The organism is Synechococcus sp. LA31, assembly GCF_018502385.1.
GTDB lineage: Bacteria > Cyanobacteriota > Cyanobacteriia > PCC-6307 > Cyanobiaceae > Vulcanococcus.
In genome coordinates, this window is sequence record NZ_CP075523.1 from 818,423 (window position 1) to 874,450 (window position 56,028).

Below are 56,028 nucleotides of genomic sequence, written 5' to 3' on the forward strand. Positions count from 1 at the left end.
GCTCGCGTAAGGCCTCCATCACGGCGGAAAGCTGACCCTTGCCGCCGTCGATCATCACCACATCAGGCCAATCGTTGAGGCCACCGGTGTGCAGCGCGCTTCCAGCGGCCCGGCGCACCTCCCTCAGATCAGCACCTTCAGCCTTGGCCTGAGCCCAGCGGCGGAAGCGGCGCCGCATGATCTCCGCCATGGCCATGAAGTCGTCGGAATGGCCTGCGCGGATCGAACTGCTCTGAATCTTGTATTTGCGGTAGTGCTGCTTCGCCGGCAGGCCATCGATGAACACCACCTGCGAGGCCACGGCATCGCTGCCCTGAATGTGGCTGATGTCGTATCCCTCGATCCGCCGCGGTGGACTGGGAAGCTCGAGCAGCTGGGCCAGGTCTTCCGTCGCCAAGAGGTTCTGCTCACTGGCGCGGCGGGCTCGCTCCAGCTCGTAGCTGGCATTGCGCTGCACTAGGTCGATCAGATCGGCCTTTTGCGAACGCTGCGGCACCGCCAGCTTCACCTTGCGGCCCCGCAGCTCCGACAGCCACTCCTCGATCAGGCCCTGTTGGGGCAAAGGCACCTGCAGCAGCAACTCCGGCGGGATCTCCACCGGCTCGACCTGGCTGTAGTGCTCCTCAACCACAGTCTGCAGAACGCGGCCGAGGGCCGCTGCCCGCTCCGGCGACGGCGGCAGCTCACGGCCGGAACCTTCCTCTGCGGCAGGCATGCCGATCGCATCGGCGGTGAAGCCGAGCCGCCCAACGAGCTTGCCGGCACGCATCTGGAACAACTGCACCGCTGCCACCCGTTCATCCGCCGCGAGGGCCAACACGTCGCGGCTCACCGAGCGATCGCCGATGCTCATCTTTTGATCGGCTGTGAGTGTGTCGATCCCCTGCAGCTGATCGCGTACCCGAGCGGCACTTTCGAAATCGAGGCGCTCGGCATAGCGTTCCATCTGCTCCTGCAGCAGCTGCAACAACTCCTCGTTACGCCCCTGGAACACCATCGCCACCTGACGCAGCGTGTGGTGATAGTCGTCCGAGCTGATCTTTTCCTGGCACACACCCGGGCAGCGGCCGATGTCAAAGTTCAGACAGGTGCGGTCTTTATGCAGCGGCTGAGGGCGTTGACGCAGCGGAAACACCCGTTTCACCAGCCCCAGGGTGCGGCGCAGCAGGCCCACATCCACATAGGGGCCGTAGAAGCGATCGAGGGGTGAGCGGAAGCGGCGCTTGCGCGTGATGAAGATGCGCGGGTAGGCCTCACTCCAGGTGATGCAGAGGTAGGGATATTTCTTGTCGTCCTTCAGCAGCACATTGAAGTGCGGCTGATGGTTCTTGATCAGGTTGGATTCCAGTGCCAGCGCTTCGGCTTCACTGTCAGTCACGATGAATTCGATCTCGCACACCTGCCGCACCATCAGGGCGATGCGGGGCGAATGGCCGTGGCCGCTGCCGCTTTGGAAGTAGCTGCGCACCCGATTGCGCAACACCTTGGCTTTGCCGATGTAGAGGATGCGGTCCTCGCCATCGCGCATCAGGTAGCAGCCCGGTTCGGCGGGCACCTCCTTCAGGCGTGCCCGCAGCCGGTCGCGGTCCTGAAGGAGGGGCTGGATGGTGCTCAACAGCTGATGCTCAGCCGCCGTACTGCCAGCCGGTGCTGCTCAGCTCCAGGGCTGCGCCATCGCGATGCAATACAGCACTCTTCACCTCTCCCACAAACACGGTGTGGTCGCCATGGGCCACCTGACCCACCAGCTCACATTCCACGGCACCGAGGGCATCGTTCAGCACCGGCAATCCGAGTTCACCCAGCTGATAGGGCGCAGCATCGAAACGGCCACCCACACCCTTCTGCGGCTTGAAAAACACGGCGGCCAGATCTTTTTGATCAGCGGCCAGCACGTTGAGCGAGAAGCGGCCGGTGCGCTGGATCATCCCGTTGCTGGTGCTGTCAGCCCGCACCGCCATCACCACCAAGGGCGGCTCGAAGGAGCCCTGGGTGACCCAGCTGGCGGTGAAACCATTCACCTCCTCACCCTCGGCCACCCCGCAGATGAACACGCCGTGGGGGATCTTGCGCAGCAGGGTTTTCTTGGCGTCGGCGTTCAGAGCCATGGGAAAGGGGGGAAACGAAAGGAAGTGGTGGAACCAACTCTAGAAACGCTGGAACCGCTCCATAGGATCGGCCCATGCAGGCCCTCTACCCCGGCAGCTTCGATCCGCTCACCCTCGGGCACCTCGACGTGATCGAGCGTGGCGCCAGCCTGTTCGATCAGCTGGTGGTGGCGGTGCTGCGCAACCCGAGCAAGAATCCCTGTTTCAGCGTTGAACAGCGGTTGGAGCAGATTCGCCTCGCCACAGCCCATCTCAACAATGTGAGCGTGGCCGCTTTCGACGGCCTCACGGTTGATTTCGCCCAGGATTGCGGTTCGGATGTGATCCTTCGCGGACTACGGGCTCTCAGCGACTTCGAATACGAACTGCAGATCGCCCACACCAACAAAAGCTTGGCGCCGCAGCTGGAAACGTTGTTTTTGGCCACGGCGACCGCCCACAGCTTTTTGAGCAGTTCTGTGGTGAAGGAGGTGGCGCGCTTCGGTGGCAGCGTTGGTCACATGGTGCCCACAGGAGTGGCGCAAGACCTGGCCAGGCTTTTTAATCAGTCATCACGTCCTTGATCGTTTCCCATGGCTGAGGCACAGCTCACGTCCGTGCTCGACCAGCTCGATCAACTGGAGGAGATCGTCTTGGACGGCACGCGCGTGCCCTTCAGCGGTGGTCGCCTGGTGAATGAGCAAGACGCGATCGAGCTGATGGATGCAGTGCGGGAAGCACTGCCCTCGCAACTCGCCCAAGCCGAAGAGCTGGTAGCCAAGAAGGAGGAGTTCATCGGTCAGGCCCGCCAACAGGCGGATGAAATGCTGCACCAGGCCCGCCAGCAGCGTGAACAGCTGATCAACAGCCAGGCGATCCGACAGGAGGCAGAGCGACAGGGTGCTGAACTGCGGGAGCAGGGGCGACAGCAAGGTGAACAATTGCTGATGCAAGCCCGCCAGCAGCTGGCCAAGACGGAGCAGGACCACCAGGCGCGCATGGCTCAGATGGAGCAGCAGTTCAGCCAGCGCCGCCAACAGCTGGAACAGGAAGCGCTGCAACGCCGTCAGCAATTGGATCAGGAAGCCATCGAGCTGAAACGGCAGCTGGCCGAGCAGCACGAGCAATCCAGGCAACAGAGCCTGGCTGAACTGGAGAAGATCCGTCAGGAGGCGGTGCGTCTACAGCAGAGCAGCCAGGCCGAATCCGAGCGTCTGCAAGCTGATGCACTGCAATTCCGTCAGCAGACCCAGCAGCAATGTGAGTCCTTGATCGGTCGCACGCGCCAGGAGGCCGCCACGATTCAGGAAGGCGCCAACCGTTATGCCGAACAGGTGCTGACCGAGCTGGAAGGGCGGCTGAAAGACATGGGGCAGGTGGTCGTTGCCGGCCGCCGCGAACTCGTTCGCCTGCAAGCGGTGGACCCCACCACCCTGGTCCAGCAGAGCCGCGCTGGTGAGGAGCAGGCTGTTCCGATCAGCCGCGCCCGCCGAGCCGCCGACCGACTCAAGCGGGCCGCCGGCCAGCGCTAAAGCGCTGGTGTGGGGCAGAGCCCGGGAACCCTGCTCTGCCGCAGGACCTCACCAATCGTGCTGTTGGGGGAGCCCGCGCCGTTGGACACGGCGCTCACAAAGCGGATGCCATCAGGCGTGTCAAGCACCCCACTGATGGAGCGGACACCGCTGATGGTGCCGGTTTTGCCGCGGAAACGGCCATCGAGCTCTGTACCCCGCCAGAGATTGCGCAGCGTTCCCCGTTGGCCTGCAACAGCCATCGAAGCCCAGTAGTTGGCGGCGTAGGGATGCTGCGCCATGCGCAGCATTAGGGCAACAAGCAGCTGACTGGTGAGTCGATTACCGCGGTCAAGGCCGCTGCCATCCACCACATTCACCCCTGCCATCGGTAGCCCTTGAGTCGACAGCCATTGCATGGCGACCTGACGAGCCTGATTGAGGTCCCAGTTCCGCGTGCCTTGGCGTAACAACACCTCTGAGGTGAAGTTGTGGCTGTCCGTGTTCGCCAGGCTGAGCAGGCCATGCATGCCAACGGAGCGCTCCTCATGCAGGAGGGTGGCGCTCTCGGTGTTGGCGGTGGTCACCGGCACCAACCGAATGGCGGCACTACCGCCCTGGCGCTTGATCTCTCGGCCCAGCAGGGTTTGTAGACGCCCGGGCGGATTGCTAACCGCCATGTCGAGCGCATTGCTGGTCAACGCGAGACGTGTGATCGGGGCGCCATAGGCCTCAGCCCGGTCGGCCCAGTGCCACCCCTGCGGCCACCAGCGCTGCTTGGGCTCCTCCACCAGCTGGATCGTCACCGGTCCGCCTGGCGCTGCGCTGCTGCCGCCGGAACCAAGAGCCAACTTGGCGAAGCGTTGCAGCTGAGCCAGGTTGAGGTCGGGATCACCCTCGCCAGTGATCTGCAGTGAGCCATCGGTCTGGCGCCAAAGCCGCGTGGTGAGGCGGTAATCAGGCCCCAGCCGATCGAGAGCAATCGCCGTACTGATCAGTTTTTGGTTCGACGCTGGAATGCGGGCCCGGGTGCCATTCACGTCCGCCAGCAGACGCCCCCTGGCATCGGCCACACTGATGCTCCACACCCCAGATTCACCACCCACCGCTGCGCGAATGCGTTGCTGCAGCGCTGGGCAGCTCACGTGGGGTTGTAATTGGGGCAGCCCTACAGGGGGCGGAGCCACAGGCAGTGAGCTCGCCGCCACTGTTGGGATCGTGGGATCCACCTGCTCCAGGGCCTGGAGTGGCAGATGGAAGGCCAGGGGCAACACCGCCCCAGAGGCCATGACGCAGGCCGTCTGCCGCACCTCAGGATGCTCCCACTTGCAGGCCGGTCACCGAGCCGTTGACACGGAAAGTTGAGCCCTCAAGTTCCACCGGGGCGCCGATCTTCAGGTTCTGGTTACCGAAGACCACACCATCGGCCCCCTTGCGCCCCTCTCCTTTAAGCACGAAGCGCACATCGAGGCTGGGGAACTGGTCTTGGTTGGGATCCACAGCGCTCACCACCCGGCCGTCAGGCAGCACCGCTGATAAGCGGCGCTGTAAGGGGATCACCTGCTCCACGGGCACGCTCCCGTGCGGTTGATTGCGAATCACAATTGCCACCTTGCCGGCATCGCGGGCTGCATCCACCACGCTGGCGGGGTTGGCCACCGGCACACCCCGCACATCAACCATCACGGTCACTGGCACCAAGCCTCCAGTGGCCCGGGCCACGGTGCCGCTCAGCTTCGGGCTCCACACAACCCCCGCGGCCGCCAGCAACACCGCCGCGGCAGCTCCCGCATCCACCAAGGAGAAACGACGCGACGATCCGGCCATGGGGCAACAGCAGACACCGAACTGTAAAGAGCGTGTTCGGTCCGCACAAGCTCAGCGGGCTGCCTCTTCCAGGGCCTCCAGCTGGGCCTCTCGGTCGGGGCGGGTTTCGAAACTGCAGACATGGCGATAGCCATCGGGATCACACCGGTAGAACTGCCAGTCGTCTGGATAGGTGCGGCGCAGAGCACCTTCAGCCGTCGGGATCAATCCATAGGCCGCCTGCCATTCCGAGAGAAAGCCCTTGCGACGTTCACGGGCCACGGTGCCGATCCCAATCGCGGCGTCTTCGAGGCGGCCATTGATCATCACCAGCGAGCCGCGATGCTGCGCGCAGAGGGATTCCACCTGCTCGTAGTCGGCGGGAGTAGGCGCAGCCAACAACACCAAACCATCGCTGCCGCCATCGGCCTGTTGCAGCCGCAGTAGATCTCCCAGACCGAGCAATTGCGAAGCTTGCTCAGGTGCATCCCGCTTGGCTAATGCCGTTGCACCAGCATCAGGAAAGAGCAGGCGGGCTTCCGGATGAGCGGGGGTAAGGGCCGCCAGCTGCCGCAGGGCCACCGGCAGGATGCGCAAGCCCTCAAAGCGCATCTCCACAGTCCAGAGACCCTTGGTCTGGCTGGCCAGGGCCGCCTGCACGGCTGCATGGGCCTCGGTTTCGGCGCTGCGCAGGTCGGCGGGGAGCATTGCGGTGGAGCGTTTGCGGCGACCCTAAAGCGCAGCTCGGGCCCGCTCGAGTGCAGCGGGGAACTGCTCCAACAGCTCCGCACCGTGCCATGGGCCCAGACTGACGCGCAAACCCGAGGCGGCAGCAGCAGGGCCGTAGCCCATCGCTGCAAGGACTGGGCTGGCGGGAGAGCCGCTGCTGCTGCAGGCCGATCCACTGCTGCAAGCAAAACCCTGCCGCCAAAGGGCTCCCACCAGCTGCCGCCCGGCGAGCCAATCGCCGCCTGGATGTCTCACAAGCAAGCTGAGGTGATGGGGGAGGCGATCTGCCCACCCCGATTGGATTGGATTGGGGCCGCTCAACTCCAAGCCAGGCTGTTCCAAGAGGCGCATCAGCAACTGATCGCGCCAGTGCCTCGCCGGGTCGTTGCCGCCGTGAGCATCCAGCCGCTGCTGACAGAGGCGGAGGGCAGCCTCAAACCCTGCAACCAGCGCAACGGGTTCCGTGCCCGCCCGCAGGCCCCCTTCCTGGCCTCCCCCCCCGATGCAGGCCTGTAGCTTCACCCCTTCAGCCACCAGCAGAGCCCCCACTCCACGGGGTCCCTGAATTTTGTGCGCCGCCAGGCTGAGCAGATCCACCGGAAGCAGGTCCATCGCAATGGGCCGGTGGCCAAGGATCTGCACCGCATCCACATGCAACAAAACACCGGCTTGGCGGCACAGACCGCCAATGGCCTCAATGGCTTGAACGGTGCCGACCTCGCTCTGACCCCAGATCACCGATACCAAGCGCGTGGGAGGTTCCAGCCAGCGCTGCAGCTCCTGCAAATCGAGACTGCCCTCGCGATTCACCGGCAGCAGCTGGAGCTGCCAACCACGCCGCTGCAAGGCCTCTGCAGCCGCCCGCGTGGCGGGGTGCTCCACAGCGGAGATCAACAACCGCGGTCGCGCTGCCCCACCCTCCAGGGTTGGTGCAGCGCCTAGAAGAGCCAGATGGATGGCTTCACTCCCTCCTGACGTGATCACTAGCCGGGACTGCCTGCAGCCCAGGAGCTCGCCAAGGCCCTGCCGTGCACGCTCCAGCTGCTCAGCTGCCGCAAGGCCGAAACCATGCAGGCTGGAGGGATTGCCCCAGGCCTCGGCCTGCACAGCTGCCATGGCTGCTGCCACCTCGCTGGCTACGGGTGTTGTGGCACAGCAGTCGAGATAACCGGAGAGCGGCAGTGGCGCCATGGCGCTCAGCCGCTGAGGCCGGTGTCGCGCTCAAAGCGGGCGCGGGTGCGCGATTCGAGCGAGTTGGTGGCCAGCGAGACCAGATCATCCAAAGAACTGCCGCTCAGCAGAGCCTCCACGCGGGCACGGGCCTCTGCGCTAGGGCAGTGCTCCGGTCGGATGCAGCCGTTGGTGCACACCGTGGCGCAGTCGATCTCCGGTTCGACCTGCTGTTGGCTGGCAGCGGGGGTGGGAGCTACGGAATCCAGACGAGGAGCCTGAGTGCTGGCTTGCTGGCGAGCATCAGCCACGGCGCGGGGATCGGGAATCAAGCCGTCAAACACGTGCTCAGCAGGGCCATCCATGAACACCTTGCTGCTGCCCGCATCCCAATGGATCTGCAGTGGCCCCCCCGGCAAATCGAGGCGGGCCTGGCGCTGACAAAGTCCAAGGCTGTGGCAAGCCACCAGCGTGGCGCAGGCTCCTGTGCCGCAGGCCAGGGTGGGGCCCGCGCCGCGTTCCCACACCCGCATCACCAGATGATCCGGGGCCATCACCTGCACGAAGTGCACGTTGGTTTTGGCGGGGAAGGCCGGATGCCGCTCCAGCAGCGCCCCGAAGCGCTCCAAGTCGATTTCGTCCACAAGCGGCACCGGAATCACCACGTGGGGATTACCCATGCCTGCGGCAGCAACGGCAAACACCTCTCCATCCACCTGCAACTCGCCCTGAGGAAGACCCGCAGATCCCAGCTCAAGGGTGGTGGGCACCTGCTCGGGTTGAAGGAATGGGGCGCCCATGTCCACCCGGATGGTGCCATCGGGCAACAGCTCGGGCACGATTCGGCCCGCCAGCGTGTCGATCTGCCACGTGCGACCGGCCCCATCGCCATCGCGATCCGCCAGGAAACGCGCCAGGCAGCGGATGCCGTTGCCACACATCTCCGGCTCGGTGCCATCGGCGTTGAAGATGCGCATGCGCAGTTCTCCACCGTTGTTAGGGGGCAGCGCCAGGATCACGCCGTCGCCGCCGACACCGAAGCGGCGGTCGCAGAGCTCAACCACCAGAGCAGGTGTGAGGCCAAACACGAACTCCGAGTCGGTGGCGCTGCGGCCATCCAGCATCAGAAAGTCGTTCCCAAGACCCTGGTACTTGCTGAAGCTCAGTTCACCCTGGAGGTTGTTGAACTGGCTCTTGCTGGGGGACGACACGCGCGGCAGCCTGCCTGAGCAGGCATGAGGTTGAGGTCGATCCTATGGGGAGCAGCATGGAGAACCGAGGCTCCCTGTTCGACACCTCGCAGCCTGGAATCCGTCTGCTGCAGAGCTGGATCCGCAGCCGCACCAACCTGGCCGTGCAGTTGCTCGATGGCAGCAGCGTGAACGGGATCCCGCGTTGGGTGGATAACGAGTATTTAGCGCTCGAGCCTGAAGCGGGTGGTGAATTGCTGCTGGTGGCCCGCCAGGCCATGGCCCTGATCCGGCCGTTGTTGTCATAGAGCTGTGGGAGCATCGCCCACAAGCCCCCACTCGACCCCAGCCCGTCCGTGAGCGAGAGCAGCCGCTACCAACCCCAGTCGATCGAAACCGGCTGGCAGCATGCCTGGCGAGATAACGGCCTGCATGACACCCCTGCTCTGCAGGACGGCGATGAAGCGTTTTATGCGCTGTCGATGTTCCCCTACCCCTCGGGGAATCTGCACATGGGCCATGTGCGCAACTACGTGATCACCGATGTGGTGGCACGGGTGCAGCGGCTGCGCGGCAAAAAGGTCTTGCATCCGATGGGCTGGGATGCCTTCGGGCTGCCCGCCGAAAACGCCGCCATTGAACGGGGTGTGGATCCCGGCGGCTGGACCGACCAGAACATCGCCTCGATGCGGGAGCAGTTGAACCAGCTCGGGCTTTCGATCGACTGGGATCGCGAAGTGGCCACCTGCCACGCCGACTACTACCGCTGGACCCAGTGGCTGTTCCTGCAATTCCTGGAGGCGGGCCTCGCCTATCAAAAGGACGCGACGGTCAACTGGGATCCGATCGACCAGACCGTGCTCGCCAATGAGCAGGTGGATAGCGAGGGCCGCTCCTGGCGCTCCGGTGCCCTGGTGGAAAAGCGCAAGCTGCGCCAGTGGTTCCTCAAGATCACCGACTACGCCCAGCAACTGCTCGACGACCTCAACCAACTCGAAGGTTGGCCCGAGCGGGTGCGCACGATGCAGGCCAACTGGATCGGCCGCAGCAGCGGCGCTGAACTGCAGTTCACGGTGGTGGATGACGCCGGCAATGACTCGGCCGAGCGCATCACTGTGTTCACCACACGACCCGACACGATCTTCGGGGCGTCGTACGTGGTGCTGGCCCCGGAACACCCACTGGTGGTGCAGCTCACCACAGCCGAGCAGCAGATCGCGGTGGAGGCATTCTGCGATATAGTCTCACGCCAGAGTGAGCAGGAGCGCACCGCCGACGACAAGCCCAAGCGCGGCGTGCCGATCGGTGCCCAGGTGCGTAACCCCGCCTCTGGTGAGCTGATCCCGATCTGGATCGCCGATTACGTGCTCGCCGAGTACGGCACCGGCGCGGTGATGGGTGTGCCCGCCCACGATCAGCGCGACTTCCTGTTCGCCCGCCAGTACGAACTGCCGGTGCAGCAGGTGATCATTCCCGAGGGCAGCGATGAGCACGCCTTTGAGGGCGGCGCCTGGACCGAAGGGGGCGTGCTGATCCACTCCGGTCGATTCGATGGTCTGCCCAATGGCCAAGCCAAGCAGGCCGTGACCGCCGCCGCTGCAGCGGAGGGCTGGGGTCAGGAGAAGATCCAATTCCGACTGCGCGACTGGCTGATTTCACGCCAGCGCTACTGGGGCTGCCCGATTCCGGTGATCCACTGCGATAGCTGCGGTGTGGTGCCCGTACCCGCCGAGCAGCTCCCTGTAGAGCTGCCCCGCGATGTGGCCTTCAGCGGCAAAGGTGCCTCACCCTTGGCACAGCTCGAGAGCTGGGTGAATGTGAGCTGCCCTTGCTGTGGCAAGCCCGCCAAGCGCGAGACCGACACCATGGACACGTTCATGTGCTCCAGCTGGTATTTCCTTCGCTACAGCGACGCCAAGAACAGCCAGCTCCCATTCAGCAAAGAGGCAGTGAACAGCTGGCTGCCGGTGAATCAGTACGTCGGTGGAATCGAGCACGCCATCCTGCACCTGCTCTACTCGCGCTTCTTCACCAAAGTGCTGCGCGATCGCGGTCTGCTCAGCTTCGATGAACCCTTCACCCGCCTGCTCACCCAGGGCATGGTGCAAGGCATCACCTACAAGAACCCCCACACCGGCAAATACATCGCTCCAGCAGATGTGGCCGATCCCACCGATCCCCGTGATCCGCTGACCAGCGACGTACTGGAGACATTCTTCGAGAAGATGTCGAAGTCGAAGTACAACGGCGTCGATCCCGCCGTGGTGATCGACAAATACGGCGCCGATACCGCCCGCATGTTCATCCTGTTCAAGGCACCGCCCGAGAAGGATCTTGAGTGGGATGACGCCGACGTGGAAGGCCAATTCCGCTTCCTGCAGCGCCTCTGGCGTCTTGTGGACAGTGCCTGCGATCGCGGCCTGAGCCTTGCCGCAGGGGCCGGCAACGCAGAAGCCGTGGCTCAAGCTCAGTCCGAGGCAAGTGCTTCTGGTGGCCTGAAGCCCGATGAACAGGAGTTGCGCCGTGCCGTGCACACGGCGATCACGGAAATCAGCGACGACCTTGATGGCGACTATCAGTTCAACACCGCCGTGTCGGAGCTGATGAAGCTCAGCAATGCCATGAGCAGCCACCTCGAGGGCAGCGCTGAGGTGTTTGCCTGCGAAGCCCTGCGCACCCTGCTGATCCTGTTGGCCCCCTTCGCCCCCCACCTGGCCGAGGAGCTGTGGCTCAAGCTCGGCGGCCGCAACAGCGGCGATTCCCTAGCCGGCAGCAGCATCCATGCGCAGCGCTGGCCCGTGGCCGATGCCTCAGCTCTGGTGCGCGACACCGTACCGCTGGTGATTCAGATCAAGGGCAAGGTGCGCGGCAACCTGGAGGTGCCGGCTGACGCCGACAAAGCCTCTCTCGAAAAGCTTGCGCTTGAAAGCGATATCGCCGCCAAGTGGCTGGAGGGCAAAGCCCCGAGCCGCGTGATCGTGGTGCCCGGCAAGCTGGTGAATTTGGTGCCCTGATCAAGGCTGGCCAGCCTTGGGTAACCACGCCCTGCGCTCTCCACCTCTGGATATCCATGGATATCTAGAGGTGGACAGTGCATCAGTGCTGAAAAGGGCCAAACCCTTACGCCTTTGAGGGCCGCGGGTGATTGGTGCCGATCGCTCAGTCGTGGATAAACACCAGCGACTCGGGTTGTCCCCAATCGCCACGCGCGTCGATGTGTCGGCGGTTGGCGCAGAGGTGGCGCAGAATCCAGTAAAGCGGCTCTGCTGATGGGAGCCCCATCAGCGTCTGCAACTCGGCCAGGGTGTGCTCGCGCTTGTCGGCCATGGCCTGCTCTAGGCGTGCCTGCAGATCGAGAAGGGCCGCTGCCGCCTTCTTGCCAGCCTCCACGCCGGGTTGGTGGTAGGCGTTGATGTTCACCAGCTCGCCGTAGTAGCCCACGGCACGCTCGAACAGGGCGATCAGCGCACCCAGGCTGCGTGCGTCGAGCTTCTGCATCGTGATGCTCAGGTTGAAGCGCCCCTCCTCGGTGAGGGCGGAGCGGGTGCCCTGCAGGAAGCCATCGAGGAAATCGCCGGGATTTTCACCCTCCAGCGGCGGGATGTCGCCGGGATCTTCAAGCACCTCGATGAAGGTGACGAAGTAGTTGTCGACGCCGTCGCGCAGCTGCTGTACGTAGGCATGTTGGTCAGTGGAGCCCTTATTGCCGTAGACGGCAATGCCCTGGTGCACGACGTTGCCCTGGCGATCAAGCTTCTTGCCAAGGCTCTCCATCACAAGCTGCTGCAGGTAGCGGCTAAACACCTCCAGCCGGTCGCGGTAGGGAAGCACCACCATGTCGCGCTGGCCCCGGCCACCACCGGCGTGGAACCAGGCAGCCGCCAGCAGGGCAGCCGGGTTGGTGTCGAGGCTGGTGGCTGCACGGGTCACCGCATCCATTTCGGCGGCCCCAGCCAGAAATGCGCGGGTGTCGGAGCCAATCAACACACCGGGCAGCAGACCCACCGCACTGGTGATGCTGGTGCGACCACCCACCCAATCGAACATGTCGAAGCGAGCCAGCCAATCCCCCTGCTCTGCCTCCTGATCCAGGCGACTGCCGAGCATCGTGACGGCGACGGCCTGTTTGATCCAGGTGCCACCAGCAGCCTCCACAGCGCGGCGTGCCTGCAGCATGCCGATATGGGGCTCTGGTGTTCCGCCAGATTTGCTCACCACGATCACCAGCGTGGTCTTGAGCCGATCACCCAGGGAAGCAAGGGTGCGGCGCATGCCGTCGGGATCGACGTTGTCGAAAAAATGGAAAGGAAGGCCTGAGCCAGGATCCTGCAGTGCACGGATCATCAGCAGTGGGCCCAAGCCAGAGCCGCCGATGCCGATCCAAAGCACATCGGTGAAACGAGATCCAGTTGCCGACGTGATGGCACCACTCAGCACCTGCTGCCCAAAAGACTCGATTCGATCGATCTCCGCCTGAATGTGGGCGCCGCTGGCGGGATCTGGTGCCAGCTGCGGATGACGCAGCCAGTAATGACCCACCTGGCGTTGCTCATCGGCATTGGCGATGGCACCTCCCTCCAGCGCGGCCATGGCCTGAAAGGCTTCCTTGAAGCGCGGCCTCAGGCTGCTCAGCACAGACTCATCGAGACCCATGCGGCTCACATCCAGCCAGAAGCCAAGGCTCGGGTTGTGCCAGAGCTGAGAGCAGAACCGCTGCCACTGGCTATGGGCATCAACGCCGGGAGCGGAAGCGGTTGGAGTCATGGGGCCGGGTCAAACGGTCTCTTGGCGAACCTATCGGTGAAACCCAGACAGGCAAACCCCTTTGGCGGGGCTTGTCCCGGAAATTCCGAGACGGGTCCGCGACTGTGAGGACAATCACACAACGGCAGGTTGCCCGACCAGACGATTTCGACCTTCCTTCGTAAGCTTTGGTTAACAGATGAGCTTGCCCTGGCGCACCGCCTCCGCTACCGCAGCACCCGCACGGCCTTGCTGGCCGCTGGTGTCGGCCTCTGTCTGTTGAGCCTCGGTGGCACCAATTGGATTGCTCACAAGCGTTCACTGCTCCAGCCTCAGCCCGATAGCCCCCTCAGCAGCTCTGCCGAAGCGGATCCCACCACCTTCACAGCTGAAGAACTGCAGCAACTCCAACGTCGCTTTGGCGTGCACGGTCCTCAGCCCAAGCTGGCCCAGCTGTTTACCCGCGGTGTTGATCAGCTCACGCCTCTGCGCAACCACACCGTGAACAGACTGGACGCTCTTCGTCCAGTGGTGCTTCGTGAGAGCCGTCGCACGGGGATCAACCCAATGCTGTTGGCGGCCATTCTGTTCGATGAGATGCAGCACGCCAAACCAGGCGAAGACATCCCCCTAGCAGCCCATTCCGGACTCTTCAGCACCCATGGCCCTGCTCAACTCGGCCTGAGTGAGATGGTGAAGCAGGGTCTTCTTCGCGAGGATGCAAGCCCCGAAGAACTGGCGGATGCACGCAACCAGTTGCTGAATCCCGAACGCAACGTGGAACTTCTTGCGGGCAAGATGGCTCGCCTCTTGGATCTGCTCAACCAGACACCCAACTCCACCTTCAACGTGAGTCAGAGCCGCAGCCGCGCAAAAACAGTGGCCACCTTGGCTTATCTCCACAACGGCAAACTTGATTACCCGGCTCGGATCCTGCGTTACATGCAGGATCCTGAGCTGCACGGGTTGATGTTCAGCGTTCGCAACAAGCCCGCTGCCGAACTGATCTGAACTCGATCAGCACAACGCACCTAAGGCGGCCAGCCGCAGCTGAAGGGCCTGCCAATTAAAACTGCGGGGATCAGCCCTAGCTGCACCGAGATCCACATGGCGGTGGGTGGTGATGTGCTCAAACGGAATTCGGTACTGCTTCATCCAGTCGGCCAGCACAACAGCCAGCGCCTCGTATTGCAGGGTTGTGTAGCCGCTGTGAGCAGGGGCATCGTCTTCACCGTCAAGCGGTGTTTCCAGGCTCACATGCAGAGCGAAGTTGTTAACGGATCCCGACATCGAGGGATTGGTGATGTCCCAACGCCCATCAAAGGCTGAATAGCCAGCGCCAAAGGCCCGTTGGCTGGGATCAAGGGTTTGAACCACCTGTCCATCTTCGCCGATCAGCAGGTGGTAGCTCACTTGGTCATCGTCATGGGGATGGTGCGTGGTGAACGTGTTGATCGCTGAACCGATGCCGTAGACGGTTTCATGCAGCACCACAAGCGATGGAGTGGGGTCTACACGGTTGCCGTAGGCATCAAGGTTGGTGCGCTGGCCAAAGTTGCTGGGGTCGATAGCGACGGTCTTGACCTGGCCCGGAAGGCTGGTCTGCAAGCTGCGCATGCGACTCACCAAGGCCTGATCGTTAACCCGGCATTGACGAGCCAACGGACTGATCCAGGGCTCGTGCTCTGGCGGAGCCGGGGCCTGGATTGCGGGGCCTGTCTTAGGAAGAGCTTCGCTGAACGACTGCCGCCAGTTATGCATGGCAATCATGGTGAGTGTCAGGAAGACACCGCCACCCAACACAGCAGCGGGCCACCAAGAACGGCGCGGCGGCCTTGCTCCCGCGAACAGTCTCACCATCAGCTCACTGCGCAGGAATGCTGGTGCAACCAGGCCCTCTGTCGCTGCAGCACAGCAGCGCTGGGATCCGGCAGCCGCTTGAGGCGATAACGCTCCACCTGTGGTGAATCGGCCAGGAGGTTGAGGCAACGGAGCTGGGAGCGTCGGCAAATCAACAACGCGTGCTGCTGACCCGCGGCCAGGGCTGAGCCCAGGTCAACCGGCTGACGCAGGCGCCGCTGATCGATGGCCAGAAGTTCATCGCCCACCATCACACCGGCTCGTTCAGCAGGGCCGCCGCGCACCACCCGTGTTGCGACCAGCTGGCCGCCCTCGTGGCGTGCACGAAGTCCCGCGTAGGGATTCGCTGCCATCTCCGCCTCCAGAGCAAGACCTACCCCCGATAGGTAGCGATCCAGATCCGGATCGTCGAGTCCATGCAGCCAGACGGGTATCTGCTGCTGCAACTCAGGCGCACACGCCGCAAAGGTCGCGACCAGATCGTCTTCGCTGTAACCCCGACCCCAACGACCGTGAGATCTCCAGAGGCTGCGCAACACGTCCATGAGTGAAGACTCAGCAGCGCGCAGATGCAGATCAAGGCAGAGAGCGATAACGGCGCCTTTCAGGTAGTAGCTGATTTGGCTATCAGCGGCATAGGCATCGGCCTTGTAAAGCTTCACCCAAGCCTCTTCGCTGCTGCTGCGCAGACATTGCACCTGGCGACCGGGCGTGAGTTTGTAGCGGCTCAGATCGTCGCCCAGGTCGCTCAGTAGAGCCTCGGCATCGCTGAGGCCTGCTGAGAGGGGCAAGAACTGATCGAGGTAGCTCGTCACACCTTCTGCAAACCAGAGGGTGGGCACGATCGGTGGAGCGTGATAATCGATCGGGCTGAGCTGCGCCGGGCGTAACCGGCGCACATTCCATTGGTGCAGGTATTCATGGGCTACCAGTTGCAGGAAGCGCCGGTAGCCATCGGGCTTCTCCAGGTTGCGCCGCCCGAAGACCAGCACAGTGCTGTCGTCATGCTCGAGCCCGCCATAGCCCTCATCCAACAGATGCAGGATCACGAGGTAATGGCCAGAAGCCGGTTGATCCACATCCATCAATCGGCAGCAGGCCTCACACACAGCTGTGAGATCGGCCAACAGTTGGGGGTGCCGATCGAGCAGCCATTGCTCATCGCCGCCATCCCCAGCCCAAATCACGAGCCGATGGGAAACACCCAACACGGTGAACAGAAGCTCGTTATGGGGTCCTGCTTCTAGTGGCGAATCGATCAGGTGATCGAAGTGCCGGGCCTGCCAGCGCGAGCCCTGTTGCGGCAGCGGGACAAAAGCCTGCCAACCCATGGGAAGGCTGCAGCTGAGCGCATGGGGGCTCCAGCGCTCGCCCTCCACTTCCAACACCACGGCAGCCAAGGCCAGAAAGCCATGCTGCTGATCGAGATGGCAGGTGCGCACACTGAGCTCTGTGGCCAGGACGCGATAACTGATCTGCAGCTCACCCCCTTCCGGGTTGCAGTCACACGACCAGCTTGCGGGAGCAAGGCGACGCTGGGGCCGCTCTTGACCGTCCTGAATCACCACGAGCGATTCCAGCTGCCGCACGTAATCCCGAATCAGGTACGACCCCGGCGTCCAGCCAGGCAGAGCAAGCCTCATGCAGGCCAAACGTGGCTGGAGCGAGATCTGCACAGCAACGAGGTGCTGGTGGGGATCACGCAGATCGAGGTGAACCTGAACCACAGCAGGATTCAGGACTGATGCCCAGCGATCAGTTCAGCGTTGGCCGAGGGCAGCTCCTCTTGCAGCGTGCGCAGGGCCAAATGAGCTGCGTAACGGCGCGTGATGTCACCGATGAGGTGTTGGAGAGAACGGCAGCGGCCCAGCTGCTGGAGATCGCCCACCAAGGCGAACCGACCAGTGGCGTCACGCCGCCAACCGAGCCAGAGCCCATCTGGTAACTGCGTGCGCAAGCTCACAGCTTCCTGTTGATCGGCAAAACCAGTGAGGAATCCGCCCCGCACCACCGGTAGCTCCAGATCATCAAGCGCCTTGAGCAAAACGTCCTCCTCGCGGAGCACGGTTGGCAGGATGGAGAGATGGGACATGGCCCGACGCCCGTTCATCAGAACGTTAGCGAGCACAACCAGGCGATCCAGTGGCCATTGCCACAGGAGTTTCAAGGCAGCGGGGAGACCTGTCTGCGGCTGGGCGTGCTGGCCTCAGGATCAGGTAGCAATTTTGAAGCTCTGGCGCAGGCCTGCCAGAGCGGCCAGCTCGCCGCCAACGTGTGCCAACTGGTGGTCAACAACCCCGGCTGCGGGGCCAGAGAGCGCGCCGAGCGACTGGGCATCCCATGCATCGTGCATGACCACCGTGGCTTCAGCAGCCGCGAAGCGCTGGACCAAGCACTAATCGACAGCTTCCGACGTGCCCAGGTTGATCTGGTGGTGATGGCGGGCTGGATGCGCATCGTGACCGAGCGGCTGATCGATGCCTTTCCGGAACGGTTAGTGAACATCCACCCTTCACTGCTGCCGAGCTTCAGAGGCGCCCGAGCCATTGAACAGGCCCTCTCCGCCGGCGTGAGAATTACCGGCTGCACGGCCCATCTGGTGAGCCTGGAGGTTGATACGGGACCCATCCTCGTGCAGGCTGCCGTACCTGTGCTGGATGGCGACACTCTGCAGACGCTGGCGGCCCGGATCCATCGGCAAGAACACAAAATCTTGCCCCACGCCGTGCAGCTCGCAGCTCACCGCCTGGCGTTGCTCTCACCCTGAGGCCATCAGGGATAGAAGGGCAGCAGCGGCAAGCCTGTCTCCGCCGGAAGCCCGGCCATCAGATTCAGGCACTGCACCCCTTGGCCAGCCTGGCCTTTGACCATGTTGTCGATGGCACTCATCACAATCACCTGACCGGTGCGCCTGTCCACCTGAACCGAGAGCAGGGCTTTGTTGGTCTGACGCACCCACTTGGTGGAGGGGTAGGTGCCCACAGGCAACACCTGAACGCAGGGAGCATGGCGATAGGCAGCCTCCAGCAGGGTGGTGAGGTCGTCGGCAGTGAGACCGGGATCGCGCAAGCGGCCATACACCGTGGCCAGCAGACCCCGCACCATCGGGATCAGGTGGGGCGTGAACTGCAACTGGATAGAACGGCCAGCGGCACGGCTGCTCAGTTGTTCGATTTCGCTCGTATGGCGATGGCCCACCACGCCATACGGGGCCACACCCTCTGAGGCTTCAGCCAAAAGAAGATTCTCCTTGGCTGCACGTCCCCCGCCGCTGGTGCCTGTCTTGGCATCAACCACGATGCCGGCTGTTTCAATCAGGCCCTGCTTCAACAGTGGGGTGAGCGCCAACAAACTCGCGGTGGGGAAACACCCCGGCGCCGCCACCAGTCGAGCGGTTGCGATGCGCTCACGTTCCCATTCCACCAAGCCGTACACGGCTTCGGCGCAGAGTTCACTGTCGTTGCGAGGGAACGCGCGAGCTTCAGAGGCATAGACCTCTTTCCACTGATCGAGAGCGCTGTAGCGATAGTCGGCGGAGAGATCCACCACCTTCACGCCGCGCTCCAACAGAGGCGGCACCAGCGTGGAAGCCAAGCCATTGGGAAGGCTCAGCACCGCGAAATCGGCGGCTTCGGCGATCGCCGCTGGATCCGGGGTCTGCACCACGGGATCACCCGGCAACGGCAGAAATGGGGTGAGCTCGCTCCAGCGTTTGCCGCTGCTGCGCTCACCACCCAGAAAGCTCACCTGCAGTTCGGGGTGGCCCTGCAGCAGCCGCAGCGTCTGCAGTCCGCCATACCCGGAGGCACCGATCACCGCAACGCGCTTGCTGGCCATGGCGGAATGTCTGGAACGGCAGATCGTACCGGGCTCTATAAAAGTGTCTGCGACCCGGGCCAGAAGGCCTTCCGCCCCTGAACCAAGCCGCATTGGAATTCGACACCATCGCCGATGGACTGGCTGCCATCCGCAATGGCGAGATGGTGGTGGTGGTCGACGACGAAAACCGCGAAAACGAAGGCGACCTGATCTGCGCCGCCCAGTTCGCCACGCCCGAGCAGATCAACTTCATGGCCACGGAGGCACGGGGCCTGATCTGTCTGGCGATGGAGGGAGAACGCCTCGATGCGCTCGATCTGCCCCTGATGGTGGATCGCAACACCGACAGCAACCAGACCGCCTTCACCGTCAGCGTGGACGCCGGTCCGGAGAACGGCGTCAGCACGGGCATCTCCGCTGAAGACCGTGCTCGCACGATCCAGGTGGCCATTCATCCAGCCACCCGGCCAGCCGATCTACGCCGCCCTGGCCACATCTTTCCGCTGCGTGCGAAGCAGGGTGGGGTGTTGAAAAGGGCCGGACATACCGAGGCCGCTGTGGATTTAGCACGCCTCTCCGGCCTCTACCCGGCTGGGGTGATCTGCGAAATCCAGAATGCGGATGGCTCCATGGCGCGACTGCCGCAGCTGGTGCAATACGCCCAGCAACACGGCTTGCGCCTGATCAACATCGCCGATCTGATCCGTTACCGCCTCGATACTGAACGGTTTGTGCGGCGTCAAGCAGAGGCCTCACTCCCCAGCGCATTTGGCAGCTTCCGGGCGATTGGTTACCGCAACGAACTCGACGGCAGCGAACACGTGGCCATCGTGAAGGGCACTCCAGAACAGGCCGAGGGGGCGGTCTTGGTGAGGGTGCATAGCGAATGCCTCACCGGCGATGCCTTTGGCTCATTGCGCTGCGATTGTCGACCGCAGCTCGAGGCGGCGCTCCGCATGATCGATGCTGCCGGCGACGGGGTCGTGGTCTACCTGCGTCAGGAGGGGCGCGGGATTGGCCTGATCAACAAACTGCGGGCCTACTCCCTACAGGATGGGGGCTTAGACACGGTGGAGGCCAACGAGCATCTCGGCTTCCCGGCTGACCTGCGCAATTACGGGGTAGGAGCACAAATCCTCAGCGACCTGGGGGTTCACCGCCTGCGCTTGATTACCAACAATCCACGCAAGATCGCGGGTCTCGGTGGTTATGGCCTGCAAGTCGAAGATCGCGTGCCACTGGTGATGGATCCCAGCCAGCACAACGCCGCTTACCTGCAGACCAAGCAGACCAAGCTTGGCCATCTCATGGATGGAGCTGGCATGGGGCCCGCGGCCGTTCTGGCCTGGACCAGCGCCGCAGAGCATGCCCCCACAGGCGATATCAAGGCAGCCCACTTCCAAGAGTTACGCGACTGGTGCGGCGCTCAAGATCTGGAACTCGAGCTGGAGGAGCATTCGCGTGTGCTGGCCCTGCTCAATCAGCCTGATCTAGCGGTGCTGGTGGCCAGCGGCGAGGCAGCGCAATTAGCCCAGATGCTGCACACCATGGCCGCCTGGCCTCACACCGGCAGTGTGAGCCTGCTGCTGGCGCCCGACAGCCAGCGCACTGTGCACCCCAGCAACACGCTGGAGGCCGAGCGTCGGCCTCTGATGGAGCTACAGGCAAAACGCCCGCAGCTCCGGGTGGATGCCGGCACCCTCATGCGCTGGAGCTGAGGGCCGGAGGCATCAGTCCTGGATGGTGACGCTGGTGATGCGACTGCCGTTCTTCAACGCCTGGACCACATCCATGTTGCCGGTATGGCCAAACACGGTGTGGACGCCATCAAGGTGGGGCTGGGCCTCATGGCAGATATAAAACTGCGATCCGCCGGTGTTACGGCCGGCGTGGGCCATGGCCAAGGTGCCGGACTGATGCTTCTGGCTGTTGATCTCGCAGTCAATTTGGTAGCCGGGGCCGCCAGTGCCGGCCATGCCACGGGCTCCTTCGCGGCTGTTCGGGCAGCCGCCTTGGGCCATGAAGCCAGGAATCACACGGTGGAAGGCCAGGCCGTCATAGAAGCCGTCCTTGGCCAGCTTCACGAAGTTGGCCACGGTGTTGGGCGCATCGGCTTCGAACAGGTCCAGTTCGATCGTGCCGGCGTCGGTCACCATCACGGCTTTGGTCACGGGGGAAGCAAACGCAAACAGGTTTCAGTATGGGCTCTCCGGTAGAAGGGTTGCAGGCGCTAACGACCCATGGCTTCTCCAAATGGCGTGAACCTCGCGCAGGCCCGTCTCGGCGTATTGGGGGGCAGTGGTCTCTACGCCATGGAAGGGCTGGAGAACGTGCGGGAAATAACCGTTGACACCCCCTTTGGCACACCCTCCGACAGCCTGCGCCTGGGAACGCTGGGCGGCATGGAGGTGGTCTTCCTCGCCCGCCATGGGCGCCACCACACGTTTCTGCCGAGCGAAGTGCCTTACCAGGCGAACATCTGGGCGATGCGTTCGCTGGGGGTGCGCTGGATCCTGTCGCCTTCGGCGGTGGGTTCCCTGCAGGAGGCGGTGAAACCGCTCGACATGGTCGTACCGGATCAATTCATTGATCGCACCCACCGGCGCCCGATCAGCTTTTTTGGCGACGGCGCCGTGGCTCATGTAGCGTTAGCGGATCCCTTCTGCCAGAGCCTCAGCCGTCTACTGGCCGATGTGGCCGACAGCTTGATGCCTGAGGGCCGCAGTCTGCATCGCGGCGGCACGTATCTCTGCATGGAGGGTCCGGCCTTCTCCACGCGCGCGGAATCCAACCTCTACCGCAGCTGGGGTTGCACGGTGATCGGCATGACGAACCACACCGAAGCCCGCCTGGCGCGTGAAGCCGAGATCGCCTACGCCACGCTCGCCATGGCGACCGATTACGACTGCTGGTATGCCGACCACGACAGCGTGACGGTGGAGATGGTGATCGGCAATCTGCGCGCCAATGCCGCACTGGCCACCCAAATCGTGCGCACGACGGCCGAGCGCATCGCGGCACAACGGCCTGCGAGCCATGCCCACAACGCACTCAGGGATGCCCTGATGACTCCCAAAGACCAGGTGCCGGCAGCTGCACGCCGCAAGCTTGACCTGTTCACCCAGCCCTATTGGGGCTCATTCGAGGGCTAGGCGCAAATCATCACCACTGCGTGCCAGTAAGGCGCGGGCATCCGCCGGGCTGAGCGCGCGGCGGGCCATCAACAGCGCCACCTTGACTGAACCGTCGCTGGCAGCAAGCAACTCACGGGCCAGGCGCCTCTCCACCCCAGCCAAGTCGGCCAGGATTCGCAGCGCTCGGTCCTCGAGCTTGCTGTTGGTCACCGCCACGTCAACCATGCGGTTGCCGTACACCTTTCCCAGCCGCACCATCACACCCGTGCTGAGGATGTTCAGCGCCATCTTGGTAGCCGTTCCGGCCTTCAGGCGCGTGGAACCGGTGAGCACCTCAGGGCCGGTGATCAGGCGGATGTCGATGTCGCAAGGCATGGGCACCTGTTCGGCTGGCACGCAGGCCATGGCAATGCTCAGAGCATTGAGGCTGCGTGCATGGCTCAGGCCGCCATGCACATAGGGCGTCGTACCACCCGCAGCGATGCCCACCAGAACATCTTGCCCATTGAATCCACGGGCCCTGAGGTCCTCGGCCGCGGCTTCCAAACGATCCTCGAGACCTTCTGAACTCCGCAGCAGCGCTGGCGGGCCACCGGCGAGCACCCCTTGCACGAGCGCTGGATCACTACAAAAGGTTGGCGGACATTCCGCCGCATCCAACACAGCCAGCCTGCCCGAGGTGCCCGCTCCCAGATAAAAAAGGCGGCCGCCGCAACGCAGCCGTTCGGCGATGGCATCAATGGCCTTGGCCAGGGCGTCTGCGGCTTGAGCCACAGCCTGCTGAGGCCGAAGATCCTCTTGAACAAACACATCCACAAGGGCTGCGGTGCTCAAGGTGTCGAGCGCATTGCTGTTGGGATTGGCCTGTTCGGTCAGGAGATGGCCCCGCTGCACATCACCGAAGGAACCGCTCACAGCAGACCCTCAAGCCGCCGGCGGAAGTCTTCCAGTTCTGCATTGCCGGTATTGATGGGGTCGTCTTCAACCCGCGGGTCGCCAGCCTGGCTCGGCTCGTCCTGCTCACGCCAAGAGCTCACGTCCATGTTTTTCTCAGGTGGCGCGATCAGCAGCCGGTCTTCAGGGGTCTGGGGTAGGAAACCCGCTGGCACGTAACGCGCCTCGTATCCCGCGCTGCTGCAGAACTCCTCCATCTCGCCGCGGTCGATCGCCTCAACGCTGGGAGGGGGAAAGTCCTGGGCTTCCAGCAAACCTGCGTAGCGTTCAGCGTCGTCACGGTCTTCAAACAACAGCACCACAGTGGCGCCGTTCAGCTCCAGAGAGTGGATGCCCTCGTTGTCGCTGCCGGCATCGAACAGCAGGACGTGAACCGACATCAGAATGCGATTGCTCACGCTCAGTGTCTCACCCGTAGCCCGCCATCGCTCATGACCGTTCACCATCGAGGTCGGCGGCCAACTGCTGCAACCGGGCATAGAGAGCTTCTTCCGCCTCGGTGAGCGCGCTGGGAACCACGATGCGAATCTCAACGAGCTGGTCGCCGCGTTGGTCCGCGTGTTGTAGGCCGCGACCCCGCAATCGCAGCAGGCGACCACTGGATGATCCAGGCGGAACCCGCAACTGCACAGGCCCATCCAGGGTGGGCACCACCACGGAACACCCCAGGGCCCCCTCCGCAGGGGAGAGATCGAGCTGGTAGAGCACCCGCAAACCATCAATGCGCAGGTCATCGGACGTGCGCACGCGCAGTTGCAGAAAGTGATCGGCTCCACCGGGAGCGACCCCTTCCAGCCGCAGGCGCCAACCATCACCCGCCATCGCAGGGGTCCACACCTCAACGCTGGTGCCATCGGGAAGATCGAGTTCGACCCGCTGCCCCTGCAGAGCTTGTTCTGGTGTGAGCTCTACCAGGGATTCACAGTCAGTGCTCGCCATCACCGGCGGCGGCGGTGGCGGTGCTGTGGTCACATCGGCTCGCGGCTGCGTCGCAGGCTCCGGTGATGTAGCCGGCCTGGGCGTATGCCGCCGACGTGGAGGCCCGAACAGCTCATCCACGTAGTCGTGAAAGTCAGGAAAGCCATGGGCGAAGGGATCCAGACCCGCCGCAGCGGCCTGAGCCGTATCAAGCCCTTGTTCCCACTGCTGACGAAGCAATGGATCGCTGAGAACGGCATAGGCCTCGTTGACAGCCTTGAATTGCTCTTCGGCGTGGGGATCGTTGCCGTTGAGGTCTGGATGCCAGCGGCGAGCCTGCTGGCGGAAGGCTCGTTTAAGGGCCTGAGAATCCGCACCAGGCTCTAACCCGAGCACAACCCAATGGTTCACCGCTGAGGCCTGTGAGGCAGTGGACACCGAGATCAGTCCTCAGCCCAGGGATCACCCTCGAAGGGTGCAGGCCGGCGCTGCGGTGAGCGTCGCGTGGGTTGGCGGTCTACATCACGCTCCAGATCGTCAACGTCATCACGCTCATAGGCCAGCTGACGATTGGTGACGTCCGCTTCAACGTCCTGATCGAAACGGGCCGTTTCATAGCGAGGGGCGTCATAGCGGGATTGGTCGTAACGGGGTTCCTCGAAGCGGGGTTCCTCGTACCGGCGCTCTGGAGCCGGGCGGTTCCAATCATCAGCGCCCCAGCCACTGCGACCGGGCGACCAAGCGGGTTCCGCCCAGGGATCGCGGCCGCGCCCTCGGCCATCCCAGTCGTCCCAGTCATCATCGGCAAAGAGCTCATCCTTGAGCGAGCCAAGGGTGTTCTTCAGCCCCTGCAGAGGGCTGCTGTCCTGACGCCGCTCACTGGCAAGGCGTCGGTTGAGGCCGTAGATGGCTTCCTGAAGCTGACTGACCGCTAGGTCAAGATCTGCGTGATCACCTGACGCGAGCTGTTCCTGCACGTCGCGCACGGAAATCTCCACGGCGCGCTGCTGGCGTTCAGCTCCGTAGGGGCCGAGCTCAAGGGCCGCATCGCGTAAGCGACGCTCGGCCTGGGCCACGAGTGTTTGAGCCCTGTTGCGTCGGTCGATCTCAGCCTTGCGCCGGCGATCCTCGCTGGCCTTCTGCTCGGCCTCCTCGATCAGGGTCTTGATTTCATCCTCCCCGAGGTTGGAGCCGCCCTGAATGCTCACGCTCTGTTGGCGTCCAGTGGTCCGGTCGGTTGCCGACACCTGCAGCAAACCATTGGCATCGATGTCAAATGACACCTGCACCTGCGGCACCCCTCTGGGGGCAGGCGGGATCCCAGAGAGACGGAAACGACCGAGGCTTTTGTTGCCCTCAGCCATCTGCCGTTCGCCCTGCAACACATGGATCTCAACCGAACTCTGATTGGGCTCAGAGGTGCTGAACACATCGCTCTTGCGCACTGGAATCGATGTGTTGCGCGGGATCAGCACCTTCATCACCCCCCCGATCGTCTCCAGCCCGAGTGACAACGGCGTGACGTCGTTGAGCATCAGGTCGCGCAGCTCGCCGGTGAGGATGCCTGCTTGCACAGCGGCTCCGATCGCCACCACCTCATCAGGGTTGACCGATTGGCAAGGCTCCAGCGGAATCAGGGTGCGCACCATCTGCTGCACCATTGGCATTCGGGTGGATCCACCCACCAGCACCACGTCGTCGATGTCTTCAGCGGCGAGGCCCGAATCCCTTAGGGCCCGTTGCACCGGCCGCAACAAGCGATCGAGCAGGTCAGGGCATAGGCCTTCGAAGGTGCTGCGTTCCAGGCTGGTTTCGATGTGGAGCGGGCCGTCATCCCCCGTCGCAATGAACGGCAGCGAGATCGGCGTGCTCTGAACGCCGCTCAGCTCGATTTTGGCCTTCTCAGCTGCCTCAGTGAGCCGCTGCAGCGCCTGGCGATCTCGCCGCAAGTCAAGACCGTGGTCCTGCTGGAACTGATCAGCCAACCAGTCCACGATGCGACGATCCCAGTCGTTACCGCCGAGCTGGGTATCGCCACTGGTGGCCTTCACATCAAACACGCCCTGAGCGATGCGCAGCACCGACACATCGAAGGTGCCGCCACCCAGATCGAACACCAACACCCGCTTCACGGTGCTGCGATCAAAGCCGTAAGCCAGCGCAGCGGCAGTGGGCTCATTGAGAATGCGCTCAACGCTGATACCCGCCAGGCGACCGGCATCCCGCGTGGCCTGGCGCTGGGCATCGTTGAAGTAGGCGGGCACCGTGATCACCGCCGCCTCGACGGGCTCACCGAGATATGTGCTGGCGTCGTCAACGAGTTTGCGGAGAATGCTGGCCACCAGCTCCTCGGACGCGTATTCGCGTTCAGTCGCCGGACAGACCACCCGCACATTGCCTTGATCGTTGGCCCGCACGGTGTAAGGCACCGAGAGGCTGCTGTCCTCAAGCTCCTCCCACTGCCGGCCGACGAATCGCTTGAGATTGGCGAAGGTGTTACGCGGATTGAGCACCAGCTGACGCCGTGCCAACTGACCCACCAACAGCTCAGCGTCCTTGCTGAAGCCAACCACCGAAGGGGTGGTGCGCCCTCCCTCGGCACTCGCAATCACCTGGGGGCGCCCGCCCTCCAGCACGGCCACCACCGAGTTGGTGGTGCCCAGGTCGATGCCAACGATCCGTGCCAACTGACTGACTGCGCCCCAGGGATTGTTGCCTAAGACCCCAACGCTAACGGTCCCGCGCCGGAGCTTTAGATTTGGGGAAGGTAAAGAACACCATGGCCGCTGGTGCCCGCCCTGAACTCTTCACGCAGCGGCGGCGCCCCCCCTGGGAACTGCTGATGGACCAGGGTTTCCAGCGTCTCACAGTCGCCCTGGCCTCCGTTGTGGGCCTTGTGCTGATCGGCATTTTGTTCATCGTGATGGGTGGTGCCAGCGAGGCGATCAGCCGCTTCGGCCTGGAGTTCCTCACCACATCTGACTGGGATCCGATCGGTGAGCACTACGGCGCCCTGACATCCATCTACGGCACGTTGGTCAGCTCATTGCTGGCGTTGCTGATCGCCGTACCCCTTGGGGTTGGAACCGCGATCTTCCTGACGGAGAACATCATTCCGCTGCCGGTGCGCCAGGTGCTCGGGGTGATGGTTGAGCTGTTGGCGGCGATTCCCTCCGTTGTGCTGGGCCTGTGGGGAATCTTCGTGATGGAACCTTTTTTGCGGCCTGGGCTCACCAGCCTGCATCAGCTGCTCGGCTGGCTGCCCTTCTTTTCCACCACACCAATGGGTCCAGGCATGGCGCCGGCGATCTTGATTCTGGTGGTCATGATTCTCCCGATCATTACAGCCATCTCCCGCGACTCCTTGCAGCAGGTTCCGCTTGCGTTACGCCAGGCTGCGTATGGCGTGGGCACAACACGCTGGGGCGCCATCCTGCATGTGATTCTGCCCGCAGCGATCTCCGGAATCACCGGCGGCGTGATGCTGGCCCTGGGAAGGGCGATGGGCGAAACGATGGCGGTCACCATGCTGATCGGCAACTCCAACAACTTCAGTTTCAGCCTGCTGGCTCCAGCCAACACCATTTCATCGATGCTGGCCAATCAATTCGGTGAGGCCGATGGCTTGCAGGTGTCAGCATTGATGTATGCGGCTCTTGTATTGATGGCGCTCACACTGTTGGTGAATCTGTTGGCCCAGATGATCGTGCGCAGGCTGAGCCTGAAGTACTGAGCTGCGATGACCTCCTTCGAACGCGGATCCCTCACCCTCGAGCCCGGTCTGGCGCGCAATCGCTGGAATCAGTCGCTCACCCTGCTGGCTGCCCTATTCACCGGCCTGGCTGTGTTGCCACTGGTTGTGGTGATTGCCTACGTGCTGATCAAGGGTGGTTCGCTGATCAGCCTGCAATTACTCACCCAACTTCCGCCGCCACCCGGCCTCGACGGCGGTGGCATCGGCAATGCAATTCTTGGCACGCTTGTCGTCACTCTCGTCGCAGCCTTGATCGCCGTACCCGTAGGGGTTGGCTCAGGGGTCTACCTGGCGGAGTTTGCAGCAGCCGGCTGGTTTGCCCGCTTCGTTCGTTTTGGCACCAATGTGCTTGCGGGTGTGCCTTCAATCATCTGTGGAGTGTTTATTTATGGTCTGATTGTGAGCACCAGGCTATTTTTCAACCAGAGTTACAGTGCCTTGGCAGGTGGCATCGCTCTTGCCGTGCTGATGCTGCCAACGGTGATCAAAACCACCGATGAAGCGCTCAAATTGGTCCCCCAGGAGCTGCGATGGGCAGCGATGGGGGTTGGGGCGTCCAAGTTTGTGACGATCAGCCGAGTCACTCTTCCCGCGGCTTTCTCCTCGATCGCCACCGGCGTTGTGCTTGCGATCGCACGTGCAGCTGGCGAAACAGCCCCACTGATCTTTACCGCACTGTTTTCACCATTCTGGCCTGAAGGTTTGTTCAACCCGATCGCGTCAATGTCGGTGTTGATCTACAACTTCGCCATCATGCCCTACGACGCACAAATCGCCCTGGCTTGGGCCTCCTCGTTTGTGTTGGTTGTGATGATTCTGCTCGCCAACCTCCTGGCTCGTTGGCTGGGCCACCTAAGCAACAGTTGAAACCCGAGCGTTCGCATCCTGACAACACCCCCTCCATGACAAACGTTCCTGCCGCCAGCAACACCTGCCTCAGCCTTGAAAACGTGAGCATCAGCTACGGCGGCCAAGCGGCGGTGAGCGGGGTGTTCATGGAGATCCCACGCGGCAAGGTCACGGCGTTCATCGGGCCATCGGGTTGTGGCAAAAGCACCGTGCTGCGGGCTCTCAATCGCATGAACGATCTGATTGAAGGTTGCACGCTTAGCGGCCGGGTGATCTTTGACGGCTGCGACCTTTACGACCGGCAGGTCGATCCAGTCGAAGTGCGTCGCCGTATCGGAATGGTGTTTCAGAAGCCAAATCCTTTCCCCAAGTCGATCTACGAGAACATTGCTTTTGGAGCTCGTATCAACGGCTTCCGGGGCGACATGGATGAGTTAGTGGAACGATCCCTACGCAAGGCTGCGATCTGGGATGAAACCAAAGACAAACTCAAAGAGAGTGGCTATGCCCTTTCCGGTGGCCAGCAACAACGTCTCTGTATTGCTCGGGCAATCGCTATTGAACCAGAAGTGATCCTGATGGACGAACCGTGCTCGGCCTTGGATCCCATCTCAACGCTCAAGATCGAAGAGATGATGCATGAGCTCAAGAAGAGCTACACGATTGTGATCGTGACCCACAACATGCAACAGGCTGTCCGCGTCAGCGATCTGACCGGATTCTTCAACGTCAGCAGCCAAAGCGGCAGCGACCGCAAGGTGGGAACACTCGTTGAATTCGCCGAAACTGGTCAGATCTTTAACGCACCGAAGCAGCAGGCCACCCAGGACTATGTGACCGGTCGCTTTGGCTGAAACCAGCCCACAACGAACATAGTGGACATAAAAAAGCCGCCCTACGGGCGGCTGGTCCGAGGACCTTGTAACGGAGAGGGAGGGATTCGAACCCTCGATAGAGTTGCCCCTATACAGCATTTCCAGTGCTGCGCCTTCGACCACTCGGCCACCTCTCCGCGGAGGGGGGCTATTGCTGCGTTCTTCTGCACGCACTTGAGAAACTCAAGCGGGCAGAGGGGTTGTGAACGCGGCTGCGCGGGGCAACGTTGAGAATGTAGCAGTCACCACGTCCTTCTCTGGTTGCGGCCATGCGTACCCACCCGATCACGGTCCACTGGCGGCAGGAGAACCGCACCGTCCAGTTGAACGTTCCTGAGGGCGAGTACATCCTGCGCAGCTTCGAGCATCAAGGCGAGCCACTGCCCTTCAGTTGCCGCAATGGTTGCTGCACCGCCTGCGCAGTGCGGGTGCTGGGCGGCACCATTGATCAACGGGAAGCTCTGGGACTGTCTCGTGAGGTGCGGAACAAGGGCTATGGACTGCTCTGTGTAGCAAGGGCCACGGGGCCTTTGGAAGTGGAAACCCAGGACGAGGACGAGGTATACGAGCTGCAGTTCGGACGGTATTTCGGGCGTGGCAAGGTACGGGCCGGCTTGCCCCTGGATGAGGAATGAACGCCCCAAGCAGTTCCCGCCTATCCGATCAATGCGCGCTTGAGAGCGGATTAGCCCTACCCGAGTTGGAGCGCTTGGCCGTGGTGGCGCGCCAGGCCGCCGAAGCCGGTGCTGAGCAGCTTCAACGGCATTTCGGTCAGCTGGAGAAGATTCGGGAGAAGGGACGGGCGGGAGATCTGGTCACCGATGCTGATCTCGCAGCTGAGCGAGCCGTGCTCTCGGTGCTCGAACGTCACACCCCTGATCTAGGGGTTCTGGCTGAGGAAAGCGGCCGCCGGGCTGGCCGGGGCTCCGAGCTCGAGTGGTGTGTGGATCCCCTTGATGGCACCACCAACTACGCCCATGGGTATCCGTTCTTTGGGACCTCCATCGGCCTGACATGGCGCGGACTACCCCTGCTAGGGGCCCTGGCTGTGCCGGCGCTACAGCAGCTGTACTGGGCCGCGCCGGGGCTGGGTGCCTGGTGCAATAACAGTGCCATGCAGGTGAGCACCTGCGACAGCCTCAGCAGCTCACTGTTGGTCACAGGCTTTGCCTATGACCGCCACGAACGGCTTGATAACAACTACGCCGAATTTGCCTGGTTCACGCACCGCACCCGCGGGGTGCGCCGTGGAGGGGCTGCAGCTGTGGATCTGGCCTTCGTCGCCGATGGCCGCCTCGATGGCTACTGGGAGCGTGGACTCTCCCCATGGGATCTGGCGGCCGGTGTGGTGCTGGTGGAACAGGCCGGCGGGGTGGTTTGCGCCTACGACGGCGGGCCAGCCAACCTGGCTGAAGGCAGGCTGATTGCCTGCACTCCTGGAGTGAGAGAAGCCCTGATTGAGGGCCTAAAGGCTTGCAGACCGCTCAGCGGTGCCAGCTTCGGTGCACCGGAGCTCGACAACCCTGCTCCATAGGATCAGCATCAGTTCCCCCTTCGCCGCCCCATGGCCCTGCAACCCGCTGCTGGCGCCAGGGATCTCAATCCCAGGGAAGTGGATGGCAATCGCTGGCTGTGCGACCAGCTGGCGGAGGTTTATCGCCGCTGGGGTTACGCCGAAGTCGCCCCTCCGCTCGTGGAGCGCCTGGAAACACTGGAAGCCGGCGGCGGCATCCGCAACCAGGAGTTGGCTCGACTCGCGTCTGATGAGCCCCTCGGTCTGCGGCCAGAGATGACAGCCTCAATCGCCCGCGCCGCCTGCACACGCCTGGCAACGCGACCACGGCCGCTGCGGCTGTGGAGTAGCGGTGCTGTCTTTCGCAGCGTGGTGAGCGATGTCGGCCAGCACCGCCTGGAAGAGCGCCTGCAGAGCGGTGTTGAACTGCTGGGAGCCGATGCCAGCCAGGCCTTGGTGGCTGACGCCGAACTGCTGCGGTTGCTGCTCGCGTGCCTGCGGCAGTTGCAGGTGAAGGCCGAACAGCGCCCCACACTTCTGCTAGGACACCACGGCGTGCTCACAGCCCTTCTGGATCAGGTGCCCAGTGATCAGCAGCTAGCGGTGCGGCAAGCCCTGATCACGTTTGATCCCCTCGCGCTGGCGGCGCTTGAACTGCCAGCCCATCAACGACAGGGGCTCCAACAACTGATGCGGTTGCGGGGAGATGTGAAGGCGGTGCTGTACCAATTGGAGCAGTTGCTCGGGCCATCTGCTCTGCTCGACCAGTTGGCTGGCACCTTGAGCAGTGTGGCGTCGGTAGCAGAACAACAGGGCGTACGCCTGCAGCTCGACCCGAGCTTCCAGCCCCACTTTGATCTTTACGACGGGCTGGTGCTCAAACTGGTGTGTCACGGCACCGTGGCTCCGGTGGCCATCGCCAGTGGTGGTCGTTACGACGCCCTTGTAGCCCGTTTCGGTGGCGCAGCCGGCGGCATGGGGTTCAGCTTCGATATCGAGGCGATTCGTGATCTGCTTGGCACCGAGACCACAGCGCCCCAGCGTGCTGGAGCAACCCTGGTTGCCTACGCCACTGAGGATCAATTGGCCCAGGCCCTGGATCAGCTCGAATCCCTGCACAGAGCCGGACAGGCGGCTGAGCTTCTACAGACCCCCTGCAGCAGTCAGGCCGAGGCCGAGACGATCGCCACTGCGCGGAGTTGCTCCGCCTGCGAGTGGATCGGTTCCTAGGATCGAGCCTGACGCGTAGACCTTCAATGGCCCACACAATCGTTACCGACATCTGTGAGGGTGTGGCCGATTGCGTGGATGCTTGCCCGGTGGCCTGTATCAACCCTGGCAGCGGTGCCAATGCCAAAGGCACCGGCTTCTATTGGATCGACTTCGACACCTGCATCGACTGCGGCATCTGCCTACAGGTGTGTCCCGTTGAGGGAGCGATCGTGCCCGAAGAAAAGCCCGATCTGCAACGAGCCAGCTGAGCGGAGCAACAGCCGTGGCTGATCAATGGCAGAACTTCCTGGGCAACCTCGGCACATGGCGGGGGTCGTTCAGCGGTCTTGGCCCTGATGGCCAAGAGCAGAACTCCACCCCTTCGATCCTGAGTTTGATTGCCGATCCAGCTGAAGAACGGCTGGTGCACTTTCGGCTAAGGCGATTTGCCGATCCTGCCTGCAGCGGTGAGCCGGTCTCCGATCTCCAGCAGGACTACCGCAGCCTGGGACGTCAGGTGGTGTTCTTCGAAACGGGCACCTTTTGCAAAGGATCACTGCAGGTGGCCCCTGGCTCCAACTTTGGCGCTGAATTCGGATTCATCCATGGCGATCGCCGGCACCGGCTGGTGCAGCTTCACAACGATGAAGGGCGCTTTGACAAGCTGGTGCTGATTCGCGAGTTTCGGGAGGGATCGGATGCGCGGGAGGAGCCATCTCTCACCCCCTTCGCCTTGCGTGGCTCCTGGAGCGGAATGGCATCCACCATCAGCGCCGATTGGCCCGAGCCTGATTTGGCCACTTGTCAGTTCAACATTGACGTCAGCGCGGGCGGAGCGCTGACCATGGAGGAAAACTTCAGCCGCGCAACACCTGCTGCCGAAGGCTCAGACGTCCGGGTCACCTGGATGGCGGACGGGGGGTATCACCGCACACCGGAGGGGGTCAGCCACCGCGAGCCCTTCCGGATCGAAGCTGGCTGGCTGGTGGGTGACGATCGATTGGAGCGCCTCATCCGCTGCTATGACCGCACCGGCGCCTGGTTGTCAGCGACCCAGATCATCGCCACCCGAGCGAGAGCCTGATGAGCGAGAGAATGGAGCAACTCAGCCGATTCGGCTTGAGGGGCTTGCGAATTGGGGCCAGCACCGTGGCGCTGTTGGAGTTGCTGCGCTCCCACTGGATGGGTGGCGCCGCAGCCGGTTTGGCCTGGGTGGTCTTCATGCAAGTGGAGCGCCGCTGGCAACAGGAATCAGATGAGGGTTGAACCGTGATCAACTGCCCCCATATGGGAACTTGCTGAGGATGGCAAGCAGCAGAAGGCTGACTCCGGCCCAGAGCAAAGCCCATGTCAGCCCCTACCTTCACGGCGGCACTCACGTTTGGTGAATTGGAGGCCAGCTACCTGCTCTATTGCAAAGCCCTGCGAATCCTGATCCGTGATGGGCTGACCCGTGCCAAGGCAAGCCGCACCGTGGCCTGGAGCAGGCTGGAAAGCTTGCATCATTCGCTGCCTCGCCAATACCACTATCCAGAACAGCTGTTTGTCCTGCTGAGCCGTGAGCTCATAGCTGCGAGCTGAAATCAGAGAGCGCGGCTCAGAGGTCGGTTTCCTGCCCATGTTGACCCCTTGGCGGGCTGCCCTGATTCGGAGGAATCTGGAACTACGTTGCTTTTGACGCTGTGGTGCTGCAGGCAGAACAGGGCCAGATCCAGATCCACACTGAAAACATCTTCCCGATCATCAAAAAGGCCGTCTACAGCGGCCATGAGGTCTTCCTGCGGGAACTGGTGAGCAATGGTGTAGACGCCATCAGCAAGCGCCGCATGGCCGCCATGGCCGGCGATTGCAGCGAGGGAAGCGAAGGCCGGATCTCCATCCGCATCGATCGTGAAGCCAAGACGCTCACGATCTCCGACAACGGCATCGGCATGAGCGCCGATGAGGTGAAGCGCTACATCAATCAGGTGGCCTTTTCCAGCGCCGAAGACTTCCTCGAGAAATACAAACAGGAAAACGACGCCATCATTGGCCACTTCGGCCTCGGCTTCTACTCCAGCTTCATGGTGGCCAAGCAGGTGGAGCTGGTCACGCTGTCAGCGCGCGAGGGCTCAGAGGCCGTGCGCTGGAGCTGCGATGGCTCACCGAAGTTCAACCTGGAGGCCGCAGAGCGCAGCGAAGCTGGCACCGACGTGATCCTGCACCTCATGGAGGAAGAGCTCGAGTACATCGAGCCGGCGCGGATCCGCACGCTGATCACCACCTACTGCGACTTCATGCCGGTGGAGGTACAGCTCGAGGGTGAGACCGTGAATAAGCGGGAAGCCCCCTGGCGCAAGAGCCCCCGCGACCTCACCGACGACGACTACATCGAGCTCTACCGCTACCTCTACCCCTTCCAGGGCGACCCACTGCTCTGGGTTCACCTCAACACTGACTACCCCTACAACCTGCAGGGCATCCTCTACTTCCCCAAATTCACCGGCCGAGCCGACTGGGAGAAGGGCGAGATCAAGCTCTACTGCAACCAGGTGTTCGTGAGCGACTCGATCAAGGAAGTCGTGCCGCGTTACCTGCTGCCCCTACGGGGTGTGATCGACTCCCCTGATATTCCGCTCAACGTAAGCCGTTCAGCTCTGCAGACCGACCGGCGAGTTCGCTCCATCGGCGGCTTCGTTGCTAAGAAAGTCGCGGATCGGCTCAAGCAACTCCACCGCGATGAGCCCAAGCGCTACGCCGAGATCTGGGAATCACTGGCGCCATTCATCAAGATTGGTGCCATGGAAGATGACAAGTTCGCGGAGCAGGTTGCGGATCTTGTGCTGTTTGGTACCACTGCCGCCGCCGGGGAAGGAGAGAACTCCGATCCCATTCCCGGTGACAACAACAAAACGTTCACCACCCTGTCGGGCTATCGCTCCCGCCTGAGCACAGATCACGACAAGCGCATCCTGTACTGCACGGATGAAGCAGGTCAGGCCGGTGCACTAGCCCTCTGGAAAGGTCAGGGTGCGGAGGTGCTGTTGGCTGACACGTTCATCGACACCCAGTTCATTCCCTGGCTGGAATATCGCCATGAGGAGCTGAAGTTTCAGCGTGTCGACAGCGAACTCGACGACTCGCTGCAGGAGAAGGAGAGCGAACTGGCCGACGCCGACGGCAAAGACAGCTCCGAAAAGGTGCGTGACTTGTTCAAGAACGCCTTGAACAACGACAAGGTGACCATTCAGGTGCAGGCCCTCAAGGGTGACAACTCTCCTGCGGCGCTGATCCTTCTACCCGAGCAGATGCGCCGACTCAACGACATGGGCGCCCTGATGGAGCAACGGCTTCCTGGTCTTCCGGATCACCACGTCCTGCTGGTGAACCGCAAACATCGGCTGGTGGAGGGGCTGCTCAAGCTCAGTGCCGGTTCGGTCATTACCGGTGGGAGCGGCACCTCCCCTAGTCAGCAGTTGGCCGACAACCTCAGCCGCCACGTCTACGAGATGGCGCGCCTAGCGGTGGGGGGCCTGGAACCCAACCAGCTGGCAGGCTTCCAGCAGCGCAGCTGTGATCTGATGGGTCAGCTCATGGAGCGGGGGCTCTGACCAGCCTGCCCATTTGACATCGCAGGGGCTTCAGGGGAAGGTGGAGGTAGCCAGTTCTGGTCGCCTCCCCTTTTGTTGCCGGTGAACACCGGCTGGGTGGCCAGGGTTATTGCATGAGGGGCTGATCCAACCTCAGCCTTCTGCATCCCAAGGAACTGGAGTTCTTCGACAGCGCAGCGTGCCCAGTTCCTTCGTGTTGGTTTATCACCGCTCACCCTTCGATGAGGTGATCGATGCCGAAGGAAAGCGTCAGTGGCGAGATCAAAAAAGTCCAAACGGCATCATTCCCACCCTGCGCAATCTGTTTCGCTCTCAACCCTCAGGCACCTGGATTGCCTGGCGGGAGGAAGAGTCGGTCGAGGCTGAAGACGAAACTCTCACCGTAGAAGCCGGAGCCGCTACAGCCTCAGCCATTCGTCTCAGACGCATCCCGCTGCGTAAAGAGCAGATCGGCAGCTTCTACCACGTGACCTCCAAGGAGTCGATCTGGCCGGTTCTTCATAGCTTTCCCAGCTTTTTTGAGGTCAATAATGCTGACTGGGCTATCTTCCAGGAGGTCAACAGACGCTTTGCCGAGGCGGCGTGTAACGAAGCCGCACACGGTGCCTCAATCTGGATTCACGACTACAACCTTTGGCTGACACCGGGCTACATCCGGGCCTTACGGCCTGACGTGAAGATCAGCTTGTTTCATCACACTCCCTTCCCCAGTAGTGATGTGTTCAGCATCCTGCCTTGGCGCGAGGAAATCCTCGAAAGCCTGCTCTGCTGTGATGCAGTGGGCTTTCACATCCCCCGCTACGCCGAAAATTTCGCCCGTGCCGCCACCAGCCTGCTCGCTGTGGAGAAGGCACCGAAAACCCCAGTTGCCAACCACTTCTTACCCTGCGGTAGTGCTCTAGCCCAGCCAGACGCAACGCCCTGGCTGGAGTACCGCGGTCGGCGAATACAACTGGTGTCCACGCCGGTAGGCACAAGCCCAGATGTGATCCTGTCACTTCGCAATAGCGAAACTGTACAGACCTTGATCCAAAGTATCGAGGAGGGCACCAAACGCGGCCGTCAGCTGATTCTTTCTGCCAGCCGTGTGGATTACACCAAAGGCAATCAGGAAATGCTTCTGGCCTACGAACGGCTCTTAGAGCACAGATCCGACCTTCACGGTGAGGTAGTACTCGTGCTCGCCTGCGTGGCCGCCAATACGGGAATGAAGGTGTACGAAGACACCCAACGCAGCATCGAAGAGACCGTGGGCCGGATCAACGGCCGGTTCAGCCGCATTGACTGGGTGCCGATACGGCTCACCACCCAGCGCATTAGCTACGAAGAAATGGTGGCCTGGTTCGCCTCAGCTGACATCTGCTGGATCACCCCGCTGCGCGATGGACTGAATCTGGTGGCCAAGGAATACGCCGCTGCACGCAAAGGCAAGGGCGGCACCCTCGTGCTCTCGGAATTCACCGGTGCTTCAGTGGTGATGAAAGGCGCGGTGCTCACGAATCCCTACTCACACCGGCGCATGGATGAAGCCATTGAGGAGGCACTGGCCATGCCCGCTGATCAGCAGCTCACCCGTATGCAATCCATGGTGAATGCCGTTGAGCATCTGAGCGTGGATAACTGGGCCGATGAACAACTGAGGGCGATCCAGCCGGCTGTGGCGGCGCTGCCCACCTGATGCTGCGCCGATGGCCACTGCTGCTTGTTGCACTGATCACCAGTGTTTTGCTAGGGCTCTGGGGTTTGGCAGCCCGCGCGATCGAGCCGGTGAATGTGCTGATGCCGGCACCCTTTGCCGATGCCAGCGCTGATCTGGTTGACAGCTTTAACAGGGAGCATCCTGGTATTGAGCTCAGCATCACCCGCGGGCCGCTGCAAACTGAGGCTGTCTCAGATCTTGCGATCAGCAGCCTGTTGCTGGGGAGTAGTCCCTACGACCTCCTGCTGATGGATGTCAGCTGGACACCTAAGTATGCAAAGGCAGGCTGGCTCGAACCACTGGAAGGTTGGCTCGGTGACGACGCCTTAGCTGATCTCGCACCAGGCGCTGAACTGGGCAACGCCTTTGGTGGCCATCTTTGGCGCTTCCCTCTCGTAGCGGATATGGGTCTGCTCTACTGGCGCACCGATCTAATGGACGCGCCCCCGCGGACCCCGATCGAGCTCGAGACGATCAGTCGCGATCTTCAGGCAGCCGGACTCGTGCCATGGGGCTACGTGTGGCAAGGCAAGCAATACGAAGGACTCAGTTGTGTCTATGTGGAGATGCTCAGCGGCTTCGGTGGCCGCTGGCTGGAGCAGGACCAGACCGAACTCAATAGCCATTCCGCCGTGCAAGCCACCGCCTGGCTGCGCCACCTTGTAGAGGCGGGCATTACGCCACCCAGCGTGGCCAACATGGCTGAACCGGAAGCGCTGCAGGCCTTCCAAGCCGGTGATGCAGCCTTCATGCGCAACTGGCCCTACGCCTGGGCAATGCTCAACAAATCCGATTCACCCTTGAAGGGGAAGGTGGCGATTACCACCATGGTGAGCGAAAGCGGTGAACCCCATGCGGCCACCCAGGGCAGCTGGGGGCTGTCGCTGCTCAAGGGCTCCCGCCACAAGAGGGCCGCCATTGAGGCCCTTCGCTACCTCACCAGCGTGGACGCCCAAAAGCAACTGAACCTGCGCTGGGGCTACACACCCACTCGTTTGAGTGTCTTCGATGATCCGGAGCTTTTGGCAGCCAACCCGGTGCTGGCCGATCTGAAAGTAGCCCTCGCAGATTCAGTACTACGGCCGCTCACACCGATCTACGCCCAGCTGAGCGATCTGCTTTACCGCGAACTCAACAACGTGATCACTGGCGGTATCAACCCTCAACCCGCCATGAGGCAGCTTCAAAGCAACAGCGAGCGGCTGCTAGTTACCGCTGGAGGCCAGGGCTGATGCGCTGGAAGCTGTGGCTTCTGATGGCGCCAGCACTGCTGTGGCTCGCCGCGATCTTTGCCGCGCCGATGCTGCATTACGCCTGGCTGAGCACGCAGGCCGAAACCGTGCTGACAGGGTTCCAGCCGAGACCCATCGGTACGGAACAGTGGCTGCGGCTATGGAACGACGCCCGTTTTTGGCAAGACACCTGGCAGACACTCCGGTTCAGCGCTGCCTCGGTGGGACTAGAAATGCTGCTGGGGCTCACGATGGCCCTGCTTCTGCATCAGCCACTGCGAGGGCGGGGCACACTCCGCACCATCAGCCTGTTGCCCTGGGCCCTGCCAACAACTGTGATGGCACTGGGCTGGCGCTGGATCTTCAACGATCCCTATGGGCCCATCAATCAAGCGATGGCCCAGCTTGGGCTGGGCTCAGTGCCGTTTCTCTCCGACCCAAACATCACCTGGCTTGCAGCCGTGTGGGCCGACACATGGAAAACAACGCCCTTTGTGGCCTTGCTGCTCCTGGCTGGCCTGCAGAACATTCCGGCCGATCTCTACGAAGCCGCAGCATTGGAAGGAGCAAGCCCCTGGCAAAACCTGCGCCGCATCACCCTGCCTTTGCTCACCCCTTATCTCTTGATTGCCTTGCTGTTCCGCTTAGCCCAGGCCCTAGGCGTGTTCGATCTGATTCAGGTGCTCACCGGCGGCGGCCCGGCCGGAAGCACTGAAAGCCTGGCTCTCTACGCCTACTTGAATGCCATGCGCTTTTTGGATTTTGGCTATAGCGCCACGGTGATGCTCGGGTCTTTTGTGGTGCTGCTGCTAGTGGCCGCCCTGGCAGGGCTGGGGCTTCGCGGGAGGTTGTTGCGCTGATGGCAAGGCTGGCTTTGTTGATCTGGAGCCTGGGTCCGATGCTCTGGCAGCTCTACACATCGTTCAGGCCCACTGAAGCCCTCACCGGTGGGTTGAATGGCCCGGCTGGCTGGACGCTCTCCCATTACCAGCAGCTCCTCCAGGGGGATCCGCCGTTTCTCACGTATCTGATCAACAGCACCGTGGTGGGCGCCAGCAGCACCGCACTCACCCTGGCCTTAGCTGTTCCGTGCGCCTACGGGCTGAGCCGTATCGGTCGCGCTGCATCGCGCAACCTTTCACTCCTGGTGGCTGCTGCGGCCGCCTTCCCGGCTGTGCTGCTGTTTCTGGCTCTGCTGGAGCTTGCAAGAGATTGGCATCTTGCCAACAACCTCCTGGCCTTAAGCCTCCCCTACGCAGGGCTCTGCCTGCCCCTCGCGATCCTGCTGCTGCAAGCCTCGTTCCGCGATATTCCCCTCGAATTGGAAGAAGCGGCGCTCATGGAAGGAATGGGCTTGTGGCAGCGTTTGCGCTGGGTGATGTTGCCGCTGATGACGCCGGCCATGGCCAGCGCTGCAGTCTTGATCTTTATTTTCTGCTGGAACGAGTATCCAATCGCGCTCACCTGGTTGAGCCAAAGCAACCTGCTCACCCTGGCTCCAGCGATGGCCCGCATCGCTGGATCTTCGGTGTTCACCATTCCCTATGGCGCTTTTGCTGCCGCCACCGTGCTCGGCAGCATGCCACTGATCCTGCTGATGCTGCTCTTCCAGCGCCAGATCATCAGTGGCCTCACCCAAGGAGCGATTAAAGGATGACCATGAGGCTCAACACCAGCTCATCCAGCAACGCCACCGGCTTGAGGTTGAAACATCTCAGCCGGCGCGTGCAGCAACAAACGCTGCTGGATCAGCTCACGCTCGAGGTCGCTCCTGGCGAGATCCTGGCCCTGCTCGGCCCGAGCGGCTGCGGCAAGAGCACAACGCTACGTCTGATCGCTGGCCTCGATCAGGCGAGCTCCGGCGAGATTGAGTTGGGCGGATCGCAGATCACCCAGTTGCCACCAGCGCAGCGGCACGTGGCCATGGTGTTTCAAAGCTATGCACTCTTCCCGCATTTAAGCGTCGAGCGCAATCTCAGCCTCGGCATGGAATTGCGGGGTGTGCCGAGAGCCGAGATTGTCCGTGATCTCGAACAAGTGCTGGCCCTGCTACAGCTTGAAGGGTTGCGACAGCGTCGACCTGCGGAGCTCTCCGGTGGCCAGCGCCAACGGGTTGCCCTCGCCAGGGCCCTGCTGCGCAAACCGGCGCTGTTCCTGCTGGATGAACCCATGAGCAACCTGGATGCTCAGCTGCGGGAAGACCTCCGCGGCGAACTGCGAACACTGCTGCGCAGCACAGGTGTTCCTGTGGTGTATGTAACCCATGATCAGCACGAAGCGATGGGTCTGGCAGACCGCATTGCCGTGCTGCGGGAGGGGCGACTGCAGCAGATCGGCACAGCAGAGGAGCTTTACAACTCACCTGCCAACCGCTTTGTAGCGAGCTTTCTCGGAAATCCCAGCATCAACATGATCGACACCCCAGATCGCCAACTGGGACTCAGACCAGAGCGGCTGCAGCTGGCCGAAGCAGGCAGCGAGCTGGAAACAGACTGGGCAGCTTTGGAGGGCACCATCAGCCATCGTGAATGGCTCGGTGACCGCGTGATCACCCATGTGGATTGCGGTCTCCAAGGCACGTTGAAAGTTGTGGGTGATGCAGGCCAGGGGGCCAGCGCCGTGCAGGTGCGATGGCGGCAACAGGATGCCTTGAGTTTCGAGCGAGAGAGCGGCACGCTGCTTCCTCTCACCATACATTCTCGATAACATTCATCGCCTGCAGATAGGCAGGTTGATCTTCGCTATTCACTGATTCATCGTCGACAAAACTATCACCGGTACCGGTTCGTCGAGCCAGATCAGCCACTACCGCACTGACCATCAGATCAAGAGCGGCAGGGTTCTCCAGATTTTGCAGTGCCTCGGCATAGCGACGGCTGTGGGTAGGCCGTACAGATTCCTGGCAGTAGTTACTAAGTTCACGGCTCTCAGTCATCACTGCAAAGGCCGTCTGCTTAGAACTCTGCCGACCAAAAATCGCCATATAGAGCAGATTGCCAAGCGATGCATCATGGATGGGGATCTCGTACTGACGAAGGATCTGCGGCCAATAGCGCAAAGAACGCAGGCCTTCAAGGCCGCCTTTCGCCAAACCTGCGGCCTCGCACCACTGCTCGAATTCCTCGAGGCTGTTGGGGCAACGGCCCAGCTCCCTCATCCTCTCAGCGAGTACAACACCGGCCTGAAAATTGCGGGTGGGACTGCCGGTGCTGGGCAACATCATGCTGCCGCGAACGTCGGCGACCATGGCTGTGAGTTGCGAGAAGGTATGGTCGCGGACCTTCTCCATATCTCCATCGCGCACCAAGGCCGCTTCAATGCGCTGCACGCCATAGCCCAACTCAGTTAGTGCGATGGGCTGGCGGTGGTACAGGCGCTGGCGATCGCTCCGGGCCATCGACACAGTGGCCGCCTGATCCAGGCTTTGCTCGAGAAGAAGGGTGAGCAATGTGGGCAGAACACCGGGATTTTCTCGGTGGTAAGTATAGCCAAACCCGGCAAAGATTGAGGCCATATTCTTGGCGGCCTTGATGTATTGACCCTCGATATTGTGAACACCAGGTGAAACCTGAATATTCGGTGACAGGCGATCGATCAACCGCGCACCCAACAGGGCTGTGAGTGCATTCGGGTGGCAGAAGTTGGCCGTGAAGCTATCCAGCGGGTTGCGCAGTGCCCCATGGCGATGGAAGCCGCTGAAGAAGGCCAGATTGGGTTGCTTCTGGCACAGCACATAGGCCTCGTTCGTGATCGGGTCATGACAGAACGAACCCGCTAAACAGGCCAGCACCACATGCTCTCGTCGCAGAACCTGACGCAGCTCCAGCGCTTCCTGAAGGTCTTCCTCCACGTGATTGCTGTTGGCGCTCAGCACCACCAGGTCGCAGCGTTCGATCAGATCACGGAGCGTGTTAGGAACCCGGCTTGTGCCCTGCAAATGGCTGCCCATTTGCTCCATCGTGGCCAGGTGTTCCGGATCCATTCCCGCCAAGTCGCCTGAGGAAAAGGCACCCAGCAGCTCGCGGCCTGGCCGCGGAGCCAGCAGCAGCCTCGAACCATCGGTCTGCATGGCGCAGTTGTAGGCCAGGGCAGCCGGATAGAGCCCCACGCTGTAGAAGCCCACCTTGCCCTGCTCGAGCGCGAGCAGCCGCTCACGAATCAGGGTGGGATCGAGGTTGAGCTCAAAGAATCCGTTCTGCAAAACCAGCCTGTCGGACGCACTTGTCCTGTCCATCTTGCGGGCTGAACCGGCAACCATGGGAGGGTGGAAGCCGCTCCTCACCCGTGGTGCATGCCGATGCAGCGTCTCAGCCTGCACGACCTGCTGGACGAGCTCGCCTCTGAGCAGGATCTACTGCTGGTACAAGACCTTGATGGCGTCTGCATGCCACTGGTCCGCGACCCACTCACCCGAACGCTCCCGTTGGGAACGATCCACGCTGTGGCACAGCTTGGGCACAGTTTGCGCGTGCTCACCAACGGTGAACACGGCGGCAAGCGTGGCGTAAACCGGTTGGTGGAACAGACCGTTCCAAAGGGGGTTGATCCAGCTGCTGAGGGCCTTTATCTGCCAGGGCTTGGGGCAGGCGGCGTGCAACTGCAAACGCGCCATGGCGAGCTCAGTCACCCGGGCGTGAGCGAGCGGGAATTGCAATTCCTGCAAAGCGTGCCGCAACGACTTCGAGAGGCCCTGGTGCCACTCCTGGAGCAGTTTCTACCCCAGAGCGACCAGGCCCTCCGCGCCCAGCTACTGGATCGGATCGTGCTGGATAACGCCGTTTCGCCCACCCTGAACATCAATCTGTTGATCGAACAGATGCAGGGAGAGACGCACCGAATCAGGCGGCTCCAGGAGCAATGCCTCAATCTGCTGCTGAGCCTGTTGGACCAAGCGAATCAAGAGGAGCTGGCAGACCGTTTTTTTGTCCATCTGGCCCCAAACCTCGGCCTAGAGGGAGAGCGGGAGCGGCTTCGGCCAGCAGCGGCAGATCAGCCCGGCACCACCGATTTCCAGTTCATGCTCCAGGGTGCAGTCAAGGAGGCTGGTTTACTCGTGTTGGTCAATGAGCACATCCGTCGCCGCACAGGCCAAGCGCCCCTCGGCGACCACTTCAACGTTCGCTCCGCACCACGCGAGCTCGACGCCCTCACAGCGCTCTGCGTGGAGCGGATCCCTGAACCCCTGATGCCGCTGCTGGTGGGGGTCGGCGACACCATCACCTCAGAGCCGGCTGAGGATGAAGGCGGCTGGCAGCGCGGAGGCAGTGACCGAGGCTTTCTCACACTGGTGCAAAAGCTGGGTCAGGCCTACGGACATAGCAACCGAGTGGTGCTCGTCGACAGCAGCGGTGGCGAACTGAAGCGGCCGAGCCACAACGATCCGCAGCTGCGGGGCCTCACGGATCCTGATGATCCGCTGCAGCTGGATGTGCTCGTACCGGGTGGACCCAGCGCCTATTGCAGCTGGCTTGAGCAACTCAGCCAGAAGCGTGGCTGCTGAACAGGGGCTGACAGCGGAGCCCAGGCGCCTTATCCCTGGATAAGGCGCTGACGAAGTTCATGCCGGCTCAAGCCGAAGCCAGCACTGCAACGGAGCATCCCTGGTGGGACGGCGCCGTGATCTATCAACTGATGCCGCGGAGTTTCAGCGATGCCAACGGTGATGGCATCGGAGATCTCCAAGGGCTGCAGAATCGGCTGCCATACCTGCGCTGGCTTGGGGTGGATGCCATCTGGCTGACCCCGATCTATCCCTCGCCCCTGCGTGATGGCGGATACGACATCACAGATTTCACTGACGTTCATCCGGAGCTCGGCGACCTCGCCTCCCTGCATCGCCTGATCGAGGCGGCCCACGGGCACGGCATCAAAGTGATTCTCGACCTGGTGCTCAATCACACCAGCCAGCTTCACCCATGGTTTCAACGGGCACGATTCGCCGCTCCGGGTAGCTCTGAGCGGGAGTTTTATGTGTGGAGCGACAGCACCGAGCGCTACAGCAGTGCGCCAGTGCTCTTCAGGCATTTCGAGCGCTCCAACTGGCAGTGGGATCCACAGGCTGGCCAGTTTTATCTGCACCGCTTCCTGCACCACCAGCCTGACCTCAACTACGACAACCCCGAGGTGCAGGAGGCCATGCTCCAGGTGGTGGAGTTTTGGCTCGAGCGCGGCGTCGATGGCTTTCGCCTCGATGCCATCCCGTTTCTGTTTGAGCGGGAAGGGACACGCTGTGAGGGCCTGGTGGAAACCCATGCCTTTCTGAGGAGGTTGCGCCAGCGGGTGCAGCAGCACAGCCAACGCCGAGGCAAACCGGAAGTGTTGCTGCTTGCCGAGGCGATTCAGCCGATGGATGAGGCCATGCCCTATCTGGCGGAGGGAGAGCTACATGCCGCCTTCAACTTCGCCCTCACGGCCCATCTGTTTGCAGCCGTGGCGTATGGCCAGGCCGCCGACCTCGTGCGTTTCCTCAACGACCTCAGCGAAGCCGATGTGGGGCGGGGCTGGGCGCTGCCCTTGCGCAACCACGACGAGCTGTGGCTGGGAGATGGCCACCTTGTGCCACAGGACGTGATCCAGAGGATTCGCAACGGCATCCCTGCAGCCCGAGGGCACTGGCTCAATTGGGGCATCAATCGCCGGCTAGCACCACTGCTCAACGGCGATTCCAAGCCCAACATGGCCTTGCACGCCCTGCTTTACAGCCTGCCGGGCATGCCGTGCATCTACTACGGCGATGAGCTCGGTATGGGCGACTGGCCGGGACTGCGGGACCGCGATGCCAACCGCACCCCCATGGCCTGGACGCCCCAACGCAACGGCGGCTTCTCCTCAGCCCCCGACCCCCTGCTGGTGCTGCCACCGATCACGACACCGGGTTACGACTACCGCGTGGTGAATGTTGAGGTCCAGAAATCCCTCAATGGCTCATTACTCAACTGGCACCGCCGCATGTTGATGAGCCGAAAGCTGTTGCCTGCCTTGCGTCATGGCGATTTCCGCATGCTGCCGAGCGGACACCCCGGCATCGTGAGTTACGTGCGTCAGAGCCCCGAGATGACGGTGCTCGTGGCGGTGAATCTGAGTGGTACCGGCGCTTCCACTCAACTGAATCTGGAACCTTGGCAAGGCGAACGGGTGCGCGAATTGCTCTGGGGCTGTGAGTTTCCTGAAGCCACCAAGCAGTGGTTCATCTATCTACCGGCCTATGGATTCGGTTGGTGGCTGCTGGGTGATGCGGAGCTCAGTTCCTCAAGCCAAGTTGCCGCTGGAGCAGAAAGGCGCTCTGCCTCCCCTTGATCGAGGAAGCCGATGCGGGAACGTCGATCCAGCAAATCGGCGCTGTTGCGGGCTAGCTCATGGCGATGGTTAAAGCGCCACTCGGCCCTACTCACAGGGATGACAGCGCTGAGCGGCTCCAGCTCGCTGCACTGCTGTGCTTCCTCCACCAACTGCTGGGCGCGAAGGCCGTAGCTGGTGATCAGATGCTCCGCTTGTGAAGCACCCCCGGGTAAAGCAAGCGTCAGCGTCTCACGCAGCGCTTGCAAGGCAGTGTGTGTCTCCTGCCATGAATTGGCAGCCCCCAGCAGGGGTAGTGGCTGTTCACGGGGTGGCTGGTGGTTGATCAGCTGCAGGGCATCAAGGGCAAGCCGGCGGCAGGTGGTCCACTTACCGCCCAGCAGGCTGATCAGTCCGCAGGGGAGTTGTTCCACCTCGTGTTCGCGCACCACGCTGCTGCTGTTGGTGCCACCAGCGGGCTGGATCAAGGGGCGCCCACCGGCCCAACGCGATGTGATCGACGCGGCGCTGAAGCTGGGGAACCACTGCTGCAGATGCTCGATCAGGTAATCGGTTTCCGCTGGCGTGACCTGCGTGGCCTGCTCCAGTGGACAGGCTTGATCGGTGGTGCCCACCAATGTGCGCCCGAGGAAGGGCAGCACAAACAGCACGCGCCCATCGCGGGTGCGCGGAATCAACAAGCCAACGCCACCTGGGCAGAGCTGCTCGCTCAACACGAGGTGAATCCCACGGCTGACTAGCAGACGTGATGGAGCATCGGGTTGGGCTTGTTGCCGTAGGCCATCGGCGGCGATGCCCGTGGCATTCACAAACTGATGGGCCAGCCAACGCTGCTGCTGCCCATCGGGCCCCTGGCTGATCGCGGCCTGAAGCCGGCCGTTGACCTGTTCAAATCCGACCACACGGCAATCGCGCTGCACCGTGGCACCAGCAGCTTGGGCGGTGAGCACCAGCAGCAAATTGAGGCGAGCATCATCAAACTGACCATCGCTGTAGAGCAGCCCGCTGCTCACGCTGCCGCCTAGCCCTGGCAGCAGCTCTCTCAGCTCCGCCCCGCCCAGGCCCTGGGTGGGCTCAAGGCCAGCAGCGCCAGCCAACAGGTCATACATCCCAAGCCCAACGCGGTAGTAGAGCTGCTCGAGACCATGGCGCGTGGGTAGAGCGATGCGCAGCTCATGGGCGAGGAAGGGGGCCTGCTCGATCCAATAGCGGCGTTCAGCCAGGGCCTCGCGCACCAACTTGAACTGAGCGGGATCGGCTTTCTTGAAAGCCAGTTCGAGATAGCGCACCCCGCCGTGCAGCAGCTTGGTGCTGCGGGAGCTCGTACCGATCCCTGGATCACCGGCCTCCAGCAGAGCTACACGCAACCCGCGCCGCACCGCCTCAAGGGCCAAGCTGGCGCCGCTGCTGCCAGCGCCGATCACCACCAGATCAAACGGTTGCATCACCATGCCAGTGCAAACAACGACGGACCGCCTCCTGCCAGCGGCGGCGCCAAGCCTGGCGATCGCTAACGGAGAGCTGAGGTTCAAACCGGGTACAGCCCGCCAGGAGCCGTTCGCGGATTGGCTCAAGATCGCTCACGACACCGGCTTCCTGACCAGCCATCAACGCCACACCACGGGCTGTGGATTCCAGATGAGCAGGGCGACGAACGGCAAGCGCAATGCTGTCGGCCTGGGCCTGCATCAACACATTGGAGGCGGCAGCGCCGCCATCCACCGCGAGCTCGAGTAAGCCATGCCCGAGGGCGGTTTCAGCCGTCTCCACCAGGGTGCTGACCGCCAGTGCAATGCCATCAAGGGCGGCACGGGCGAGATGCCCCGCGCTCGTGTCGCGGGTGATCCCGATCAGCAGGCCTCGGGCGTCTGGATCCCAGTGGGGCGTGCCCCAGCCTGTGAAGGCCGGCACCAGCATCAGTTCGCCAGCGTCGGGCACCGAGGCAGCCAGGGCATCCACCTTCGCCGAGGCATCGATCAGCCCCAAACCGTCACGCAACCACTGCACCACGGTGCCAGCGTTGAACAGGCTCCCCTCCAAGCAATAGGTGATACGGCCAGCGGCGTCGCTCCACCCCACGGTGCTGAGCAGACCACCCTCCGCCCGCACTGGCTGATCCCCGCAGGTCACCACCAGAAAAGCACCCGTTCCATAGGTGCACTTGGCTTGCCCCGGCATCACACACAGCTGCCCATAGGTAGCGGCCTGCTGATCGCCCAGCACCGCCGTGATGGGCACTCCTGCGAAGGGAAGGCCAGCGGCAATCGTGCCAAACGAACCGCGGCTCGGTAGCAGCTGTGGAAGCTCCTCGCCTGAAAGGCCAACGATGTCGAGGGCCTGCGGCAGCCACTGGCATTGCTCTAGATCCAGCAACAGCGTGCGGCTTGCATTGCTGTGATCAGTGGCATGGAAGCGCCCGCCACTGAGCTGCCAAAGCAGCCAGCTATCCACAGTGCCGATACAGAGATCACCGCGGCTTTGGGCGGCGGCAGCCTCGGGGTGGTGATCGAGCAGCCAGCGGATTTTGCTGGCGCTGAAATAGGGATCGAGCACCAAACCGGTGCGGTGCTGCCAGGCCGCTGCCTCCGGGAGCTGCTGCCAGCTGCGGCAGACCGCGCTGGTGCGCCGGTCTTGCCACACCAGAGCAGGACCGAGCGGTGTTCCATTGCCGCGCTTCCAGAACAGGGTTGTTTCCCGCTGGTTGGTCACACCGCACGCACACACAGCCCGGCGTTGCTCCTCGTTTAACTGGCGATCCAACGCCTGCATCGCCTGCATCTGGCTCTCCCAGATCGCCAGGGGCTGCTGTTCCACCCAGCCATCGGCGGGATAGGCAATCGCCAGGGGGACCTGGGCCGAGGCCACCGGTTCTCCCTGAAGGTTGAACAGCACTGCTCTGGAGCTGCTGGTGCCCTGGTCGAGCGCCAGTAGAAGAGGTTCTGTCATCGGCAGATCCCTTTACCGACACTGTTAGGTCGCATTAGCCCAGCTGTCAGGCGACAGTGGCCAAGAGCCCATCCCGCATGTGATGCCCTTCGACCTGGGAACCTTCCTGCCTGCCCTGCTGACCCTGGTGGGCGGCGGATTTCTCTCGATCCTGTTGGCGCGGGTGCTCACGCTGATACTGGGGCGCGCGGTGCGACGCACACGCAGCCGCGCCGATGACTTCATCCTGCAGGTGTTGGGAGACACGATTCCCCCCGCCGGCTGGGTGATCAGCGCCGCTCTGGCTTGGCAAATCATTCCCACCAGCGCTAGCGGTGATCGGGTGGCCTTCGGGCTGGCGAAGCTGATCCTGGTGGCGCTGTTGGTGCGCTTGGTCAACCGCGTCAGCATCCGCGTACTGCGAGGCTGGGCCGGACGGCAGAGCGACGATGCAGTCGCCACGATGATCAGCTCTCTGGCACCGCTGATGCGGGCTCTGGTGTGGACCGTGGGCGCGCTGTTTTACCTACAAAACATCGGCGTCCAGATGGCTGCGATCTGGGCTCTGCTCAGTGCCGGCGGTATCGGCGCTGGCTTGGCCCTACGCGAACCCGTGGCCGAATTCTTCGAGTACATCACGATTTTGCTCGACAAACCCTTCGTGAGCGGACAGTTCATCAACGTGGGGGATGTCTGGGCCACGGTGGAGCGTGTGGGCGTGCGCAGCACACGTCTTCGCAGCATCAATGGTGAGGCGATTGTGATGAGCAACAGTGAGCTCACCGGATCGGTAGTGGCCAACTACGGCTCGATGGAGAGGCGGCGCTTGATCTACCGCCTCGGGGTGACCTACGACACCAGCCACAGCACGCTGGAGCGGATTCCAGCTCTGCTCCAGGAGATCGTGGAAAGTGGAGGTGATGCAGAGTTTGACCGCTGCCACTTTGTGTCTTTCAACGACAGCAGCCTTGATTTCGAACTGGTGTATTTCGTGCCAACCAGCGATTTTGGCCAGGCGATGACTGTGCAACAGCGCATCAATCTGGAGATCGTGAAGCGATTTGCCGAGCAAAGCATCGACTTCGCCTTCCCAACCCGCACGGTGCAGATGATCCAGCCAACGGTCGACTGATAGGATCTCAGCTGGCTCCGCTTGGAGTCATGTCGTCATTATTCCCTCAGAAGGTCGGTCATGTCCCGGGTCTGCCAGCTCACAGGCAAGCGCGCCAACAACGGCATGGCCGTGTCCCACTCCCACGTTCGGACGAAAAAGCTTCAGCAGGTGAACCTTCAGGAACGTCGCCTGTGGTGGTCTGAAGGCAATCGTTTCGTGAAGCTGCGCGTTTCAACACGTGCTCTGAAGACCATCCAGAAGAAGGGTCTTGGTGCCTACGCCAAAGAGCTGGGCATCAATCTGGCCAAGATCTGAGTCGGCTCTTCAACGATGCAGCGCCGCCAACTTCTGCGCGGACTCGCCATCACCTCTGTGAGCCTGCTGGGTTTCTCTCGGCAGGCTCTTGCTTTGGGTGGCGTGCTTCCAGCCGAAGGCGAACCAGCCCCGGCCTTTCAACTCCATGGCGTGGTGCCGGGATCCGATGGATCCGCCATGGAAGCCGATCGCAGCCTGGCCGACTTTGCTGGCCGCTGGCTGGTGCTGTATTTCTATCCCCGCGATTTCACCGAGGGCTGCACGATCGAAGCCCGCGGTTTTCAGCGCGACCTGGATGCCTTTCACCGGGCTGGCGCTGAGGTCGTGGGTGTGAGTGCAGACAGCGCGGAATCCCATGCCGAGTTCTGCGGCAGCGAGGCCTTGGCTTATCCGCTGCTCTCCGATCCGGGTGGTCAAGTGAGCAAGGCCTACGGGAGTTGGATCCCTCCTTTTTCGCAACGCCACACCTTTTTGATCGATCCCGATGGGGTGTTACGGCAGATTTGGGTAGCCGTGCGGCCCAGTGGGCATAGCCAGGATGTGCTGGGCAGTCTCAAGCGCCAGGCGGCAGACCATCCGAGCGCCTAAAGCTCATGCACCAACCGCTGCCCGGGCCCTCCACCTCCCATCGCGGCAGCCAGTGGCGCCAGCTGTAGGGCACGTTGTGGCCACCTGAGCCCACCCGTACATAGCCACCGTTGATGTTGTCGAGTTCTCCGTAGGGGTCGTTGAACACCCCGGCGCCGGGTTCAAACCCAATGGCAAGAATCCAGTGGCCACCTCCCCGGGGTGCAGACGAGGAGCCGTGGTGAAGAAAACCGGTCCCAACCGGGTACCCGGCTTTCAACTCCTCCTCCAGCAGGCGGCGATCGCCCGTGGTTCGATAACGCGCCAGCACGCCGTAGTCAGCGCAAGCCTGAATCTGGGCTTGCGCCGAGGTGGTGTCGCCGTAGCGGCGCAGGGTGTGCAGATAGGTGTCGTCGGCGTTGGAGCCCTTCAACGCATCCGGCCTCAGGTATTTCACGGCCATCGCGCAGGTGCTGGAAAAACACATGCGATAGGCCTGGCCGGGAATACGGCTGTCGGTCTGAACGTAGTACTGACGCACGGGCAGCAACAAACGCTGACCGGTCGAGAGAGTCATGCCCTTCAGGCCGCTTCCCTCCTGGTAGCACGCTCCATCCGATTGAGGTGCGCCATGCCCACATGCAAGCTGTCGCAGTAGAGGCAGGTGCCTTGGAAACACACCTGAAACAGCTCACCACCACTGGCTTTTAGCTGATGGATTCTGCCGCCACTGGCACCGATTAACACCGGTTGAGAGGTCATGCTGCACACCGAGTCATCAACGGCCAGAGGGTGGCGTGGCCCGCATGCGGGCACCATCGGTAGAAAGACCGCTCCTGGGGGCTAATTCGCGGATTAGCCCCTCACCAAGCTGGCCAGCAGATCGGCGTGCACAGCCGTGGCTTGGCGCATCGCTTCAAGTGCCTCCGTTGCGGGGGGGTGCTCTAGGGCATCACGCCAAATGATGCCAAGTTCCGATGCACTGATCGGGCCGTCAGCAAGGTCGATGGCACTGCAGCCCAACTGTTGCGCGCAGGCCTGCACCTTGGGGTCATAGCTCAAGGCACTGACTGCACTGCCTGAGAGGGCAGCCAGCACGAGGGCATGCAAACGCATGGCAAGCACCAGGGATGCGCCTCGAAACAAGGCCATGGCCTCGGAAGGCGATGAAGCCTGAACCACACGGCTTCGGTGCAGCAGGCTCTGACCCACCAACCCCTGGGCGGTGAGCTGCTCCAGCAGAGGTGTGTCCTGCTCGCGGTGGAAGGGAAGCCAGATCACCTCACGATCACAACGCTCCGCCAACTGTTCGAGGGCCTGCAGATAAGGCCTCCAGGCTTCACCCTGAAGATGCGCTGTTGGGCGCCAGCACACCACAACCGGTCCGCCTCTCCCCAGCCAGTGCTGACGGGGCAGACTCCACACTGCATCGCTGCCGTGCGGGGCGTGCAGACCGAGGTCTTGGGCAAGCCTCGCGGAGGCTGGATCACGCCAAGTAACACCTGAAACCAGCGACAACAGACCACGAACCAGAGCGCGGCTACGGCGGCGCTTTAACGGGCCAAGACCCTGGGCATAGAGCAGCACAGGCTTGTGTTGCAACCGGGCCGTCGTGATCAGTGCGGCGTAATAGAGAAGGCTGCGAAAGCTGGTGGCGTCTTGCAGCAGGCTGCCACCACCAAGAACGAGAGCTTGGCAGCGGCCCATGGCCGCCCACACATCCCTGAGGCTGCGCCGTTGCACCGTGTTGACCCGGTGGCGTGACTGCACATCCAGCTGATCAAAGGCGGTCACAAGCGGGGTGACACTTAGCGGCAACTGGTTGAGCAACACCTCGAGCAGGGCGTCATCCCCGAGGTTGTGCTCGCCGTAGTAGCCGCACAGCAGCACGGGTTGCGTCACGCCGGTTGGATCAAATTCGGCCCAGCTTGACATCGAAGTGCCTTCGATCAGGCTGAGGCCGCCAGACGTTGACGCAGCAGCTGAATCTGCTCATCGATCAACTGACGCGCCCCACCAAGGCTGGCGGCGCGGCCGACAACCGCACCGCTGCTGTGTTGAATCAGGTAAGCGCCGTCACAGCGTGGATAGCCGATCAATTGAATACGGCAACCGCGGTGCAGCCAGCAAGGAGGCGATGAAAAGGCCATCATGATGGCGAGCAGCTCTGTGGGCACTGGAGCGCAAGCATGAGCAAAAACAACAGGTCCTGTGCCCATCGAGCAGCTGTCAGCAGCGGCAATCAACGCTGACCCAGGAGGTCCAGCCAGCTGAGTGAGTCAGAGACAGGCAGGGCCTCAGACGCGGACGTGCACGGAATACTGAACACACACTCGCCTTGAAAATCAGGCTGGCGGCCTGTCTGAGGAGACGAACAATCAGTGGTCACCACAACGGGCATCGGGACGTTTGAACGGGCCGTCATGAACATCAGGATCACAAGGCCATGCTGCTGTGATTGAGCCGTTGAGCTGGCGTTGTGGAACGCGGCGGCAGGTGCTCCAGACCACAGCTGAGCTGCTCACACCTTTCACCCCATCGGCACGCCAGCATTAAGCCGCTCCGCCAACGACAACGCCTCGCTGGCGAGCCTTTGTTCATGGGCGACCCGATCGCTCACATCACGCTGCACAGACACCCAGTGGGTGTACCAGCCATTGGTATCAGCCATGGGAGCCACCTTGAGGTCGATCCAGCAGGTCTGGCCATCGCGCCGGTAATTGAGCACCTGCATGCGGGAAGGCTGCCATTGATCCATGGCCCGACGCAGCCGAGCCGTGGTCTCGCGGCATGTCTTGAGCCCCTGAAACAGTCTTGGGCTGCGGCCGAGCAACTCATGCAGTTGATAACCGGTCTGATCGAGCAGCGATTGGTTGGCAAACAAGATCAGGGGTCCAGGTGCGTCCAACGGCTCCGCCAAGGTCACCAACACAGCATCTTGTGCCGTATCCAAGACGGCCTCCAACAAACGCCGATAGGTGTCTTCGGGGCTGCCGGAGTCGAGATCATCAAAGCGCTGGGCCCGGCGGCGCAGAATCCCGATCCCAAACCCGCAGTCGGTGCGGAACAGGCGCACCCGTGTGGCCAGCTCCACAGGCGTGGGCTGGGCCAGGGCCACCACGTGATCACGCGGACCCACGTGCAGCCGATCTCGCTCCTGAATGATGAGCTCTGAGAGGGCTGGCCAGCATTGCTTCAAAGGCTGTGAAAGCCACGTTTCTGTGTGGCGACCCAAGCGGTGGGTCGCCGTGCGATCCACATGGCTGATGACCCCATCAGGACCACAGAGCAGGAGTCCGTCGCCAGGTTCCAGCAGGAAATAGGGACGCACAGAACAACCAAAACGTGCTGGACCCTAGACAGACCCGCTGCACTGGTGAAAGCCTTGCAACACGCTGTCGCAGCGCCGCAGCGTTGGTCAAAAAAAACAGCCCCTGAGGAGCTGTGTGAGGAGGCTTCGCCCGAAGCAAAGCGCTAGAGGTGGAGCAAGGCCATGGGGATCAATACTCAACGAGCCTGCACGTTGCCCGTGACATCGGCCATCGGCTTCGCTGTGCTGCCCCAGGGGCCTGGTGGCAGCAGCGGCGGTGCTCCAAGCGAGGGCTGTGCAGCCGCACCGGCCGCGAAGGAACGGTTCGTCCACTCCACGAGCAGCGGGGCCAACACACCGCCGTCAGGCGCTTGCCCCGCCCGCAGGTTGAAGTGATCCCCTCCCTGCACCAGCACTAACTGATTGCCTTTGGGCGTCGCCGCACCAAAGGGCACCACCGCTTCAGGATCCGGCGGCACCACCCAGTCGCGGGTGCCGCTCACCAGCAACACCCGCGCGGAGAGCTGCTGAGCGGCACCCCGCGGAAACAGAAGCGACACCGGTGGACTAACGGCCGCCACCGCAATCACGCGCGGATCGTCGATCGCGGCCTGGTCAACCCCACTGATCCAGCTGCATTGCAGCGTCCAGCTGAGATTGCGATCGGGATCCTGGATGTCATCACAGCGAGCTTTGAGCGAGGCAGTTTCCGGCTTCATCCCGGCCAACTGCAGCGCGGTGGTGGCGCCCCAGGAATGGCCAATCACCACCACACGCTCGGCATCAACGCCCATCACCCCCGGCAGTGAGCCAGTGGCCACGGCATCGTTGATGGCGCTCACATCCCTCGCCCTTAGACCGAGTTCTGAGGGAGAGGGAGGCGATGCCTTGCCCGTCAACACCATGTGTTGCTGTTCGTTGTCGCTGCCTGGGTGGCGCGGCAACACCACGGTGTAGCCCTGCGCCGCCAACTGCTCCCCCCACCCCTCGAAATTGGCAGGGCTGTCCCACAGGCCGTGCGAGATCACCACAAGGCGACCATTGGCCTGGCCCTGGGGCTGAATCACCACAAGTTCCAGCGGCTCGGGCCTGTGAGGAACGACCAGGCTCTGACGGCTCAACCGCACGCTGGCTGGGGACGCAGCGGTAACAGGGGAAGAAGCGGGCGTTGCAGCGGCCATGAGCTGATCAGCCCGGCGCCGTTGGCGCAACATGCGCGCAAGCACCATCTGCGCCTGGCTCAGATTGAGGCGCACTCGCTCACCGGGGATGGCCTGCATCAGCTGCAACAAGGTGGGCTGTCCGTCTGGCGATGCGGCGGCAGCCTTGTCGAGCGCTTCTTTGAGCCTCTCTCCGCTCAAATCTGCGCTCTGCCCCTCCACCGTGCCAAACGACGACACCAGCAGCAGCGTCTGTTGCAACAAGGGCGTACCCACAGCGCTGTCGGTGAGTTGGCGGAAACTCACCGGCACCGGCTGGTTCAGCAAGTTGAGCAGCTTTCGGCCTAGCTCACCATCACTGGCGCGATCCAGCTCTGCCAAATCGCTTGTGCCTCGCAACAGCGCTTCAGGGCTGCTCAGCTCGCTGAGATTCACCTTGAGGGTGTTCTGCAGAAGAGGCAGCTCAACAATCACCTCTTCGATCGCGATGGCTGCAGTGGTCTGCGACAGCAATGCAGCGAGCGCTAAAGCAGACCCAATCCTGGTGCGCATCTGCCGTCGGCAACAAGCGGCAGAAGGTTAGGCGTGTTCCACAGCATCGATCCGGTAGTACTCCCGCTCATCGGAGCAGCAGAGATCGGCGTAGTAGCGCTCGAGCACGGCGTAGGCCTCGTCGTAGGTAGCGAAGGCCTGGCC

At 62.4% G+C, this 56,028-nt stretch carries 56 protein-coding genes and 1 tRNA gene (2 of these 57 only partly in view); 29 read left to right on the forward strand and 28 right to left on the reverse strand.

Annotated elements, in window-relative coordinates; all coding sequences use genetic code 11:
* Positions 1-1,615 carry the 5' portion of an excinuclease ABC subunit UvrC gene (gene uvrC / locus KJJ24_RS04350; RefSeq protein ID WP_214341541.1) on the reverse strand. It extends 419 nt beyond the left edge of the window, so only the first 1,615 of its 2,034 coding nucleotides appear in the window; the start codon lies at positions 1,613-1,615; its stop codon lies beyond the left edge, outside the window.
* Positions 1,616-1,625: 10 nt separating this feature from the next.
* Positions 1,626-2,108, reverse strand: coding sequence for a flavin reductase family protein (locus tag KJJ24_RS04355; protein WP_214341544.1), 483 nt, complete (start codon positions 2,106-2,108; stop codon positions 1,626-1,628).
* A gap of 74 nt (positions 2,109-2,182) precedes the next feature.
* Between KJJ24_RS04355 and coaD the strand changes: the two genes are divergently transcribed.
* Together coaD and KJJ24_RS04365 are read left to right on the forward strand one after the other, a co-directional pair.
* Positions 2,183-2,671, forward strand: a complete 489-nt coding sequence (coaD, locus tag KJJ24_RS04360) for a pantetheine-phosphate adenylyltransferase (RefSeq protein WP_214341546.1) — start codon at positions 2,183-2,185, stop codon at positions 2,669-2,671.
* 9 nt (positions 2,672-2,680) lie between these two features.
* Positions 2,681-3,619, forward strand: coding sequence for a hypothetical protein (locus KJJ24_RS04365; protein WP_214341548.1), 939 nt, complete (start codon positions 2,681-2,683; stop codon positions 3,617-3,619).
* On the opposite strand, the gene KJJ24_RS04370 is transcribed toward KJJ24_RS04365, so the two are convergent.
* Genes KJJ24_RS04370 through dapF form a run of 5 tightly spaced genes read right to left on the reverse strand, consistent with a single transcriptional unit; the run spans position 3,616 to position 8,514 of the window.
* Complete coding sequence (locus KJJ24_RS04370; protein ID WP_214341550.1) at positions 3,616-4,887, reverse strand: D-alanyl-D-alanine carboxypeptidase/D-alanyl-D-alanine-endopeptidase; 1,272 nt, start codon at positions 4,885-4,887, stop codon at positions 3,616-3,618. The two genes, KJJ24_RS04365 and KJJ24_RS04370, sit on opposite strands and share 4 nt — an antisense overlap.
* 22 nt (positions 4,888-4,909) lie before the next feature.
* Complete coding sequence (locus KJJ24_RS04375; protein WP_214341552.1) at positions 4,910-5,425, reverse strand: DUF4330 domain-containing protein; 516 nt, start codon at positions 5,423-5,425, stop codon at positions 4,910-4,912.
* Positions 5,426-5,476: 51 nt separating this feature from the next.
* Positions 5,477-6,112, reverse strand: coding sequence for a DUF1995 family protein (locus tag KJJ24_RS04380; protein WP_214341553.1), 636 nt, complete (start codon positions 6,110-6,112; stop codon positions 5,477-5,479).
* Positions 6,113-6,136: 24 nt separating this feature from the next.
* Positions 6,137-7,324: a cysteine desulfurase family protein gene (locus tag KJJ24_RS04385; protein ID WP_214341561.1), complete on the reverse strand. Its 1,188-nt coding sequence runs from the start codon at positions 7,322-7,324 to the stop codon at positions 6,137-6,139.
* A 5-nt stretch (positions 7,325-7,329) separates the two neighbouring features.
* A complete protein-coding gene (dapF, locus tag KJJ24_RS04390; RefSeq protein WP_214341563.1) occupies positions 7,330-8,514 on the reverse strand; it encodes a diaminopimelate epimerase in 1,185 nt (394 codons plus the stop codon).
* Between the two features lie 56 nt (positions 8,515-8,570).
* Here dapF and KJJ24_RS04395 point away from each other — a divergent pair, with 56 nt between their 5' ends.
* Both KJJ24_RS04395 and leuS read left to right on the forward strand, forming a co-directional pair.
* On the forward strand, positions 8,571-8,801 hold the full coding sequence (locus tag KJJ24_RS04395) for a hypothetical protein (protein ID WP_250544916.1): 231 nt from the start codon (positions 8,571-8,573) through the stop codon (positions 8,799-8,801).
* Positions 8,802-8,813: 12 nt separating this feature from the next.
* Positions 8,814-11,507: a leucine--tRNA ligase gene (gene leuS, locus KJJ24_RS04400; protein WP_371811795.1), complete on the forward strand. Its 2,694-nt coding sequence runs from the start codon at positions 8,814-8,816 to the stop codon at positions 11,505-11,507.
* A 145-nt stretch (positions 11,508-11,652) separates the two neighbouring features.
* Here leuS and KJJ24_RS04405 read toward each other — a convergent pair whose 3' ends face one another.
* Complete coding sequence (locus KJJ24_RS04405; RefSeq protein WP_214341573.1) at positions 11,653-13,257, reverse strand: glucose-6-phosphate isomerase; 1,605 nt, start codon at positions 13,255-13,257, stop codon at positions 11,653-11,655.
* Between the two features lie 228 nt (positions 13,258-13,485).
* Here KJJ24_RS04405 and KJJ24_RS04410 point away from each other — a divergent pair, with 228 nt between their 5' ends.
* The gene (locus KJJ24_RS04410) at positions 13,486-14,247 is read left to right on the forward strand and encodes a helicase DnaB (protein WP_371811774.1); all 762 of its coding nucleotides are present in this window, start codon (positions 13,486-13,488) and stop codon (positions 14,245-14,247) included.
* Positions 14,248-14,253: 6 nt separating this feature from the next.
* On the opposite strand, the gene KJJ24_RS04415 is transcribed toward KJJ24_RS04410, so the two are convergent.
* From KJJ24_RS04415 to KJJ24_RS04425, 3 genes are read right to left on the reverse strand one after another with little or no spacing between them, the layout of a single operon-like run.
* Positions 14,254-15,096, reverse strand: coding sequence for an N-acetylmuramoyl-L-alanine amidase (locus KJJ24_RS04415; protein ID WP_214341576.1), 843 nt, complete (start codon positions 15,094-15,096; stop codon positions 14,254-14,256).
* Positions 15,096-16,823, reverse strand: a complete 1,728-nt coding sequence (locus tag KJJ24_RS04420) for a M61 family metallopeptidase (protein ID WP_214341579.1) — start codon at positions 16,821-16,823, stop codon at positions 15,096-15,098. The genes KJJ24_RS04415 and KJJ24_RS04420 overlap by 1 nt, the downstream gene beginning before the upstream one ends.
* Before the next feature lie 8 nt (positions 16,824-16,831).
* The gene (locus KJJ24_RS04425) at positions 16,832-17,188 is read right to left on the reverse strand and encodes a DUF1257 domain-containing protein (RefSeq protein ID WP_214341581.1); all 357 of its coding nucleotides are present in this window, start codon (positions 17,186-17,188) and stop codon (positions 16,832-16,834) included.
* Between KJJ24_RS04425 and purN the strand changes: the two genes are divergently transcribed.
* Entirely contained in the window at positions 17,180-17,863 is a 684-nt protein-coding gene (gene purN / locus KJJ24_RS04430; RefSeq protein ID WP_214341583.1) for a phosphoribosylglycinamide formyltransferase, read from the forward strand. The genes KJJ24_RS04425 and purN overlap by 9 nt on opposite strands.
* Positions 17,864-17,868: 5 nt before the next feature.
* On the opposite strand, the gene argC is transcribed toward purN, so the two are convergent.
* Complete coding sequence (gene argC, locus KJJ24_RS04435) at positions 17,869-18,933, reverse strand: N-acetyl-gamma-glutamyl-phosphate reductase (protein ID WP_214341586.1); 1,065 nt, start codon at positions 18,931-18,933, stop codon at positions 17,869-17,871.
* 143 nt (positions 18,934-19,076) lie between these two features.
* On the opposite strand from argC, the gene ribBA reads away from it, so the two are divergent.
* Positions 19,077-20,633: a bifunctional 3,4-dihydroxy-2-butanone-4-phosphate synthase/GTP cyclohydrolase II gene (ribBA, locus tag KJJ24_RS04440; protein ID WP_250544990.1), complete on the forward strand. Its 1,557-nt coding sequence runs from the start codon at positions 19,077-19,079 to the stop codon at positions 20,631-20,633.
* A gap of 12 nt (positions 20,634-20,645) precedes the next feature.
* Here the strand turns inward: ribBA and KJJ24_RS04445 are convergent, their stop codons facing one another.
* Positions 20,646-21,086 (reverse strand): peptidylprolyl isomerase, encoded by a 441-nt coding sequence (locus KJJ24_RS04445; protein ID WP_214341592.1) that lies wholly within the window; start codon positions 21,084-21,086, stop codon positions 20,646-20,648.
* A 69-nt stretch (positions 21,087-21,155) separates the two neighbouring features.
* Between KJJ24_RS04445 and KJJ24_RS04450 the strand changes: the two genes are divergently transcribed.
* The gene (locus KJJ24_RS04450) at positions 21,156-22,067 is read left to right on the forward strand and encodes an S-methyl-5'-thioadenosine phosphorylase (protein WP_214341603.1); all 912 of its coding nucleotides are present in this window, start codon (positions 21,156-21,158) and stop codon (positions 22,065-22,067) included.
* On the opposite strand, the gene murQ is transcribed toward KJJ24_RS04450, so the two are convergent.
* The 4 genes from murQ to dnaK are packed head-to-tail and all read right to left on the reverse strand — an operon-like array spanning position 22,053 to position 26,608.
* Positions 22,053-22,964 carry an N-acetylmuramic acid 6-phosphate etherase gene (murQ, locus tag KJJ24_RS04455; RefSeq protein WP_214341605.1) on the reverse strand — a complete coding sequence of 304 codons (912 nt, stop codon included), beginning with the start codon at positions 22,962-22,964 and terminating at the stop codon, positions 22,053-22,055. The two genes, KJJ24_RS04450 and murQ, sit on opposite strands and share 15 nt — an antisense overlap.
* A complete protein-coding gene (locus KJJ24_RS04460) occupies positions 22,961-23,383 on the reverse strand; it encodes a DUF3110 domain-containing protein (protein WP_214341608.1) in 423 nt (140 codons plus the stop codon). Before KJJ24_RS04460 ends, murQ begins: the two co-directional genes overlap by 4 nt.
* Before the next feature lie 49 nt (positions 23,384-23,432).
* Positions 23,433-24,365: a DnaJ C-terminal domain-containing protein gene (locus KJJ24_RS04465; protein ID WP_371811796.1), complete on the reverse strand. Its 933-nt coding sequence runs from the start codon at positions 24,363-24,365 to the stop codon at positions 23,433-23,435.
* Positions 24,365-26,608 carry a molecular chaperone DnaK gene (gene dnaK, locus KJJ24_RS04470; protein WP_214341611.1) on the reverse strand — a complete coding sequence of 748 codons (2,244 nt, stop codon included), beginning with the start codon at positions 26,606-26,608 and terminating at the stop codon, positions 24,365-24,367. Before dnaK ends, KJJ24_RS04465 begins: the two co-directional genes overlap by 1 nt.
* 92 nt (positions 26,609-26,700) lie before the next feature.
* On the opposite strand from dnaK, the gene pstC reads away from it, so the two are divergent.
* From pstC to pstB, 3 genes are read left to right on the forward strand one after another with little or no spacing between them, the layout of a single operon-like run.
* Positions 26,701-27,654 (forward strand): phosphate ABC transporter permease subunit PstC, encoded by a 954-nt coding sequence (pstC, locus tag KJJ24_RS04475; RefSeq protein ID WP_214341614.1) that lies wholly within the window; start codon positions 26,701-26,703, stop codon positions 27,652-27,654.
* A 6-nt stretch (positions 27,655-27,660) separates the two neighbouring features.
* Positions 27,661-28,542, forward strand: a complete 882-nt coding sequence (gene pstA, locus KJJ24_RS04480; protein ID WP_214341617.1) for a phosphate ABC transporter permease PstA — start codon at positions 27,661-27,663, stop codon at positions 28,540-28,542.
* A 35-nt stretch (positions 28,543-28,577) separates the two neighbouring features.
* Entirely contained in the window at positions 28,578-29,378 is an 801-nt protein-coding gene (gene pstB / locus KJJ24_RS04485) for a phosphate ABC transporter ATP-binding protein PstB (RefSeq protein WP_214341620.1), read from the forward strand.
* 71 nt (positions 29,379-29,449) lie between these two features.
* On the opposite strand, the gene KJJ24_RS04490 is transcribed toward pstB, so the two are convergent.
* Positions 29,450-29,536 (reverse strand) — tRNA-Ser (locus KJJ24_RS04490).
* A gap of 132 nt (positions 29,537-29,668) precedes the next feature.
* On the opposite strand from KJJ24_RS04490, the gene KJJ24_RS04495 reads away from it, so the two are divergent.
* From KJJ24_RS04495 to KJJ24_RS04555, 13 genes are all read left to right on the forward strand, one after another.
* Positions 29,669-30,034 (forward strand): 2Fe-2S iron-sulfur cluster-binding protein, encoded by a 366-nt coding sequence (locus KJJ24_RS04495; RefSeq protein ID WP_214341623.1) that lies wholly within the window; start codon positions 29,669-29,671, stop codon positions 30,032-30,034.
* Positions 30,031-30,933, forward strand: coding sequence for an inositol monophosphatase family protein (locus tag KJJ24_RS04500; protein WP_214341625.1), 903 nt, complete (start codon positions 30,031-30,033; stop codon positions 30,931-30,933). Before KJJ24_RS04495 ends, KJJ24_RS04500 begins: the two co-directional genes overlap by 4 nt.
* 30 nt (positions 30,934-30,963) lie before the next feature.
* Positions 30,964-32,142 carry an ATP phosphoribosyltransferase regulatory subunit gene (locus KJJ24_RS04505; protein WP_214341627.1) on the forward strand — a complete coding sequence of 393 codons (1,179 nt, stop codon included), beginning with the start codon at positions 30,964-30,966 and terminating at the stop codon, positions 32,140-32,142.
* Between the two features lie 26 nt (positions 32,143-32,168).
* Positions 32,169-32,393 (forward strand): ferredoxin family protein, encoded by a 225-nt coding sequence (locus KJJ24_RS04510; protein WP_214341629.1) that lies wholly within the window; start codon positions 32,169-32,171, stop codon positions 32,391-32,393.
* Positions 32,394-32,407: 14 nt separating this feature from the next.
* Positions 32,408-33,208 (forward strand): DUF3598 family protein, encoded by an 801-nt coding sequence (locus KJJ24_RS04515; protein WP_214341632.1) that lies wholly within the window; start codon positions 32,408-32,410, stop codon positions 33,206-33,208.
* Entirely contained in the window at positions 33,208-33,390 is a 183-nt protein-coding gene (locus KJJ24_RS04520) for a hypothetical protein (protein ID WP_214341635.1), read from the forward strand. Before KJJ24_RS04515 ends, KJJ24_RS04520 begins: the two co-directional genes overlap by 1 nt.
* A gap of 81 nt (positions 33,391-33,471) precedes the next feature.
* Positions 33,472-33,705 carry a DUF3136 domain-containing protein gene (locus KJJ24_RS04525; protein ID WP_214341638.1) on the forward strand — a complete coding sequence of 78 codons (234 nt, stop codon included), beginning with the start codon at positions 33,472-33,474 and terminating at the stop codon, positions 33,703-33,705.
* A 104-nt stretch (positions 33,706-33,809) separates the two neighbouring features.
* On the forward strand, positions 33,810-35,714 hold the full coding sequence (gene htpG / locus KJJ24_RS04530) for a molecular chaperone HtpG (protein WP_371811776.1): 1,905 nt from the start codon (positions 33,810-33,812) through the stop codon (positions 35,712-35,714).
* A 178-nt stretch (positions 35,715-35,892) separates the two neighbouring features.
* Positions 35,893-37,392, forward strand: coding sequence for a glucosylglycerol-phosphate synthase (gene ggpS, locus KJJ24_RS04535; protein WP_214341655.1), 1,500 nt, complete (start codon positions 35,893-35,895; stop codon positions 37,390-37,392).
* Positions 37,392-38,645, forward strand: coding sequence for an ABC transporter substrate-binding protein (locus KJJ24_RS04540; RefSeq protein ID WP_214341658.1), 1,254 nt, complete (start codon positions 37,392-37,394; stop codon positions 38,643-38,645). Before ggpS ends, KJJ24_RS04540 begins: the two co-directional genes overlap by 1 nt.
* Positions 38,645-39,505, forward strand: a complete 861-nt coding sequence (locus KJJ24_RS04545; RefSeq protein ID WP_214341660.1) for a carbohydrate ABC transporter permease — start codon at positions 38,645-38,647, stop codon at positions 39,503-39,505. The genes KJJ24_RS04540 and KJJ24_RS04545 overlap by 1 nt, the downstream gene beginning before the upstream one ends.
* Positions 39,505-40,302: a carbohydrate ABC transporter permease gene (locus KJJ24_RS04550; RefSeq protein WP_214341662.1), complete on the forward strand. Its 798-nt coding sequence runs from the start codon at positions 39,505-39,507 to the stop codon at positions 40,300-40,302. Before KJJ24_RS04545 ends, KJJ24_RS04550 begins: the two co-directional genes overlap by 1 nt.
* Positions 40,299-41,351 carry an ABC transporter ATP-binding protein gene (locus KJJ24_RS04555; RefSeq protein WP_214341664.1) on the forward strand — a complete coding sequence of 351 codons (1,053 nt, stop codon included), beginning with the start codon at positions 40,299-40,301 and terminating at the stop codon, positions 41,349-41,351. The genes KJJ24_RS04550 and KJJ24_RS04555 overlap by 4 nt, the downstream gene beginning before the upstream one ends.
* Here the strand turns inward: KJJ24_RS04555 and KJJ24_RS04560 are convergent.
* Positions 41,332-42,846, reverse strand: a complete 1,515-nt coding sequence (locus tag KJJ24_RS04560) for a hypothetical protein (protein WP_214341666.1) — start codon at positions 42,844-42,846, stop codon at positions 41,332-41,334. The two genes, KJJ24_RS04555 and KJJ24_RS04560, sit on opposite strands and share 20 nt — an antisense overlap.
* Positions 42,847-42,942: 96 nt before the next feature.
* Here KJJ24_RS04560 and stpA point away from each other — a divergent pair, with 96 nt between their 5' ends.
* Both stpA and KJJ24_RS04570 read left to right on the forward strand, forming a co-directional pair.
* Complete coding sequence (gene stpA / locus KJJ24_RS04565; protein WP_214341669.1) at positions 42,943-44,145, forward strand: glucosylglycerol 3-phosphatase; 1,203 nt, start codon at positions 42,943-42,945, stop codon at positions 44,143-44,145.
* 59 nt (positions 44,146-44,204) lie between these two features.
* Entirely contained in the window at positions 44,205-45,941 is a 1,737-nt protein-coding gene (locus KJJ24_RS04570; RefSeq protein ID WP_214341672.1) for an alpha-amylase family protein, read from the forward strand.
* Here the strand turns inward: KJJ24_RS04570 and KJJ24_RS04575 are convergent.
* Together KJJ24_RS04575 and KJJ24_RS04580 are read right to left on the reverse strand one after the other, a co-directional pair.
* The gene (locus KJJ24_RS04575) at positions 45,848-47,392 is read right to left on the reverse strand and encodes a glycerol-3-phosphate dehydrogenase/oxidase (RefSeq protein WP_214341675.1); all 1,545 of its coding nucleotides are present in this window, start codon (positions 47,390-47,392) and stop codon (positions 45,848-45,850) included. The genes KJJ24_RS04570 and KJJ24_RS04575 overlap by 94 nt on opposite strands.
* Positions 47,373-48,887 carry a glycerol kinase GlpK gene (locus KJJ24_RS04580; protein WP_214341678.1) on the reverse strand — a complete coding sequence of 505 codons (1,515 nt, stop codon included), beginning with the start codon at positions 48,885-48,887 and terminating at the stop codon, positions 47,373-47,375. The genes KJJ24_RS04575 and KJJ24_RS04580 overlap by 20 nt, the downstream gene beginning before the upstream one ends.
* 82 nt (positions 48,888-48,969) lie before the next feature.
* Here KJJ24_RS04580 and KJJ24_RS04585 point away from each other — a divergent pair, with 82 nt between their 5' ends.
* Genes KJJ24_RS04585 through KJJ24_RS04595 form a run of 3 tightly spaced genes read left to right on the forward strand, consistent with a single transcriptional unit; the run spans position 48,970 to position 50,883 of the window.
* Positions 48,970-49,998 (forward strand): mechanosensitive ion channel family protein, encoded by a 1,029-nt coding sequence (locus KJJ24_RS04585; RefSeq protein WP_214341681.1) that lies wholly within the window; start codon positions 48,970-48,972, stop codon positions 49,996-49,998.
* A 60-nt stretch (positions 49,999-50,058) separates the two neighbouring features.
* The gene (gene rpmB, locus KJJ24_RS04590) at positions 50,059-50,295 is read left to right on the forward strand and encodes a 50S ribosomal protein L28 (RefSeq protein ID WP_214341684.1); all 237 of its coding nucleotides are present in this window, start codon (positions 50,059-50,061) and stop codon (positions 50,293-50,295) included.
* A gap of 15 nt (positions 50,296-50,310) precedes the next feature.
* Positions 50,311-50,883 carry a peroxiredoxin gene (locus KJJ24_RS04595; RefSeq protein WP_214341687.1) on the forward strand — a complete coding sequence of 191 codons (573 nt, stop codon included), beginning with the start codon at positions 50,311-50,313 and terminating at the stop codon, positions 50,881-50,883.
* Here KJJ24_RS04595 and KJJ24_RS04600 read toward each other — a convergent pair.
* The 7 genes from KJJ24_RS04600 to KJJ24_RS04630 all read right to left on the reverse strand — a co-directional run.
* Complete coding sequence (locus KJJ24_RS04600; protein WP_214341690.1) at positions 50,849-51,439, reverse strand: hypothetical protein; 591 nt, start codon at positions 51,437-51,439, stop codon at positions 50,849-50,851. The genes KJJ24_RS04595 and KJJ24_RS04600 overlap by 35 nt on opposite strands.
* A 5-nt stretch (positions 51,440-51,444) precedes the next feature.
* A complete protein-coding gene (locus KJJ24_RS04605) occupies positions 51,445-51,624 on the reverse strand; it encodes a hypothetical protein (protein WP_214341693.1) in 180 nt (59 codons plus the stop codon).
* A gap of 93 nt (positions 51,625-51,717) precedes the next feature.
* Positions 51,718-52,797 (reverse strand): polysaccharide pyruvyl transferase CsaB, encoded by a 1,080-nt coding sequence (gene csaB, locus KJJ24_RS04610; RefSeq protein ID WP_214341696.1) that lies wholly within the window; start codon positions 52,795-52,797, stop codon positions 51,718-51,720.
* Positions 52,798-52,811: 14 nt separating this feature from the next.
* Positions 52,812-53,012 carry a hypothetical protein gene (locus KJJ24_RS04615; protein WP_214341699.1) on the reverse strand — a complete coding sequence of 67 codons (201 nt, stop codon included), beginning with the start codon at positions 53,010-53,012 and terminating at the stop codon, positions 52,812-52,814.
* 380 nt (positions 53,013-53,392) lie between these two features.
* A complete protein-coding gene (locus tag KJJ24_RS04620; RefSeq protein WP_250544918.1) occupies positions 53,393-54,001 on the reverse strand; it encodes a PAS domain-containing protein in 609 nt (202 codons plus the stop codon).
* Positions 54,002-54,369: 368 nt separating this feature from the next.
* Positions 54,370-55,884, reverse strand: coding sequence for an alpha/beta fold hydrolase (locus KJJ24_RS04625; RefSeq protein WP_214341705.1), 1,515 nt, complete (start codon positions 55,882-55,884; stop codon positions 54,370-54,372).
* Between the two features lie 27 nt (positions 55,885-55,911).
* Positions 55,912-56,028: the 3' portion of a hypothetical protein gene (locus KJJ24_RS04630; protein ID WP_214341708.1), read on the reverse strand. It continues 54 nt past the right edge of the window; only the last 117 of its 171 coding nucleotides appear in the window; its start codon lies off the right edge, out of view — the gene reads right to left on this strand; the stop codon is at positions 55,912-55,914.

Bases quoted from the DNA above. Each gene is read 5' to 3' on its own strand.
- KJJ24_RS04355 (WP_214341544.1), bottom strand. From the start codon at position 2,108: ATGGCTCTGAACGCCGACGCCAAGAAAACCCTGCTGCGCAAGATCCCC.
- coaD (WP_214341546.1), top strand. From the start codon at position 2,183: ATGCAGGCCCTCTACCCCGGCAGCTTCGATCCGCTCACCCTCGGGCAC.
- KJJ24_RS04365 (WP_214341548.1), top strand. From the start codon at position 2,681: ATGGCTGAGGCACAGCTCACGTCCGTGCTCGACCAGCTCGATCAACTG.
- KJJ24_RS04370 (WP_214341550.1), bottom strand. From the start codon at position 4,887: ATGGCCTCTGGGGCGGTGTTGCCCCTGGCCTTCCATCTGCCACTCCAG.
- KJJ24_RS04375 (WP_214341552.1), bottom strand. From the start codon at position 5,425: ATGGCCGGATCGTCGCGTCGTTTCTCCTTGGTGGATGCGGGAGCTGCC.
- KJJ24_RS04380 (WP_214341553.1), bottom strand. From the start codon at position 6,112: ATGCTCCCCGCCGACCTGCGCAGCGCCGAAACCGAGGCCCATGCAGCC.
- KJJ24_RS04385 (WP_214341561.1), bottom strand. From the start codon at position 7,324: ATGGCGCCACTGCCGCTCTCCGGTTATCTCGACTGCTGTGCCACAACA.
- KJJ24_RS04395 (WP_250544916.1), top strand. From the start codon at position 8,571: ATGGAGAACCGAGGCTCCCTGTTCGACACCTCGCAGCCTGGAATCCGT.
- KJJ24_RS04405 (WP_214341573.1), bottom strand. From the start codon at position 13,257: ATGACTCCAACCGCTTCCGCTCCCGGCGTTGATGCCCATAGCCAGTGG.
- KJJ24_RS04415 (WP_214341576.1), bottom strand. From the start codon at position 15,096: ATGGTGAGACTGTTCGCGGGAGCAAGGCCGCCGCGCCGTTCTTGGTGG.
- purN (WP_214341583.1), top strand. From the start codon at position 17,180: ATGGGACATGGCCCGACGCCCGTTCATCAGAACGTTAGCGAGCACAAC.
- KJJ24_RS04425 (WP_214341581.1), bottom strand. From the start codon at position 17,188: ATGTCCCATCTCTCCATCCTGCCAACCGTGCTCCGCGAGGAGGACGTT.
- argC (WP_214341586.1), bottom strand. From the start codon at position 18,933: ATGGCCAGCAAGCGCGTTGCGGTGATCGGTGCCTCCGGGTATGGCGGA.
- ribBA (WP_250544990.1), top strand. From the start codon at position 19,077: ATGGTGGTGGTGGTCGACGACGAAAACCGCGAAAACGAAGGCGACCTG.
- KJJ24_RS04450 (WP_214341603.1), top strand. From the start codon at position 21,156: ATGGCTTCTCCAAATGGCGTGAACCTCGCGCAGGCCCGTCTCGGCGTA.
- KJJ24_RS04460 (WP_214341608.1), bottom strand. From the start codon at position 23,383: ATGTCGGTTCACGTCCTGCTGTTCGATGCCGGCAGCGACAACGAGGGC.
- pstC (WP_214341614.1), top strand. From the start codon at position 26,701: ATGGCCGCTGGTGCCCGCCCTGAACTCTTCACGCAGCGGCGGCGCCCC.
- pstA (WP_214341617.1), top strand. From the start codon at position 27,661: ATGACCTCCTTCGAACGCGGATCCCTCACCCTCGAGCCCGGTCTGGCG.
- pstB (WP_214341620.1), top strand. From the start codon at position 28,578: ATGACAAACGTTCCTGCCGCCAGCAACACCTGCCTCAGCCTTGAAAAC.
- KJJ24_RS04495 (WP_214341623.1), top strand. From the start codon at position 29,669: ATGCGTACCCACCCGATCACGGTCCACTGGCGGCAGGAGAACCGCACC.
- KJJ24_RS04500 (WP_214341625.1), top strand. From the start codon at position 30,031: ATGAACGCCCCAAGCAGTTCCCGCCTATCCGATCAATGCGCGCTTGAG.
- KJJ24_RS04505 (WP_214341627.1), top strand. From the start codon at position 30,964: ATGGCCCTGCAACCCGCTGCTGGCGCCAGGGATCTCAATCCCAGGGAA.
- KJJ24_RS04510 (WP_214341629.1), top strand. From the start codon at position 32,169: ATGGCCCACACAATCGTTACCGACATCTGTGAGGGTGTGGCCGATTGC.
- KJJ24_RS04520 (WP_214341635.1), top strand. From the start codon at position 33,208: ATGAGCGAGAGAATGGAGCAACTCAGCCGATTCGGCTTGAGGGGCTTG.
- KJJ24_RS04525 (WP_214341638.1), top strand. From the start codon at position 33,472: ATGTCAGCCCCTACCTTCACGGCGGCACTCACGTTTGGTGAATTGGAG.
- KJJ24_RS04540 (WP_214341658.1), top strand. From the start codon at position 37,392: ATGCTGCGCCGATGGCCACTGCTGCTTGTTGCACTGATCACCAGTGTT.
- KJJ24_RS04545 (WP_214341660.1), top strand. From the start codon at position 38,645: ATGCGCTGGAAGCTGTGGCTTCTGATGGCGCCAGCACTGCTGTGGCTC.
- KJJ24_RS04550 (WP_214341662.1), top strand. From the start codon at position 39,505: ATGGCAAGGCTGGCTTTGTTGATCTGGAGCCTGGGTCCGATGCTCTGG.
- KJJ24_RS04555 (WP_214341664.1), top strand. From the start codon at position 40,299: ATGACCATGAGGCTCAACACCAGCTCATCCAGCAACGCCACCGGCTTG.
- stpA (WP_214341669.1), top strand. From the start codon at position 42,943: ATGCAGCGTCTCAGCCTGCACGACCTGCTGGACGAGCTCGCCTCTGAG.
- KJJ24_RS04570 (WP_214341672.1), top strand. From the start codon at position 44,205: ATGCCGGCTCAAGCCGAAGCCAGCACTGCAACGGAGCATCCCTGGTGG.
- KJJ24_RS04575 (WP_214341675.1), bottom strand. From the start codon at position 47,392: ATGGTGATGCAACCGTTTGATCTGGTGGTGATCGGCGCTGGCAGCAGC.
- KJJ24_RS04580 (WP_214341678.1), bottom strand. From the start codon at position 48,887: ATGACAGAACCTCTTCTACTGGCGCTCGACCAGGGCACCAGCAGCTCC.
- KJJ24_RS04585 (WP_214341681.1), top strand. From the start codon at position 48,970: ATGCCCTTCGACCTGGGAACCTTCCTGCCTGCCCTGCTGACCCTGGTG.
- rpmB (WP_214341684.1), top strand. From the start codon at position 50,059: ATGTCCCGGGTCTGCCAGCTCACAGGCAAGCGCGCCAACAACGGCATG.
- KJJ24_RS04595 (WP_214341687.1), top strand. From the start codon at position 50,311: ATGCAGCGCCGCCAACTTCTGCGCGGACTCGCCATCACCTCTGTGAGC.
- KJJ24_RS04600 (WP_214341690.1), bottom strand. From the start codon at position 51,439: ATGACTCTCTCGACCGGTCAGCGTTTGTTGCTGCCCGTGCGTCAGTAC.
- KJJ24_RS04605 (WP_214341693.1), bottom strand. From the start codon at position 51,624: ATGACCTCTCAACCGGTGTTAATCGGTGCCAGTGGCGGCAGAATCCAT.
- csaB (WP_214341696.1), bottom strand. From the start codon at position 52,797: ATGTCAAGCTGGGCCGAATTTGATCCAACCGGCGTGACGCAACCCGTG.
- KJJ24_RS04615 (WP_214341699.1), bottom strand. From the start codon at position 53,012: ATGGCCTTTTCATCGCCTCCTTGCTGGCTGCACCGCGGTTGCCGTATT.
- KJJ24_RS04625 (WP_214341705.1), bottom strand. From the start codon at position 55,884: ATGCGCACCAGGATTGGGTCTGCTTTAGCGCTCGCTGCATTGCTGTCG.